Source organism: Escherichia sp. E.sYA108, assembly GCF_011754335.1.
GTDB classification, from domain to species: domain Bacteria; phylum Pseudomonadota; class Gammaproteobacteria; order Enterobacterales; family Enterobacteriaceae; genus Escherichia; species Escherichia coli.
Genome location: NZ_JAAQVZ010000001.1, coordinates 2763659 through 2821329 on the forward strand (window position 1 = coordinate 2763659; position 57671 = coordinate 2821329).

54 protein-coding genes, 2 tRNA genes, 1 other RNA gene, 2 pseudogenes and 1 other annotated feature (1 of these 60 cut by a window edge) are annotated in these 57671 nt (G+C 49.8%); of the genes and pseudogenes, 27 read left to right on the forward strand and 32 right to left on the reverse strand.

Annotated features, from left to right (window positions below; translation table 11 throughout):
* Positions 1-180: 180 nt before the first annotated feature.
* Both cysB and topA read right to left on the reverse strand, forming a co-directional pair.
* Entirely contained in the window at positions 181-1155 is a 975-nt protein-coding gene (gene cysB, locus HBM92_RS13035; RefSeq protein WP_000776253.1) for an HTH-type transcriptional regulator CysB, read from the reverse strand.
* A gap of 209 nt (positions 1156-1364) precedes the next feature.
* Complete coding sequence (gene topA / locus HBM92_RS13040) at positions 1365-3962, reverse strand: type I DNA topoisomerase (protein ID WP_001304419.1); 2598 nt, start codon at positions 3960-3962, stop codon at positions 1365-1367.
* 379 nt (positions 3963-4341) lie between these two features.
* On the opposite strand from topA, the gene HBM92_RS13045 reads away from it, so the two are divergent.
* Positions 4342-4593 carry a YciN family protein gene (locus HBM92_RS13045; protein WP_001031530.1) on the forward strand — a complete coding sequence of 84 codons (252 nt, stop codon included), beginning with the start codon at positions 4342-4344 and terminating at the stop codon, positions 4591-4593.
* Positions 4594-4628: 35 nt separating this feature from the next.
* Here the strand turns inward: HBM92_RS13045 and sohB are convergent, their stop codons facing one another.
* Complete coding sequence (sohB, locus tag HBM92_RS13050) at positions 4629-5678, reverse strand: protease SohB (protein ID WP_000422035.1); 1050 nt, start codon at positions 5676-5678, stop codon at positions 4629-4631.
* A 219-nt stretch (positions 5679-5897) separates the two neighbouring features.
* Here sohB and HBM92_RS13055 point away from each other — a divergent pair, with 219 nt between their 5' ends.
* Together HBM92_RS13055 and cobO are read left to right on the forward strand one after the other, a co-directional pair.
* A complete protein-coding gene (locus HBM92_RS13055; RefSeq protein WP_000559273.1) occupies positions 5898-6656 on the forward strand; it encodes a YciK family oxidoreductase in 759 nt (252 codons plus the stop codon).
* A complete protein-coding gene (gene cobO / locus HBM92_RS13060; protein ID WP_001278906.1) occupies positions 6653-7243 on the forward strand; it encodes a cob(I)yrinic acid a,c-diamide adenosyltransferase in 591 nt (196 codons plus the stop codon). The genes HBM92_RS13055 and cobO overlap by 4 nt, the downstream gene beginning before the upstream one ends.
* Before the next feature lie 39 nt (positions 7244-7282).
* Here cobO and rluB read toward each other — a convergent pair whose 3' ends face one another.
* The 4 genes from rluB to rnm all read right to left on the reverse strand — a co-directional run bounded on the left by rluB (position 7283) and on the right by rnm (position 11786).
* Positions 7283-8158, reverse strand: coding sequence for a 23S rRNA pseudouridine(2605) synthase RluB (gene rluB / locus HBM92_RS13065; RefSeq protein WP_001291206.1), 876 nt, complete (start codon positions 8156-8158; stop codon positions 7283-7285).
* Between the two features lie 212 nt (positions 8159-8370).
* Positions 8371-10260, reverse strand: a complete 1890-nt coding sequence (locus HBM92_RS13070; RefSeq protein ID WP_001704328.1) for a DUF2207 domain-containing protein — start codon at positions 10258-10260, stop codon at positions 8371-8373.
* 27 nt (positions 10261-10287) lie between these two features.
* Positions 10288-10908 carry an L-threonylcarbamoyladenylate synthase gene (locus HBM92_RS13075; RefSeq protein WP_001295575.1) on the reverse strand — a complete coding sequence of 207 codons (621 nt, stop codon included), beginning with the start codon at positions 10906-10908 and terminating at the stop codon, positions 10288-10290.
* On the reverse strand, positions 10905-11786 hold the full coding sequence (gene rnm / locus HBM92_RS13080) for an RNase RNM (RefSeq protein ID WP_001285667.1): 882 nt from the start codon (positions 11784-11786) through the stop codon (positions 10905-10907). The genes HBM92_RS13075 and rnm overlap by 4 nt, the downstream gene beginning before the upstream one ends.
* A gap of 137 nt (positions 11787-11923) precedes the next feature.
* Here rnm and trpL point away from each other — a divergent pair, with 137 nt between their 5' ends.
* The 8 genes from trpL to HBM92_RS13120 all read left to right on the forward strand — a co-directional run bounded on the left by trpL (position 11924) and on the right by HBM92_RS13120 (position 19969).
* On the forward strand, positions 11924-11968 hold the full coding sequence (gene trpL / locus HBM92_RS13085) for a trp operon leader peptide (RefSeq protein ID WP_001700591.1): 45 nt from the start codon (positions 11924-11926) through the stop codon (positions 11966-11968).
* Positions 11945-12038 (forward strand) — a sequence feature (Trp leader region). It overlaps the preceding gene by 24 nt.
* Positions 12039-12059: 21 nt before the next feature.
* Complete coding sequence (gene trpE / locus HBM92_RS13090; protein WP_001194609.1) at positions 12060-13622, forward strand: anthranilate synthase component I; 1563 nt, start codon at positions 12060-12062, stop codon at positions 13620-13622.
* Complete coding sequence (gene trpD / locus HBM92_RS13095; protein WP_000763524.1) at positions 13622-15217, forward strand: bifunctional anthranilate synthase glutamate amidotransferase component TrpG/anthranilate phosphoribosyltransferase TrpD; 1596 nt, start codon at positions 13622-13624, stop codon at positions 15215-15217. Before trpE ends, trpD begins: the two co-directional genes overlap by 1 nt.
* Entirely contained in the window at positions 15218-16579 is a 1362-nt protein-coding gene (trpCF, locus tag HBM92_RS13100; protein ID WP_000983882.1) for a bifunctional indole-3-glycerol-phosphate synthase TrpC/phosphoribosylanthranilate isomerase TrpF, read from the forward strand.
* Between the two features lie 11 nt (positions 16580-16590).
* Positions 16591-17784 (forward strand): tryptophan synthase subunit beta, encoded by a 1194-nt coding sequence (trpB, locus tag HBM92_RS13105; RefSeq protein ID WP_000209513.1) that lies wholly within the window; start codon positions 16591-16593, stop codon positions 17782-17784.
* Complete coding sequence (gene trpA, locus HBM92_RS13110) at positions 17784-18590, forward strand: tryptophan synthase subunit alpha (protein ID WP_000443048.1); 807 nt, start codon at positions 17784-17786, stop codon at positions 18588-18590. Before trpB ends, trpA begins: the two co-directional genes overlap by 1 nt.
* 344 nt (positions 18591-18934) lie before the next feature.
* Entirely contained in the window at positions 18935-19417 is a 483-nt protein-coding gene (locus tag HBM92_RS13115) for a ferritin-like domain-containing protein (RefSeq protein ID WP_072147246.1), read from the forward strand.
* A gap of 45 nt (positions 19418-19462) precedes the next feature.
* A complete protein-coding gene (locus HBM92_RS13120) occupies positions 19463-19969 on the forward strand; it encodes a ferritin-like domain-containing protein (protein WP_001079501.1) in 507 nt (168 codons plus the stop codon).
* 58 nt (positions 19970-20027) lie between these two features.
* Here HBM92_RS13120 and ompW read toward each other — a convergent pair whose 3' ends face one another.
* Positions 20028-20666: an outer membrane protein OmpW gene (gene ompW / locus HBM92_RS13125; RefSeq protein WP_001298116.1), complete on the reverse strand. Its 639-nt coding sequence runs from the start codon at positions 20664-20666 to the stop codon at positions 20028-20030.
* Positions 20667-20905: 239 nt separating this feature from the next.
* Between ompW and HBM92_RS13130 the strand changes: the two are divergent.
* The 4 genes and pseudogenes from HBM92_RS13130 to yciA all read left to right on the forward strand — a co-directional run.
* Positions 20906-20995, forward strand: a pseudogene (locus HBM92_RS13130) (YkgJ family cysteine cluster protein); the annotation flags it as partial.
* A gap of 27 nt (positions 20996-21022) precedes the next feature.
* Positions 21023-21766, forward strand: a complete 744-nt coding sequence (locus HBM92_RS13135; RefSeq protein WP_000028519.1) for a YciC family protein — start codon at positions 21023-21025, stop codon at positions 21764-21766.
* A gap of 29 nt (positions 21767-21795) precedes the next feature.
* Positions 21796-22335, forward strand: coding sequence for a septation protein A (locus tag HBM92_RS13140; protein WP_000808672.1), 540 nt, complete (start codon positions 21796-21798; stop codon positions 22333-22335).
* A 104-nt stretch (positions 22336-22439) separates the two neighbouring features.
* Positions 22440-22838, forward strand: a complete 399-nt coding sequence (gene yciA / locus HBM92_RS13145) for an acyl-CoA thioester hydrolase YciA (protein ID WP_000108160.1) — start codon at positions 22440-22442, stop codon at positions 22836-22838.
* Between the two features lie 39 nt (positions 22839-22877).
* On the opposite strand, the gene tonB is transcribed toward yciA, so the two are convergent.
* Complete coding sequence (tonB, locus tag HBM92_RS13150) at positions 22878-23594, reverse strand: TonB system transport protein TonB (RefSeq protein WP_001357407.1); 717 nt, start codon at positions 23592-23594, stop codon at positions 22878-22880.
* Positions 23595-23817: 223 nt separating this feature from the next.
* On the opposite strand from tonB, the gene HBM92_RS13155 reads away from it, so the two are divergent.
* Positions 23818-24114 carry a YciI family protein gene (locus HBM92_RS13155; protein ID WP_000967595.1) on the forward strand — a complete coding sequence of 99 codons (297 nt, stop codon included), beginning with the start codon at positions 23818-23820 and terminating at the stop codon, positions 24112-24114.
* Positions 24115-24413: 299 nt separating this feature from the next.
* Complete coding sequence (kch, locus tag HBM92_RS13160) at positions 24414-25667, forward strand: voltage-gated potassium channel protein (RefSeq protein ID WP_001313775.1); 1254 nt, start codon at positions 24414-24416, stop codon at positions 25665-25667.
* A gap of 54 nt (positions 25668-25721) precedes the next feature.
* On the opposite strand, the gene HBM92_RS13165 is transcribed toward kch, so the two are convergent.
* Positions 25722-25895: a YciY family protein gene (locus HBM92_RS13165; RefSeq protein WP_001309467.1), complete on the reverse strand. Its 174-nt coding sequence runs from the start codon at positions 25893-25895 to the stop codon at positions 25722-25724.
* Between the two features lie 142 nt (positions 25896-26037).
* On the opposite strand from HBM92_RS13165, the gene cls reads away from it, so the two are divergent.
* Both cls and HBM92_RS13175 read left to right on the forward strand, forming a co-directional pair.
* Positions 26038-27498 (forward strand): cardiolipin synthase, encoded by a 1461-nt coding sequence (cls, locus tag HBM92_RS13170; protein ID WP_000214516.1) that lies wholly within the window; start codon positions 26038-26040, stop codon positions 27496-27498.
* A gap of 34 nt (positions 27499-27532) precedes the next feature.
* Entirely contained in the window at positions 27533-27862 is a 330-nt protein-coding gene (locus tag HBM92_RS13175; RefSeq protein ID WP_000366959.1) for an HI1450 family dsDNA-mimic protein, read from the forward strand.
* A gap of 52 nt (positions 27863-27914) precedes the next feature.
* Here HBM92_RS13175 and oppF read toward each other — a convergent pair whose 3' ends face one another.
* The 7 genes from oppF to ychE (HBM92_RS25360) all read right to left on the reverse strand — a co-directional run bounded on the left by oppF (position 27915) and on the right by ychE (HBM92_RS25360) (position 34970).
* Positions 27915-28919, reverse strand: coding sequence for a murein tripeptide/oligopeptide ABC transporter ATP-binding protein OppF (oppF, locus tag HBM92_RS13180; protein ID WP_000994905.1), 1005 nt, complete (start codon positions 28917-28919; stop codon positions 27915-27917).
* Positions 28916-29929 carry a murein tripeptide/oligopeptide ABC transporter ATP-binding protein OppD gene (gene oppD, locus HBM92_RS13185; protein WP_000110954.1) on the reverse strand — a complete coding sequence of 338 codons (1014 nt, stop codon included), beginning with the start codon at positions 29927-29929 and terminating at the stop codon, positions 28916-28918. Before oppD ends, oppF begins: the two co-directional genes overlap by 4 nt.
* A gap of 11 nt (positions 29930-29940) precedes the next feature.
* Positions 29941-30849, reverse strand: coding sequence for an oligopeptide ABC transporter permease OppC (gene oppC, locus HBM92_RS13190; protein WP_000979659.1), 909 nt, complete (start codon positions 30847-30849; stop codon positions 29941-29943).
* 14 nt (positions 30850-30863) lie between these two features.
* Positions 30864-31784, reverse strand: coding sequence for an oligopeptide ABC transporter permease OppB (gene oppB / locus HBM92_RS13195; protein ID WP_000911112.1), 921 nt, complete (start codon positions 31782-31784; stop codon positions 30864-30866).
* Positions 31785-31869: 85 nt separating this feature from the next.
* Positions 31870-33501 carry an oligopeptide ABC transporter substrate-binding protein OppA gene (gene oppA / locus HBM92_RS13200; RefSeq protein ID WP_012601473.1) on the reverse strand — a complete coding sequence of 544 codons (1632 nt, stop codon included), beginning with the start codon at positions 33499-33501 and terminating at the stop codon, positions 31870-31872.
* Positions 33502-34238: 737 nt separating this feature from the next.
* Positions 34239-34886 carry an NAAT family transporter YchE gene (ychE, locus tag HBM92_RS13210; protein ID WP_000616773.1) on the reverse strand — a complete coding sequence of 216 codons (648 nt, stop codon included), beginning with the start codon at positions 34884-34886 and terminating at the stop codon, positions 34239-34241.
* Positions 34887-34916: 30 nt separating this feature from the next.
* On the reverse strand, positions 34917-34970 hold the full coding sequence (ychE, locus tag HBM92_RS25360) for a protein YchT (protein ID WP_211180492.1): 54 nt from the start codon (positions 34968-34970) through the stop codon (positions 34917-34919).
* A gap of 392 nt (positions 34971-35362) precedes the next feature.
* On the opposite strand from ychE (HBM92_RS25360), the gene adhE reads away from it, so the two are divergent.
* A complete protein-coding gene (gene adhE / locus HBM92_RS13215; protein ID WP_000301660.1) occupies positions 35363-38038 on the forward strand; it encodes a bifunctional acetaldehyde-CoA/alcohol dehydrogenase in 2676 nt (891 codons plus the stop codon).
* A gap of 125 nt (positions 38039-38163) precedes the next feature.
* Positions 38164-39211 (forward strand): annotated as a pseudogene (locus tag HBM92_RS13220) (IS4 family transposase).
* A 284-nt stretch (positions 39212-39495) separates the two neighbouring features.
* On the opposite strand, the gene tdk reads toward HBM92_RS13220, so the two are convergent.
* Positions 39496-40113: a thymidine kinase gene (gene tdk / locus HBM92_RS13225; RefSeq protein WP_000068076.1), complete on the reverse strand. Its 618-nt coding sequence runs from the start codon at positions 40111-40113 to the stop codon at positions 39496-39498.
* A 603-nt stretch (positions 40114-40716) separates the two neighbouring features.
* On the opposite strand from tdk, the gene hns reads away from it, so the two are divergent.
* Positions 40717-41130 (forward strand): histone-like nucleoid-structuring protein H-NS, encoded by a 414-nt coding sequence (gene hns, locus HBM92_RS13230; RefSeq protein ID WP_001287378.1) that lies wholly within the window; start codon positions 40717-40719, stop codon positions 41128-41130.
* 143 nt (positions 41131-41273) lie between these two features.
* Here hns and galU read toward each other — a convergent pair whose 3' ends face one another.
* The 3 genes from galU to rssA form a co-directional block, all read right to left on the reverse strand.
* Positions 41274-42182, reverse strand: coding sequence for a UTP--glucose-1-phosphate uridylyltransferase GalU (galU, locus tag HBM92_RS13235; protein ID WP_000718995.1), 909 nt, complete (start codon positions 42180-42182; stop codon positions 41274-41276).
* Between the two features lie 201 nt (positions 42183-42383).
* Positions 42384-43397, reverse strand: a complete 1014-nt coding sequence (rssB, locus tag HBM92_RS13240) for a two-component system response regulator RssB (RefSeq protein ID WP_000193451.1) — start codon at positions 43395-43397, stop codon at positions 42384-42386.
* 91 nt (positions 43398-43488) lie between these two features.
* A complete protein-coding gene (rssA, locus tag HBM92_RS13245; RefSeq protein ID WP_001226476.1) occupies positions 43489-44394 on the reverse strand; it encodes a patatin-like phospholipase RssA in 906 nt (301 codons plus the stop codon).
* A 112-nt stretch (positions 44395-44506) separates the two neighbouring features.
* Between rssA and HBM92_RS13250 the strand changes: the two genes are divergently transcribed.
* The 5 genes from HBM92_RS13250 to HBM92_RS13270 all read left to right on the forward strand — a co-directional run bounded on the left by HBM92_RS13250 (position 44507) and on the right by HBM92_RS13270 (position 46397).
* Positions 44507-44965, forward strand: a complete 459-nt coding sequence (locus HBM92_RS13250; protein WP_001362934.1) for a YchJ family protein — start codon at positions 44507-44509, stop codon at positions 44963-44965.
* A 49-nt stretch (positions 44966-45014) separates the two neighbouring features.
* The gene (gene purU, locus HBM92_RS13255; RefSeq protein ID WP_000555849.1) at positions 45015-45857 is read left to right on the forward strand and encodes a formyltetrahydrofolate deformylase; all 843 of its coding nucleotides are present in this window, start codon (positions 45015-45017) and stop codon (positions 45855-45857) included.
* Positions 45858-46016: 159 nt separating this feature from the next.
* Positions 46017-46101: transfer RNA gene (locus tag HBM92_RS13260), tRNA-Tyr, on the forward strand.
* A gap of 33 nt (positions 46102-46134) precedes the next feature.
* Positions 46135-46219 (forward strand) — tRNA-Tyr (locus HBM92_RS13265).
* 46 nt (positions 46220-46265) lie between these two features.
* Positions 46266-46397: non-coding RNA, RtT sRNA (locus HBM92_RS13270), on the forward strand.
* Positions 46398-46413: 16 nt separating this feature from the next.
* On the opposite strand, the gene HBM92_RS13275 is transcribed toward HBM92_RS13270, so the two are convergent.
* The 11 genes from HBM92_RS13275 to HBM92_RS13325 all read right to left on the reverse strand — a co-directional run.
* A complete protein-coding gene (locus HBM92_RS13275) occupies positions 46414-47505 on the reverse strand; it encodes an acyl-CoA desaturase (RefSeq protein ID WP_001048209.1) in 1092 nt (363 codons plus the stop codon).
* On the reverse strand, positions 47492-48616 hold the full coding sequence (locus HBM92_RS13280; RefSeq protein WP_001281624.1) for a sterol desaturase family protein: 1125 nt from the start codon (positions 48614-48616) through the stop codon (positions 47492-47494). The genes HBM92_RS13275 and HBM92_RS13280 overlap by 14 nt, the downstream gene beginning before the upstream one ends.
* A complete protein-coding gene (locus HBM92_RS13285) occupies positions 48609-49211 on the reverse strand; it encodes a phosphatase PAP2 family protein (protein WP_001304425.1) in 603 nt (200 codons plus the stop codon). The genes HBM92_RS13280 and HBM92_RS13285 overlap by 8 nt, the downstream gene beginning before the upstream one ends.
* Positions 49208-50494 carry a F390 synthetase-related protein gene (locus HBM92_RS13290; RefSeq protein ID WP_000612466.1) on the reverse strand — a complete coding sequence of 429 codons (1287 nt, stop codon included), beginning with the start codon at positions 50492-50494 and terminating at the stop codon, positions 49208-49210. Before HBM92_RS13290 ends, HBM92_RS13285 begins: the two co-directional genes overlap by 4 nt.
* Positions 50491-51297 carry an MBL fold metallo-hydrolase gene (locus tag HBM92_RS13295; RefSeq protein WP_001074140.1) on the reverse strand — a complete coding sequence of 269 codons (807 nt, stop codon included), beginning with the start codon at positions 51295-51297 and terminating at the stop codon, positions 50491-50493. The genes HBM92_RS13290 and HBM92_RS13295 overlap by 4 nt, the downstream gene beginning before the upstream one ends.
* The gene (locus HBM92_RS13300) at positions 51275-52291 is read right to left on the reverse strand and encodes an NAD-dependent epimerase/dehydratase family protein (protein WP_001304426.1); all 1017 of its coding nucleotides are present in this window, start codon (positions 52289-52291) and stop codon (positions 51275-51277) included. The genes HBM92_RS13295 and HBM92_RS13300 overlap by 23 nt, the downstream gene beginning before the upstream one ends.
* Positions 52288-53295: a 3-oxoacyl-[acyl-carrier-protein] synthase III C-terminal domain-containing protein gene (locus HBM92_RS13305; RefSeq protein WP_001327159.1), complete on the reverse strand. Its 1008-nt coding sequence runs from the start codon at positions 53293-53295 to the stop codon at positions 52288-52290. The genes HBM92_RS13300 and HBM92_RS13305 overlap by 4 nt, the downstream gene beginning before the upstream one ends.
* A 111-nt stretch (positions 53296-53406) precedes the next feature.
* Complete coding sequence (gene narI, locus HBM92_RS13310) at positions 53407-54084, reverse strand: respiratory nitrate reductase subunit gamma (RefSeq protein WP_001160110.1); 678 nt, start codon at positions 54082-54084, stop codon at positions 53407-53409.
* Entirely contained in the window at positions 54084-54794 is a 711-nt protein-coding gene (gene narJ, locus HBM92_RS13315) for a nitrate reductase molybdenum cofactor assembly chaperone (RefSeq protein ID WP_000571684.1), read from the reverse strand. The genes narI and narJ overlap by 1 nt, the downstream gene beginning before the upstream one ends.
* Positions 54791-56329: a nitrate reductase subunit beta gene (gene narH, locus HBM92_RS13320; RefSeq protein ID WP_000702647.1), complete on the reverse strand. Its 1539-nt coding sequence runs from the start codon at positions 56327-56329 to the stop codon at positions 54791-54793. The genes narJ and narH overlap by 4 nt, the downstream gene beginning before the upstream one ends.
* Positions 56326-57671: the 3' end of a nitrate reductase subunit alpha gene (locus HBM92_RS13325; RefSeq protein ID WP_000032955.1), read on the reverse strand. 2398 nt of this gene lie beyond the right edge of the window; only the last 1346 of its 3744 coding nucleotides appear in the window; the start codon falls outside the window, past its right edge — the gene reads right to left on this strand; the stop codon is at positions 56326-56328. Before HBM92_RS13325 ends, narH begins: the two co-directional genes overlap by 4 nt.

The following is a 57671-nucleotide window of genomic DNA, read 5'->3' on the forward strand; positions in this document are numbered from 1 at the left end:
CTGAAATAGATATTTGAAAACTGGAGTTTGCGAGGTGTGTAATTAGACACTACTTTACAGGTAATTTACCCTATAAATATGAGGGATAAAAATATTGTGCACCGGATACAAATAAGTAACAAAGGAGAATATATTCCGGCACCTTCGCTACATAAAAGGTGCCGAAAATAACGCAAGAAATTATTTTTCCGGCAGTTTTATATCTTTAAACATGACCTCAATTTCTTCATTAGAGCGCAATGCGACAGCCGCATCAACGACATCACGCGTTAAATGCGGTGCAAAACGCTGAATGAAATCATACATATAACTACGCAAAAAAGTACTACGGCGAAAACCAATTTTGGTTGTACTGTGGCTGAAGATGTCGTGAGCATCAACACGCACAAGGTCGGGATCGGCGACCGGATCCACCGCCATGCTGGCAATGACCCCTACCCCCAGCCCTAACCGGACGTAAGTTTTAATGACGTCAGCATCCGTTGCCGTGAAGACGATACGCGGCGTTAACCCTGCGCGGTTAAAGGCAGTATCCAGTTCTGAACGTCCGGTAAAGCCGAAGGTATATGTCACCAACGGATATTGCGCCAGTTCTTCAATGGTAATGGCTTTTTTACCTGCCAGCGGGTGATCCGGAGTGACTACTATAGCCCGATTCCAGTGGTAGCACGGTAGCATCACTAAATCTTCATACAGATGCAGCGCTTCCGTGGCGATAGCGAAATCGGCATTGCCTTTAGAGACGGCATCAGCAATTTGTGTCGGCGAGCCCTGGTGCATATGCAAAGAAACGCGAGGATAACGCTCAATAAAGCCTTTGATAACGTTTGGTAACGCATAGCGTGCCTGAGTATGCGTGGTGGCGATATACAACGAGCCTTTATCCGGCCAGGTGTGCTCTCCGGCGACCGATTTTATGGCATCGACTTTCGACAGAACTTCACGAGCGATACGAATTATTTCTTGTCCTGCTGGCGTTACCTGCGTCAGGTGCTTGCCGCTTCGGGAAAAAATTTGAATGCCCAGCTCGTCTTCCAGCATTCTGACTTGTTTACTGATCCCGGGTTGTGATGTGTAAAGTCCTTCCGCCGTTGATGAGACATTCAGGTTATGATTGACCACCTCAACAATATAGCGAAGTTGTTGTAATTTCATGTTAAACCATCCACTTAGACGCCATCAGAACATCGTTTTTTCGTCACACCAGGCGGGTGACTAATACGATTTAATAATAAAAAAGGTGCTAACTATAACCACTATATCATTTATAGCCTTAGTGTATAGGTGTGAAGAAAAAATAATATGCAATAAAAAAGGGCCGCTTTCGCGGCCCTTTGTTTATAAAAACCCGACAGAATTAAAGGTTATTTTTTCCCTTCAACCCATTTGCCATCAACATAAAATGCTGACCAGCCAGTCGCCTTTCCGTCTTTTTCCGAAGAGACATATTGCTGTTTGGTTTTACGGCTAAAGCGAACCATGGTCTTATTACCTTCCGGATCCTGCTGTGGCGCATCGGCCAGATAACGCAGTTTTTCCGGCAGACGGTCGCGGAAGCGATAAAGCTCCTCCACCAGCGGCGCACGCGTTTCACGCGATTTCGGGAAGGTATTGGCCGCCAGGAACACACCGGCAGCACCGTCACGCAACACGAAATAGGCATCTGATTTTTCGCACGGCAGCTCCGGTAATGGCACCGGATCTTCTTTCGGTGGTGCCACTTCGCCGTTACGTAAAATCTTACGTGTGTTTTTACACTCTTCGTTGGTGCAGGCCATGTATTTACCGAAACGCCCCATTTTCAGGTGCATTTCAGAGCCACATTTTTCACACTCAACGATCGGGCCGTCATAACCTTTAATGCGGAATTCACCCTCTTCGATCTCGTAACCGTCGCAGGTTGGGTTATTACCACAGACATGCAACTTACGTTTCGGATCGATGAGATAGCTGTCCATCGCCGTGCCGCATTTCGGGCAACGACGTTTTGCGCGCAACGCATTGGTTTCAGCGTCTTCACCTTCCAGCACGTTCAGCACTTCGTTTTCCGGCACCAGGTTAATGGTGGTTTTGCAACGCTCTTTCGGCGGCAGCGCATAGCCAGAACAGCCAAGGAATACCCCGGTGCTCGCTGTGCGAATCCCCATTTTGCGACCACAAGTCGGGCAGTCAATGCTGGTCAGAACCATCTGGTTCGGGCGCATACCACCCTCTTCCGGATCTTTTTCAGCTTTATCTAACTGCTGGGTGAAATCCGAGAAGAAGTGATCCAGTACAGCTTTCCACTCTGCTTCGTGATTTGCCACCTGGTCGAGGCTGTTTTCCATCTGCGCGGTGAAATCGTAGTTCATTAACTCGCGGAAATTCTCTTCCAGGCGATCGGTGACGATTTCGCCCATTTTTTCCGCATAGAAACGACGATTTTCTACTCGCACATAGCCACGATCCTGAATAGTCGAAATGATCGACGCATAGGTAGAAGGACGACCGATACCGCGTTTTTCCAGCTCTTTGACCAGCGATGCTTCACTGAAACGGGCTGGAGGCTTGGTAAAGTGCTGGGCTGGTGTCAGTTCAACGAGCGTCAGAGCATCGCCTTTATCGACTGCCGGTAAGATACGATCTTCATCGCCTTTACGCAGTGCAGGCATCACTTTCGTCCAGCCATCAAAGCGCAAAATACGACCGCGTGCTTTCAGGCGGAAATCGCCCGCACCAACGGTCAGCGTCGTGGAGTCATATTTCGCTGGGGTCATCTGGCAGGCTACGAACTGACGCCAGATTAACTGGTACAGTTTCTGCGCATCTGCTTCCATATCCTTCAACGATTCCGCCATCACATTGACGTCAGAAGGACGAATCGCTTCGTGCGCTTCCTGTGAGTTTTCTTTGCTGGCGTACTGATTCGGACTTTCCGGCAGATATTTCTTACCAAAATTATCGCTGATATAACCGCGAACCATATTTACCGCGTCCTGACTCAGGTTGGTAGAGTCGGTACGCATGTAAGTGATATAGCCTGCTTCATACAAACGCTGCGCCATCATCATGGTTTTTTTCACGCCAAAACCAAGACGGGTGCTGGCAGCTTGTTGCAGCGTAGAGGTAATAAAAGGAGCGCCAGGTTTACTGGTTGTCGGTTTGTCTTCACGTTCCAGCACGCTGTAGCGCGCTTTTTCCAGCAGACTTACCGCAGCCTGAGTTTGTTCTTTGTTGACCGGACGGAACGGTTTGTCGTTCTGATGAGTCACCTGCAACGCCAACGCTTCACCAGATGGCGTGGTCGTGCTGGCATCGACTTCCCAGAACTCTTCCGGTACGAACGCTTTAATTTCACGCTCACGCTCGACCACCAGGCGGACCGCCACCGACTGCACACGACCGGCAGACAGACCACGAGCGATCTTTTTCCATAGAAGCGGCGAAACCATATACCCCACCACGCGGTCCATAAAGCGACGCGCCTGCTGGGCATTAACACGATCAATATTCAGTTCACCCGGTTTGTTAAATGCCTGGCGGATCGCGTTTTTAGTAATTTCGTTAAACACCACTCGGCTATAGCGCGCATCATCACCACCAATCACTTCCCGCAGGTGCCATGCAATGGCTTCCCCTTCGCGGTCAAGGTCGGTTGCGAGATAGATGTGGTCGGCTTTTTCAGCCAGTTGTTTCAGTTCAGAGACGACCTTCTCTTTACCAGGCAACACTTCATAGTGCGCCTCCCAATTGTGCCACGGGTCAACCCCCATACGGTTGACGAGAGCGCCACGTTCATCCTTTTTAGGCTTTTTAGCCGTCTTGGTGGAGGTAGAGTCGGCACTCTTTTTGGCAGTTGAGCCACTGGTCGGCAAATCGCGGATGTGACCGACGCTGGATTTCACCACGTAGTCACTACCCAGATACTTGTTGATCGTTTTGGCTTTTGCCGGGGACTCAACGATGACAAGAGCTTTACCCATATTCACCTTACCTAATTTGATTCTTCCAGGAATGCGTCGCACGTTGATAAACCTTCCACTGGCAACGAGTTACCGATATGGACTCGCTCTCTGCGGATATCAACCCCTTGTCGTGACTCTGCTCACGAAAATTCAGGTGACTGAGTTAACAGGTCTTGGCCTACAGGCGCTATAGCACGACGGAATTTTGGTCGAATGTCAAGCAAATCTATTGCCAGATTGACGAAAGCGTCACACTGTACCTGATAAAATCCGATACGCAACTTTATTAGCATGCAAAATCCAAAGTTGCCAGTAAGGCGCTCTTGCCACCAGCGTGGTATATTTGTCTGCAAGCCATGCCTGGCGTAGACTAATGTCCTTGTTTAAGGAGTAAATAATGAACAAAGAGACTCAACCCATCGACCGCGAAACGCTGTTGAAAGAGGCCAACAAAATCATTCGTGAGCATGAGGATACGCTCGCAGGGATTGAAGCCACCGGCGTCACGCAGCGTAATGGCGTGCTGGTATTTACCGGCGACTACTTTTTAGATGAACAAGGATTACCAACTGCCAAAAGCACCGCGGTGTTTAATATGTTCAAACACCTGGCCCATGTGCTTTCAGAAAAATATCACCTGGTTGATTAAAGCAAAACGCGAGGTCTTATCCTCGCGTTTGTCTTTTACATCAACGGCTTTTGCCCACGCTGCCACCAGCGTAACAACAATCGATCGGCGCTCTCTGCCGCGCTGCCGGTGAATCGGTCAATGAGTCGTTTACGCTGCATATAGCGTACATTGACCACTTCCCGGCCTTCCATCAGGCTAAGAATAACTTCATCACTGGTGTTGATTTCATCAACCAGGCCTTTCTCTACTGCCTGTTGTCCGTACCAGTGTTCACCCGTTGCCACCTGTTCAATATCCAGAGACGGACGCATACGCTTCACAAAATCTTTAAATAACTGATGCGTTTCGTTCAACTCTTCGCGGAATTTCTCCCGCCCTTCTTCGGTATTTTCACCCAGCAACGTCAGCGTGCGCTTATACTGCCCGGCGGTGTGCAGTTCGATATCAATATCTTTGCTTTTCAGGAAGCGGTTAAAGTTGGGCATTTGCGCCACCACCCCAATGGAACCCACAATAGCAAACGGTGCGGAAACAATTTTGTCCGCCACACAGGCCATCATGTAACCGCCGCTGGCAGCGACTTTGTCTACCGTAACAGTTAAAGGAATGTTTTTATCACGCAGACGCTGCAACTGCGAAGCCGCCAACCCGTAACCATGCACCATGCCACCTGGGCTTTCCAGACGGAGCACAACCTGATCCTGCGGTTTGAATGCTGCGAGTACCGCCGTTATCTCTTCACGTAGCGAGTTCACTTCATGGGCGTCCATGCTGCCTTTAAAATCCAGCACCCAGACGCGAGGTTTACTGTCAGTTGCCACCTCGCCCAGTTTAGCTTTCGCTTTTGCGGCTTTCGCTTCTTGCTTGTGCTTTTTCTTCTGCGCTTTGTGCCACTGTTTTTGCTGATGAGTATCCATCAGCGCCGCGGCCAGTTCTTCTTTCATCTCCTTATACTGTTCGCTGAGATTGTTGACCTGTAACTCGCCACGCTGGCGTTTATTACGTTGAGCAACATTGACAATAATGGCGGCAATCGCCGCAATCGCTAGCACAACGGTAACGATTTTCGCCAAAAACAAACCATATTCAGACAACAATTCCACGAGTCCCCACCTTGGTTAAACAACGCTTTGGCTCACAGTTTACAACAGGCATGTTTAGCCGTCTCGCAGAGATGTTATTGCAGCGAAAGTATGACAAAGTATCCATTTTGCGGTGTTATCGCCCCAGGCTGATTGAAATGCCCTTCTGTTTCAGGCATAAAGCCCCAAAGTCATAAAGTACACTGGCAGCGCGACAGACAACGTCGTTGAGGAGTAGCCATGCATTACCAGCCAAAACAAGATTTACTCAATGATCGCATTATCCTGGTGACGGGAGCCAGCGATGGAATTGGTCGTGAAGCAGCGATGACGTATGCACGCTATGGTGCGACAGTGATTCTTTTGGGCCGTAATGAAGAAAAATTACGTCAGGTAGCCAGCCACATAAACGAAGAAACTGGACGTCAGCCACAGTGGTTTATTCTCGATTTGCTAACCTGCACGTCCGAAGATTGCCAACAACTGGCACAGCGCATTGCCGTTAATTATCCGCGTCTGGATGGTGTTTTGCATAATGCCGGATTGCTCGGCGATGTTTGCCCAATGAGCGAACAAGATCCGCAGGTCTGGCAGGACGTCATGCAGGTCAACGTTAATGCCACCTTTATGCTCACACAGGCACTGCTTCCTTTATTACTCAAATCGGATGCCGGTTCACTGGTCTTTACCTCATCAAGCGTTGGACGTCAGGGGCGTGCAAACTGGGGCGCATATGCAGCGTCGAAATTTGCCACCGAAGGGATGATGCAGGTACTGGCCGATGAATATCAGCAGCGCCTGCGTGTCAACTGCATTAACCCAGGCGGTACGCGCACCGCAATGCGGGCCAGCGCCTTCCCGACCGAAGATCCACAGAAACTTAAAACCCCCGCTGATATCATGCCGCTCTACCTCTGGCTGATGGGCGATGACAGCCGCCGTAAAACCGGCATGACCTTTGACGCCCAACCGGGCCGTAAACCAGGAATTTCCCAATGAGTGATGAACGCTACCAACAGCGTCAGCAGCGAGTGAAAGAAAAAGTAGATGCTCGTGTGGCCCAGGCCCAGGATGAACGCGGTATTATCATCGTCTTTACCGGCAATGGAAAAGGCAAAACCACCGCGGCATTTGGTACGGCAACACGCGCAGTTGGTCACGGAAAAAAAGTGGGCGTCGTGCAGTTTATTAAAGGCACCTGGCCTAATGGTGAACGAAATCTGCTGGAGCCACACGGCGTTGAGTTTCAGGTAATGGCAACGGGCTTTACCTGGGATACACAAAACCGAGAGTCTGATACCGCCGCCTGCCGCGAAGTCTGGCAACATGCAAAGCGGATGCTGGCTGATTCCTCACTGGATATGGTTTTGCTCGATGAACTGACGTATATGGTGGCGTATGACTATTTGCCACTGGAAGAAGTGGTGCAGGCGTTAAATGAACGTCCACATCAACAGACGGTGATTATCACAGGTCGTGGTTGTCATCGGGATATTCTTGAACTGGCGGATACGGTAAGTGAATTACGCCCCGTCAAACATGCGTTTGATGCCGGTGTAAAAGCGCAGATAGGGATTGATTACTAATCTGTAAAAATGCCGGATATGACGTCCGGCATACTTTGATTAACCGTTATTATTACGTCCACCAGAACGACGACCGCCGCTCACCTGACTGTGACGTTTCACCGCACGACGAATCTGATTCGCCTTCATACGACGACGGTCTTTTTCTACAGCGACTTTAGAGCTGGTTTCTGGCGGTAGTTCCACCAGTTCGCGCAGATAGTTAGTCTGGGCGAGGTCCAGCTCCGTCCAGCCACCGCGTGGCAGACCTTTTGGCAGTGGGATATCACCGTAACGAACACGAATCAGGCGGCTCACCTGCACACCAACCGCTTCCCAAAGACGACGAACTTCACGGTTACGGCCTTCGGTCAGAGTAACGTTGTACCACTGGTTGATCCCTTCGCCGCCGCTGAACTTGATGGTTTTAAAGGCTGCCGGACCATCTTCCAGCTGCACGCCACGACTCAAATCACGCAGTTTCGCGTCGTCAACCTGACCAAATACACGCACGGCATATTCACGTTCAACTTCACGGCTTGGATGCATTAAACGGTTTGCCAGTTCACCGTCGGTGGTGAACAACAACAGACCACAGGTGTTAACGTCCAGACGACCTACGGCAATCCAGCGTGCGCCACGCAGCTTTGGCAGACGGTCAAACACCGTTGGACGCCCTTCCGGATCGTTACGGGTACACAACTCACCTTCCGGTTTGTAATAGGCCAGAACGCGACAAATTTGTTCAGCGGACTCACGTACCGAAATCAGGTGACCATCGATACGGATTTTCAGTCCAGGGGTAATTTCAACGCGATCGCCGAGTTTAGCAATTTTGCCATCAACACTCACACGACCGGCTTCAATAATAGATTCGATTTCACGGCGAGAACCGTGGCCGGCACGCGCCAGCACTTTCTGTAGCTTTTCGCTCATAGAGCTTCCTTTTGGTGTCGCCTTCCCAGGCGTCTGATATGCTTTTGTGCAACAATGAGTCAGAACTTACATCTGACTCACTGATAGTAAAGTCTGTTTGAACTCTTCAGGCCTTAAGTCAACGACTCGACGTTTTAACTGGCCTGGCTTTGAGGCGCAACATACTACACTATCTTTATGGTTAAAGCTTGTTTCGATTAACGTCGATTTGGTTACCAACCACCACCGCCTCCGCCACCAGCGCCAGAACCACCACCAGAATAGCTCCGCCCCAACAAACTGGTATAGGCCCCGCAACTCAGGTGCGTCTGTAATGAGAATAAAACGCCGTTACGGGCAATCTCTGGAGCGCAAATCGCCGAAGAAAGCGAAGGGGCGATGCGTAACGCCCATTCCCTCCCCAAATTTGCCGATATAGCCCAACCTAACAACGCGTAATCCAGTTTCCGTGTTTCCCCTTTCCGCCGCCGCCCACTGTGTGTTGCCGCCTCTTTACGCGCAAGATAGTTAACGATAGCTTCACCGTGGGCATAACGTTGCTGCCCGGTTTGGGTAAACTTTGGCAGAAAAATATACCCCATGCCAGTGAGATAACCGGTCAGGAAAACAGCGCTAAAATAACCCGCTGGCATATACCAGTAAAAGAATACATCTCCGACATTGATGTAGAGAGAATAGAAGGCCACGCCTGAACAAATCAGTGGTAAAAACAAAGTGATGATGACACGATTAACGCAAGGCTTGTCATCATCGCGGGCAAACAAAAGCTCAAGGGAACAAAATAAAAAAGGAAGAAGCCAGCAGATCATAATAAACATATCGCCCACCAGACTCATTCCTTCCCAGCCTACGGGACTCAGGTTACCGTAGAGAATGACCGCCAATATTGCCATTCCGCCCCATTGCAAAAACGCATCAGGTCGGTAAAACGAAGACTTTTTACGCGGCAGATAAAATTTCTGCATCCGTAAAAATGCCTTGCGTAAGACTCTGTTGCGTCTCCCCGTAAGAACGACCTTGTCGCCTTTACGAAATAACGCTTCCAGTAATAACTGCTCTGCGGGCAGTAATACCGCATTATTTCTGGTCGCGCCTTCATTAACACGAATCAGGATTTGCTGGTTCTTGTCATAATGATCTTCCAGATGAATTTTTCCTTTCACAATCAGATTTACGATATCGGCGCAAAAACCTTTATCGTCGTAAACCAGTTTCGCATCAAGACGTAACATGCCGGGCGTGTAATCTGGCGGAATGACATCGGTTTCAATCACATCTACCGGCGTAAATTGCGGCCTGCGCTTCCAGAGATATAACCATCCACACGCCAGGAACAGACTCGGAAAGCAAATTAACAACGATGACGTAGAGGGTAAAAGAAGATGACTGAAAATATTCGTCGTTTGTGGAGCCGGGGCATTACCAAGTAATGCGTGAGGCCAGCGGTAGAGGACCGTGAAATCTTCACGATAAAACGGATCGCGAGATTCAATTCTTCCGTCCTCAAGGATGCGGCCATTTCGATATGTGTCGCCCTCTTCTCCAGTAAAGAGAGCGATTTCGCTAAATGGATTACCCGCAATATCAGGCAACTTGAGTGAAAATAGGGTCTTATAAATTTCAAACGGCCAGTGGTTACCGGTCACGTTCCAGATTAGCAGATCAGAATCCCCCTCACGCAGGAAAGCATTTTTAACCTGATAATGAATTTGATAATGATAGTCGCCTTGAGGCAAGAAACGTTGTTTATCGCCCACGACAATACTCATTAACCCGATATGCCAGTCAAGATGCCAGGGTTCAGGAATACCATCACGGGTGACGCCAACAATATGATAGTTCAGCAGTGCAGCGTCCCCATCAGGCTGCATCCAGAGTCGCGGTAAATCACGATAAAATCCGTGCTTAATCTGCTGATTTCGCGCCTGAAAATGAATGTTCTCTTTGATGTCGAGCACCCCATTCGGTTGCAGAGTGGCTTCAACATCAAAGAGCGAGATCCCTTCTTCATAAGAAGGGATCTCCGTGTTTTTCGCATAACTCAACGAAGAGAAAAAAAGCCCAACTATCAACAGCAAAATGCAGCGATATATCCCTGCCATCATTTTCCATCCGTGGAACGCAATTTGTTATAAGAAAGGCTTCACATCACCTACGCCTTCACGCACCACGACCGGCGTATCATCGGTGAGATCAATAACCGTTGTTGGTTTCTGCCCGAGATAGCCGCCGTGAATAATCAAATCCACCTGTTTTTCCAGACGGTCTTTAATTTCTTCCGGATCGGATTCGGTAAATTCACTGCCTGGCAGCATTAGCGAAGTGGAAAGCATCGGTTCGCCCAGTGCTTCAAGCAGCGCCTGCGCAATCGGGTTAGACGGCACGCGCATACCGATGGTTTTGCGTTTTTCCTGCAACAGACGGCGTGGCACCTCCTTCGTCCCCTTCAGGATGAAGGTATAGTTGCCTGGCGTGTTGTTTTTCATCAAACGAAACGCAACGTTATCGACAAATGAATAGGTCGAGAGTTCAGAAAGATCGCGACACATCAGGGTAAAGTTGTGACCGTCCGGCAGCTGGCGAATACGACAAATACGCTCCATCGCGTTTTTATCTTCAATTTTACAGCCGAGCGCATAGCCGGAATCAGTTGGATAAACAATCACCCCGCCTTTACGCACGATCTCCACCGCCTGGTTGATCAGGCGTTGCTGCGGGTTATCAGGATGAATATAAAAAAACTGGCTCATAATTCCCTCTCTGTGGTGTTCTGCGGCTGTTCCCATAGCTGCCAGACGCCTTCAACGCCTGCGGGCAGCCAGAGTTTACGACCCAGTTCGATCCACGGGCATGGCTGATGAAAATCAGATCCTTGTGATGCCCATAAATGATGCTGACGCGCAAGTGTCGCCAGCTGGGTGCGTTCATTGGGCGATTGCTGGCACTGCGCGACTTCCATCGCGTCGCCGTGGTGTTCGGCAAAATGCGCAACCAATCTTTTCAGCCATTTAGCACTAAGATTGTACCGCCCAGGATGGGCTAGCACCGCCTTACCGCCAGAATGATGAATGACATCAATAGATTGCTCTATTGTACACCACTGTGGCGGAACGTATCCGGTTTTCCCGCGCGCCAGATACTTTTTAAAGACATCCGCCATTGAACTGGCTTTTCCGCACTCCACAAGGAAACGCGCAAAATGACCGCGCGTCACCGCACCGCCCTGCGCCAGTCGTTGCGCGCCTTCCAGTGCCCCAGGTATTTGCGCTTTTTCAAGTCTTTCGGCAATCAGCTGCGCCCGCTGATTGCGCCGTTCTGTCTGCTGCGCGAGGAACTCACACATTAGCGGATGAGTAATATCAATATTCAGCCCGACAATATGAATTTCATGATTTTCCCAGACCGTGGAAATTTCCACACCAGGAATAAGATTCAGCGCCAGTCCCGAACGTGAAATTTCCTCTCTTGCTGGTGCAATTGCAGCTGTGGTGTCATGGTCGGTGATCGCCAGGGTGCCGACGCGCATCTCGACTGCACGGTGCACCAATGCTTCTGGCGTCAGGCAGCCATCGGAAGCTGTGGTATGGCTGTGCAGGTCGTAAATCACTGCGTAATTCGTGTCGCTCAAGGCGCACTCCCGTTCTGGATAATATTTTTTGCGCCGACATCATAACGGTTCTGGCAAATATTCTGAAATGAGCTGTTGACAATTAATCATCGAACTAGTTAACTAGTACGCAAGTTCACGTAAAAAGGGTATCGACAATGAAAGCAATTTTCGTACTGAAAGGTTGGTGGCGCACTTCCTGAAACGGGCAGTGTATTCACCATGCGTAAAGCAATCAGATACCCAGCCCGCCTAATGAGCGGGCTTTTTTTTGAACAAAATTAGAGAATAACAATGCAAACACAAAAACCGACTCTCGAACTGCTAACCTGCGAAGGCGCTTATCGCGACAACCCGACTGCGCTTTTTCACCAGTTGTGTGGGGATCGTCCGGCAACGCTGCTGCTGGAATCCGCAGATATCGACAGCAAAGATGATTTAAAAAGCCTGCTGCTGGTAGACAGTGCGCTGCGCATTACAGCATTAAGTGACACTGTCACAATCCAGGCGCTTTCCGGCAATGGAGAAGCCCTGTTGACACTACTGGATAACGCCTTGCCTGCGGGTGTGGAAAATGAACAATCACCAAACTGCCGCGTACTGCGCTTCCCGCCTGTCAGTCCACTGCTGGATGAAGACGCCCGCTTATGCTCCCTTTCGGTTTTTGACGCTTTCCGCTTATTACAGAATCTGTTGAATGTACCGAAGGAAGAACGAGAAGCAATGTTCTTCGGCGGCCTGTTCTCTTATGACCTTGTGGCGGGATTTGAAAATTTACCGCAACTGTCAGCGGAAAATAGCTGCCCTGATTTCTGTTTTTATCTCGCTGAAACGCTGATGGTGATTGACCATCAGAAAAAAAGCACTCGTATTCAGGCCAGCCTGTTTGCTCCGAATGAAGAAGAAAAACAACGTCTCACTGCTCGCCTGAACGAACTACGTCAGCAACTGACCGAAGCCGCGCCGCCGCTGCCGGTGGTTTCCGTGCCGCATATGCGTTGTGAATGTAACCAGAGCGATGAAGAGTTCGGTGGTGTAGTGCGTTTGTTGCAAAAAGCGATTCGCGCCGGAGAAATTTTCCAGGTGGTGCCATCTCGCCGTTTCTCTCTGCCCTGCCCGTCACCGCTGGCAGCCTATTACGTGCTGAAAAAGAGTAATCCCAGCCCGTACATGTTTTTTATGCAGGATAATGATTTCACCCTGTTTGGCGCGTCGCCGGAAAGTTCGCTCAAGTATGACGCCACCAGCCGCCAGATTGAGATTTACCCGATTGCCGGAACACGTCCACGCGGTCGTCGTGCCGATGGTTCGCTGGACAGAGACCTCGACAGCCGCATCGAACTGGAGATGCGTACCGATCATAAAGAGCTTTCTGAACATCTGATGCTGGTGGATCTCGCCCGTAATGACCTGGCACGCATTTGCACACCCGGCAGCCGCTACGTCGCCGATCTCACCAAAGTTGACCGTTACTCTTACGTGATGCACCTAGTCTCCCGCGTTGTTGGTGAGCTGCGCCACGATCTCGACGCCCTGCACGCTTACCGCGCCTGTATGAATATGGGGACGTTAAGCGGTGCACCGAAAGTACGCGCTATGCAGTTAATTGCCGAAGCAGAAGGTCGTCGACGCGGCAGCTACGGCGGCGCGGTAGGTTATTTTACCGCGCATGGCGATCTCGACACCTGCATTGTGATCCGCTCGGCGCTGGTGGAAAACGGTATCGCCACCGTGCAAGCCGGTGCTGGCGTAGTCCTTGATTCTGTTCCGCAGTCGGAAGCCGACGAAACTCGTAATAAAGCCCGCGCTGTACTGCGCGCTATTGCCACCGCGCATCATGCACAGGAGACGTTCTAATGGCTGACATTCTGCTGCTCGATAATATCGACTCTTTTACGTACAACCTGGCAGATCAGTTGCGCAGCAATGGTCATAACGTGGTGATTTACCGCAACCATATTCCGGCGCAGACCTTAATTGAACGCCTGGCGACGATGAGCAATCCGGTGCTGATGCTTTCTCCTGGCCCCGGTGTGCCGAGCGAAGCCGGTTGTATGCCGGAACTCCTCACCCGCTTGCGTGGCAAGCTGCCAATTATTGGCATTTGCCTCGGACATCAGGCGATTGTCGAAGCTTACGGGGGCTATGTCGGTCAGGCGGGCGAAATTCTTCACGGTAAAGCGTCGAGCATTGAACATGACGGTCAGGCGATGTTTGCCGGATTAACAAACCCGCTGCCAGTGGCGCGTTATCACTCGCTGGTTGGCAGTAACATTCCGGCCGGTTTAACCATCAACGCCCATTTTAATGGCATGGTGATGGCGGTGCGTCACGATGCAGATCGCGTTTGTGGATTCCAGTTCCATCCGGAATCCATTCTTACTACCCAGGGCGCTCGCCTGCTGGAACAAACGCTGGCCTGGGCGCAGCAGAAACTAGAGCCAACCAACACGCTGCAACCGATTCTGGAAAAACTGTATCAGGCACAGACGCTTAGCCAACAAGAAAGCCACCAGCTGTTTTCAGCGGTGGTACGTGGCGAGCTGAAGCCGGAACAACTGGCGGCGGCGCTGGTGAGCATGAAAATTCGCGGTGAACACCCGAACGAGATCGCCGGGGCAGCAACCGCGCTACTGGAAAACGCCGCGCCATTCCCGCGCCCGGATTATCTGTTTGCCGATATCGTCGGTACTGGCGGTGACGGCAGCAACAGCATCAATATTTCTACCGCCAGTGCGTTTGTCGCCGCGGCCTGCGGGCTGAAAGTGGCGAAACACGGCAACCGTAGCGTCTCCAGTAAATCCGGCTCGTCGGATCTGCTGGCGGCGTTCGGTATTAATCTTGATATGAACGCCGATAAATCGCGCCAGGCGCTGGATGAGTTAGGCGTCTGTTTCCTCTTTGCGCCGAAGTATCACACCGGATTCCGCCATGCGATGCCGGTTCGCCAGCAACTGAAAACCCGCACTCTGTTCAACGTGCTGGGACCATTGATTAACCCGGCGCATCCGCCGCTGGCGCTAATTGGTGTTTATAGTCCGGAACTGGTGCTGCCGATTGCCGAAACCTTGCGCGTGCTGGGGTATCAACGCGCGGCAGTGGTGCACAGCGGCGGGATGGATGAAGTTTCATTACACGCGCCGACAATCGTTGCCGAACTACATGACGGCGAAATTAAGAGCTATCAATTGACCGCTGAAGATTTTGGCCTGACACCCTACCACCAGGAGCAATTGGCAGGCGGAACACCGGAAGAAAACCGTGACATTTTAACACGCTTGTTACAAGGTAAAGGCGACGCCGCCCATGAAGCAGCCGTCGCGGCGAATGTCGCCATGTTAATGCGCCTGCATGGCCATGAAGATCTGCAAGCCAATGCGCAAACCGTTCTTGAGGTACTGCGCAGTGGTTCCGCTTACGACAGAGTCACCGCACTGGCGGCACGAGGGTAAATGATGCAAACCGTTTTAGCGAAAATCGTCGCAGACAAGGCGATTTGGGTAGAAACCCGCAAAGAGCAGCAACCGCTGGCCAGTTTTCAGAATGAGGTTCAGCCGAGCACGCGACATTTTTATGATGCACTTCAGGGCGCACGCACGGCGTTTATTCTGGAGTGTAAAAAAGCGTCGCCGTCAAAAGGCGTGATCCGTGATGATTTCGATCCGGCACGCATTGCCGCCATTTATAAACATTACGCTTCGGCAATTTCAGTGCTGACTGATGAGAAATATTTTCAGGGGAGCTTTGATTTCCTCCCCATCGTCAGCCAAATCGCCCCGCAGCCGATTTTATGTAAAGACTTCATTATCGATCCTTACCAGATCTATCTGGCGCGCTATTACCAGGCCGATGCCTGCTTATTAATGCTTTCAGTACTGGATGACGAACAATATCGCCAGCTTGCAGCCGTCGCCCACAGTCTGGAGATGGGTGTGCTGACCGAAGTCAGTAATGAAGAGGAACTGGAGCGCGCCATTGCATTGGGGGCAAAGGTCGTTGGCATCAACAACCGCGATCTGCGCGATTTGTCGATTGATCTCAACCGTACCCGCGAGCTTGCGCCGAAACTGGGGCACAACGTGACGGTAATCAGCGAATCCGGCATCAATACTTACGCTCAGGTGCGCGAGTTAAGCCACTTCGCTAACGGCTTTCTGATTGGTTCGGCGTTGATGGCCCATGACGATTTGAACGCCGCCGTGCGTCGGGTGTTGCTGGGTGAGAATAAAGTATGTGGCCTGACACGTGGGCAAGATGCTAAAGCAGCTTATGACGCGGGCGCGATTTACGGTGGGTTGATTTTTGTTGCGACATCACCGCGTTGCGTCAACGTTGAACAGGCGCAGGAAGTGATGGCTGCAGCACCGTTGCAGTATGTTGGCGTGTTCCGCAATCACGATATTGCCGATGTGGCGGACAAAGCTAAGGTGTTATCGCTGGCGGCAGTGCAACTGCATGGTAATGAAGATCAGCTGTATATCGACAATCTGCGTGAGGCTCTGCCAGCACACGTCGCCATCTGGAAGGCTTTAAGTGTCGGTGAAACTCTTCCCGCGCGCGATTTTCAGCACATCGATAAATATGTATTCGACAACGGTCAGGGCGGGAGCGGACAACGTTTCGACTGGTCACTATTAAATGGTCAATCGCTTGGCAACGTTCTGCTGGCGGGGGGCTTAGGCGCAGATAACTGCGTGGAAGCGGCACAAACCGGCTGCGCCGGGCTTGATTTTAATTCTGCTGTAGAGTCGCAACCGGGTATCAAAGACGCACGTCTTTTGGCCTCGGTTTTCCAGACGCTGCGCGCATATTAAGGAAAGGAACAATGACAACATTACTTAACCCCTATTTTGGTGAGTTTGGCGGCATGTACGTGCCACAAATCCTGATGCCTGCTCTGCGCCAGCTGGAAGAAGCTTTTGTCAGCGCGCAAAAAGATCCTGAATTTCAGGCTCAGTTCAACGACCTGCTGAAAAACTATGCCGGGCGTCCAACCGCGCTGACCAAATGCCAGAACATTACAGCCGGGACGAACACCACGCTGTATCTGAAGCGCGAAGATTTGCTGCACGGCGGCGCGCATAAAACTAACCAGGTGCTCGGTCAGGCTTTACTGGCGAAGCGGATGGGTAAAACTGAAATTATTGCCGAAACCGGTGCCGGTCAGCATGGCGTGGCGTCGGCCCTTGCCAGCGCCCTGCTCGGCCTGAAATGCCGAATTTATATGGGTGCCAAAGACGTTGAACGCCAGTCGCCCAACGTTTTCCGGATGCGCTTAATGGGTGCGGAAGTGATCCCGGTACATAGCGGTTCCGCGACCCTGAAAGATGCCTGTAATGAGGCGCTACGCGACTGGTCCGGCAGTTATGAAACCGCGCACTATATGCTGGGTACCGCAGCTGGCCCGCATCCTTACCCGACCATTGTGCGTGAGTTTCAGCGGATGATTGGCGAAGAAACGAAAGCGCAGATTCTGGAAAGAGAAGGTCGCCTGCCGGATGCCGTTATCGCCTGTGTTGGCGGTGGTTCGAATGCCATCGGTATGTTTGCAGATTTCATCAACGAAACCGACGTCGGCCTGATTGGTGTGGAGCCTGGCGGCCACGGTATCGAAACTGGCGAGCACGGCGCACCGTTAAAACATGGTCGCGTGGGCATCTATTTCGGTATGAAAGCGCCGATGATGCAAACCGAAGACGGGCAAATTGAAGAGTCTTACTCCATTTCTGCCGGGCTGGATTTCCCGTCCGTCGGCCCGCAACATGCGTATCTCAACAGCACTGGACGCGCTGATTACGTGTCTATTACCGACGATGAAGCCCTGGAAGCCTTTAAAACGCTTTGCCTGCATGAAGGGATCATCCCGGCGCTGGAATCCTCCCACGCCCTGGCCCATGCGCTGAAAATGATGCGCGAAAATCCGGAAAAAGAGCAGCTACTGGTGGTTAACCTTTCCGGTCGCGGCGATAAAGACATCTTCACCGTTCACGATATTTTGAAAGCACGAGGGGAAATCTGATGGAACGCTACGAATCTCTGTTTGCCCAGTTGAAGGAGCGCAAAGAAGGCGCATTCGTTCCTTTCGTCACCCTCGGTGATCCGGGCATTGAGCAGTCGTTGAAAATTATCGATACGCTAATTGAAGCCGGTGCTGACGCGCTGGAGTTAGGCATCCCCTTCTCCGACCCACTGGCGGATGGCCCGACGATTCAAAACGCCACACTGCGTGCTTTTGCGGCGGGAGTAACCCCGGCGCAGTGCTTTGAGATGCTGGCACTCATTCGCCAGAAGCACCCGACCATTCCCATCGGCCTTTTGATGTATGCCAACCTGGTGTTTAACAAAGGCATTGATGAGTTTTATGCCGAGTGCGAGAAAGTCGGCGTCGATTCGGTGCTGGTTGCCGATGTGCCCGTGGAAGAGTCCGCGCCCTTCCGCCAGGCCGCGTTGCGTCATAATGTCGCACCTATCTTTATTTGCCCGCCGAATGCCGACGATGATTTGCTGCGCCAGATAGCCTCTTACGGACGTGGTTACACCTATTTGCTGTCGCGAGCGGGCGTGACCGGCGCAGAAAACCGCGCCGCGTTACCCCTCAATCATCTGGTTGCGAAGCTGAAAGAGTACAACGCTGCGCCTCCATTGCAGGGATTTGGTATTTCCGCCCCGGATCAGGTAAAAGCCGCGATTGATGCAGGAGCTGCGGGCGCGATTTCTGGTTCGGCCATCGTTAAAATCATCGAGCAACATATTAATGAGCCAGAGAAAATGCTGGCGGCACTGAAAGCTTTTGTACAACCGATGAAAGCGGCGACGCGCAGTTAATTCCGCAGCCGCCAGTTCCGCTGGCGGCATTTTAACTTTCTTTAACGAAGCCGGAAAAATCCTAAATTCATTTATTATTTATCTTTTTACCGTTTCGCTTACCCCTGTCGAACGTCAACTTACGTCTTTTTTCCGCCCAACAGTAATATAATCAAACAAATTAATCTCGCAACATAACACCAGTAAAATCAATAATTTTCTCTAAGTCACTTATTCCTCAGGCAATTGTTAATACATCCAGAACGTTCCTCAAAATATATTTTTCCACTTTCTTCTCGTTACGCTTAATTTGACTAATTCTCATTAACAACTAATTTTAATGAGTGTCGACACACAACACTCATATTAATGAAACTATTCACCTGCTTTCAGATACATACAGCGCAGAAAAACAATTAACCCGGGCGCTGGCAAAACTCGCAAGAGCAACATCAAACGAAAAATTAAGTCAGGCTTTTCATGCGCACCTCGAGGAAACACATGGACAGATTGAACGTATTGATCAAATTGTGGAATCAGAATCGAATCTGAAAATTAAGCGCATGAAATGTGTGGCAATGGAAGGTCTTATTGAAGAAGCTGATGAGGTCATCGAAAGTACCGAGAAAAACGAAGTGCGTGATGCCGCACTGATTGCCGCAGCACAGAAAGTCGAGCATTATGAGATTGCCAGTTACGGGACATTAGCGACGCTGGCTGAACAATTAGGTTATCGTAAAGCAGCGAAGCTTCTGAAAGATACCCTGGAAGAAGAAAAGGCCACCGACATCAAATTGACTGATCTGGCCCTTAATAACGTAAATAAGAAAGCCGAAAATAAAGCCTGAAATATGAACTTTAACTTTTAGTCATTTTATAAAGAGGACATTTTCATGAATCGTATTGAACATTATCATGACTGGTTACGTGACGCCCACGCAATGGAAAAGCAAGCCGAATCAATGCTTGAATCCATGGCCAGTCGTATAGATAATTATCCTGAACTACGCGCTCGTATTGAACAACATCTTAGTGAAACCAAAAACCAGATTGTTCAACTGGAAACTATTCTTGATCGTAATGACATTTCACGTTCAGTCATTAAAGATTCCATGAGTAAAATGGCTGCACTTGGGCAGTCAATCGGTGGTATATTCCCTTCTGATGAAATAGTCAAAGGCTCTATTAGCGGATATGTCTTCGAGCAATTTGAAATCGCCTGTTATACCTCACTCTTAGCAGCAGCAAAAAATGCCGGTGATACAGCTTCAATTCCAACCATCGAAGCGATTTTAAATGAGGAAAAGCACATGGCCGACTGGCTAATTCAGCATATTCCGCAAACAACTGAGAAATTCTTAATTCGCTCTGAAACTGATGGCGTAGAAGCGAAGAAATAATACCCTTTATACCATGTCCTTATTGACCCCGTAATTACGGGGTCATTTTTGTGCGGAATTAAAAACGATATCCTGCTGAGAACATAAACACCCACGGATCGAGGCGTACGCTATCGTGTTGCTGTGCACCGCCCAGTTTATAATTGGCAGTGGTATCAATATCCATGTACCAGACTGACATGTTAACCAACCAGTCACGGTTAATCAGATAATCAACCCCCACCTGCCCGGCAGCTCCCCAGGAGTCTTTCAGACTGAGATCGGAAAGCCCCGCCTCTTTGCCATGATCGTTAAATCCATTATCAAAGAAGGTGGTGTAGTTAATACCTGCACCAACGTAAGGACGGAATTTGCTGCTGGCATCACCAAAATACCACTGCGCCATCAGTGTTGGCGGCAGATGATGAACGGTTGCAATATCGCCGGTCGCCCGGGTGCCGATTTTATGGCGGAACGGCGTTGCTGCCAGTAATTCCACACCAATGTTGTCGGTCGCCATATAAGTAAACGTCAGGCCCAGTTGAGTGTTATTGGTCACGCTGAATCCACCCAGACTTCCTAACGTACCACCAGCACCTTCTGTTGGACGTACGGTTGCAGAACCTGCACGCATAAAAAATTCGCCGGCTTCATGCGCAAAGGCACTGCCAGAGAGAAGAGTTGCTACTGCCAAAGCCGCCACTGTTAACTTTTTCATATCCGCTCCGTCGTTATGGTTATAAAAACGTGACGAATATACCCACATTGGGGTAACAAATGATCCTACACAGATCACATTACATATGGTAATTCACCATTTATTGATCTGGATTAATTTAGAAGTTGCATTGAAAATCCTGGTTAATGTGATTTAAATCAATTTTTAAATATTTTCGCTACGCAAATATTAACTCGCTCGCCACTTGCAGCGGTTTACCCACGCCTGAAGGCCAGCAATTACCTCCGCTTTACAAAGATATGCTTTTCCATACAAGACCTGATGCTGCCACCCGGGGCTTAACCAGGGTACAATTGCCCGCTAATTAACACCTGCATAAAACTCAAGGAGAGTGCATGTCTATCACGGCGCAGTCCGTATACCGTGACACCGGAAATTTCTTCCGTAATCAATTTATGACCATTCTGTTGATATCGTTGCTATGTGCGTTTATCACAGTGGTGTTAGGGCATGTTTTCTCACCCAGTGATGCACAGCTTGCGCAGCTCAATGACGGCGTACCCGTTAGCGGCAGTAGTGGGTTGTTCGACCTGGTTCAGAATATGTCACCGGAACAGCAACAAATTTTGCTGCAGGCTTCAGCGGCGTCCACTTTTTCAGGATTAATCGGTAACGCCATTCTCGCCGGGGGCGTAATATTAATTATCCAGCTGGTGTCTGCGGGTCAGAGAGTCAGTGCGCTGCGAGCTATTGGTGCCAGTGCGCCGATATTGCCAAAGTTATTTATTCTGATTTTTCTGACTACCCTTTTAGTACAGATTGGCATCATGCTGGTGGTCGTTCCGGGAATTATCATGGCCATTTTACTGGCTCTGGCACCGGTGATGCTGGTACAGGACAAAATGGGCGTTTTTGCCTCGATGCGTAGCAGTATGCGGCTGACATGGGCGAATATGCGTCTGGTGGCACCCGCAGTACTGAGCTGGTTGCTGGCAAAAACACTGTTGCTGCTTTTTGCCTCTTCTTTTGCCGCATTAACCCCGGAAATTGGTGCCGTACTGGCGAACACCTTGAGCAACCTGATTTCAGCCGTATTGCTCATCTATCTGTTCCGCCTGTATATGTTGATTCGCCAATAACCTTAAGCATTTGATTACGGAATCGTAAAATGAAGCAGTTTCTTGATTTTTTACCGCTGGTTGTCTTTTTCGCGTTTTACAAGATTTATGACATCTATGCGGCTACTGCGGCGCTCATCGTCGCCACGGCGATTGTGCTTATATATAGCTGGGTTCGCTTTCGTAAGGTTGAGAAGATGGCCCTGATCACTTTTGTTCTGGTGGTCGTCTTCGGTGGCTTAACGCTGTTCTTCCACAATGATGAGTTTATTAAATGGAAGGTTACTGTCATTTATGCCCTGTTTGCGGGTGCCCTGTTAGTCAGCCAATGGGTGATGAAAAAGCCGCTAATTCAGCGGATGCTGGGTAAAGAACTCACCCTGCCGCAATCGGTATGGTCGAAGCTGAATCTGGCCTGGGCTGTTTTCTTTATCCTTTGCGGCCTGGCAAACATCTACATCGCATTCTGGCTGCCGCAAAATATTTGGGTCAACTTTAAAGTCTTTGGCCTGACCGCCCTTACCTTAATCTTCACATTGTTAAGCGGTATCTATATCTACCGCCACATGCCGCAGGAAGATAAATCCTAACCAGACTGCCAGTCCCTCGGGGCTGGCGCTGTATCTCCTCTGTTCTCCTCAGGAAAATCATAGTAGCATCGCGCCTGTGATTTTCCTTTTAAGTCGGTTTTACCATGTCTACAACACATAACGTCCCTCAGGGCGATCTTGTTTTACGTACTTTAGCCATGCCCGCCGATACCAATGCCAATGGTGACATCTTTGGTGGTTGGTTAATGTCACAAATGGATATTGGCGGCGCTATTCTGGCGAAAGAAATTGCCCATGGTCGTGTAGTGACCGTGCGGGTTGAAGGAATGACTTTCTTACGGCCGGTTGCGGTCGGCGATGTGGTGTGCTGCTATGCACGCTGTGTCCAGAAAGGGACGACATCAGTCAGCATTAATATTGAAGTGTGGGTGAAAAAAGTGGCGTCTGAACCAATCGGGCAACGCTATAAAGCAACAGAAGCATTATTTAAGTATGTCGCGGTTGATCCCGAAGGAAAACCTCGCGCCTTACCCGTTGAGTAATAATCAAAAGCCTCCGGTCGGAGGCTTTTGACTTTATGCTTACTGAATTTCGGTAGTGCCGTTAATTTTAAACAGGATATTCACCACAATCCCACTGCCTGGCTTACCCGGCTCATAACGCCATCTGCGCATCGCATTTTTCACCTCACGCTCAAACATGTTTGCAGGCTTGGCTGAGAGGATTTGTACGTTATCCACGCGACCATCTGGCGTGACATCAAATTTAACTTTAACCTGCCCTTCAATGCGCAATGCCTGTGCTCGTGCCGGATACTGCGGCTGATTACGGCTTAATGCGCGTGGTCCTGAAGCCACACTGGTAACCGGCTTGCTGGTTGCAGCCGTTGCCGTACTTGATGTCGGGCGCGCGGGTGCCGTATTTTCAAACGGTGATGCCGGACGCGACTCTACGGGTTTGACATCGCGTTTTGGCTGCTCCACCTTTTTCACCGGCTTCGGTTTTGGCTTAGGTTTCGGCTTCGGCTTTTCAATGACCACCGGAGCTTCTTTTGGCGGTTCAGGGATCGGCTCAGGTTCCGGTTCTGGCTCTACCACCGGCTCCGGTGGTGGCTGAACGGCTTGTGGCGGTTCAAGATCAGCAGGCGCAACCATCGTGACAGAAATCGGCTGCGCAGGCGCAGGTAGTTCAATAACCTGATGTACCGAGGTATAGAGCAAACCCGCCACAACAGCACCATGAATGCAGACCGAAAGTAACGTCGGCCAGGGGAAGCGGCGAGGTAAATCAAGGGTCATTGAAGTCATAATCATTTCAGTAGAAAAACCAGGCCCCGATTTTAAATGCAAATAGCAATCATATTCAATAAGGCAAGACGATCAGGATCAGTGAAAATGTCATTTTTGGCGTAATTGACCTTACTTTATGCATGGTCTTAACAAAGACATCATCTTTCCGTTGCAGATCTTCGCCCTTTCAAATAACGTACTTTACAACTTTCCCGAACAAGGAGTTGTGCCTGTGTTGTATGTTATTTACGCTCAAGACAAAGCTGATAGCCTCGAAAAACGCCTTTCCGTTCGTCCGGCACATTTAGCACGTTTACAGTTACTGCATGATGAAGGTCGTTTGTTGACCGCCGGTCCAATGCCAGCGGTAGACAGTAACGATCCAGGGGCTGCGGGATTTACTGGCTCAACCGTTATTGCTGAATTTGAGTCGCTGGAAGCAGCTCAGGCTTGGGCCGATGCTGACCCGTACGTAGCGGCAGGAGTCTATGAACACGTTTCAGTGAAACCATTTAAGAAAGTGTTCTGAATAGAAATTCAATATTTAAGGGCACGGTTTTTGCAACCGTGTTCTTGTTTGGCCTTTCCTTATAGGTCGGTCAGTGCATTCACCACCACAAGCAGATAATAACTTTATCTGTATTTCTTTATATGATGTGAACATATTCAGGAAAATGCCCTTTCCTGACGCAGAGTTGCTCACTCAAAACCTTTGATTACTGCGGATAAAGTCATCTACTATTGTTTAACACATTCACGCGCTGCATGTATGTTCAGAAAATGTGCACGTTGAGATAATTAAACAAAATTGTGGTTACAGAGGTATCAGTGAGTCACTGGACTACATTCAAACAAACAGCAACAAAGTTATGGGTGACCCTACGGCACGACATTCTCGCGCTGGCCGTCTTTTTAAATGGATTGCTTATTTTTAAAACAATCTATGGTATGTCGGTCAATTTGCTTGATATTTTCCATATCAAAGCATTTTCAGAGCTGGATCTCTCCTTGCTGGCAAACGCCCCACTATTTATGCTCGGCGTATTTCTTGTCCTGAACTCCATTGGCTTACTGTTCCGGGCAAAGCTCGCATGGGCAATCAGTATCATTTTGTTGTTGATAGCGCTAATTTACACTCTGCATTTTTATCCCTGGCTGAAATTTAGTATTGGATTTTGCATTTTTACGCTGGTGTTTTTGCTGATACTGCGCAAAGACTTCTCCCACAGTAGCGCAGCAGCCGGGACAATTTTCGCATTTATTAGTTTCACGACGTTACTGTTTTACTCCACTTACGGTGCGCTTTATTTAAGCGAAGGTTTTAATCCGCGAATAGAAAGTTTGATGACCGCGTTCTATTTTTCGATAGAAACCATGTCAACCGTCGGCTATGGCGATATTGTCCCTGTTTCTGAATCAGCACGATTGTTCACTATTTCGGTCATTATTTCCGGCATTACCGTTTTTGCCACATCTATGACCTCAATTTTTGGTCCGCTTATCCGCGGGGGATTCAACAAACTTGTAAAAGGAAACAATCATACAATGCATCGTAAAGATCATTTTATTGTTTGCGGACATTCGATTCTCGCCATCAATACGATTCTGCAACTGAATCAACGCGGACAAAACGTAACGGTTATCAGCAACTTGCCTGAAGATGATATCAAGCAACTTGAGCAACGCTTAGGCGATAACGCCGATGTTATCCCCGGTGACAGTAATGACAGTTCAGTGTTAAAGAAAGCGGGAATCGATCGTTGCCGGGCCATTCTGGCGCTGAGTGATAACGATGCAGATAACGCGTTTGTTGTACTCTCGGCAAAAGATATGAGCAGTGATGTCAAAACAGTTCTCGCCGTCAGTGATAGCAAAAACCTGAATAAGATTAAGATGGTACATCCGGATATCATCCTCTCACCACAACTGTTTGGCAGCGAAATTCTGGCGCGAGTTTTAAATGGTGAAGAGATTAATAATGATATGCTCGTTTCAATGTTGTTGAACTCCGGTCATGGCATTTTCAGCGATAACGATGAACAAGAAACGAAAGCTGACAGTAAAGAATCGGCGCAAAAATAGAGTTTAAAGACGGAAGAGTAAACTTATTGGGCACCGCAATGGTGCCCAGTACATTTAGATATTGTAGATCGCAAACAATAACGAGTTACGCTGTTTGTTTAGAATGCACTTCCTGATGCTGTGGATACGCATATTTCGGCGCGACTGCCCCTCAAGCCAACGCGATTTACGTCGGCTAGCCTGACGCTGCATGCGCCAGCGCCCCACTTCCGTTCTACTCCGCTTCATGTTAACTACTCTATGCAACAACAGAATGGTCATTATACCCCCGCCCCTGACGCTGACCAGTGCTTTTCCCGCGTTTTTATTTGCCAGATGAATCCATATGCGTAAACTCATAACAATGCGCTTTCAAAAGGATTTCTAATCTATGACAACCGTTTATACGTTGGTGAGTTGGTTGGCCATTCTGGGATACTGGTTGCTCATTGCAGGCGTAACTTTACGCATTCTAATGAAACGACGCGCAGTTCCCTCCGCGATGGCCTGGCTGTTGATTATTTACATTCTGCCGTTAGTCGGAATTATTGCCTATCTTGCCGTTGGCGAGCTCCATTTAGGCAAACGCCGCGCTGAGCGCGCCAGAGCGATGTGGCCTTCCACCGCAAAATGGCTTAACGACCTTAAAGCCTGTAAGCATATCTTCGCCGAAGAAAATAGCAGTGTCGCTGCGCCATTATTCAAGCTTTGCGAGCGTCGTCAGGGGATCGCTGGGGTCAAAGGGAATCAGCTACAACTGATGACCGAGTCAGATGATGTGATGCAGGCGTTAATCCGCGACATCCAGCTCGCGCGCCATAATATTGAGATGGTGTTTTATATCTGGCAGCCCGGCGGCATGGCGGACCAGGTGGCTGAATCATTAATGGCCGCTGCACGGCGTGGTATTCATTGCCGATTGATGCTCGACTCCGCCGGGAGTGTGGCTTTTTTCCGCAGCCCGTGGCCCGAGCTAATGCGTAATGCCGGTATTGAAGTTGTCGAAGCCTTAAAGGTCAATCTGATGCGTGTGTTTTTACGCCGTATGGACCTGCGCCAACATCGCAAGATGATCATGATCGATAATTACATCGCGTACACCGGCAGCATGAATATGGTCGACCCTCGCTACTTCAAACAAGATGCGGGCGTAGGGCAATGGATTGATCTGATGGCGCGTATGGAAGGCCCCATCGCCACCGCGATGGGGATTATTTATTCCTGCGACTGGGAGATTGAAACCGGGAAACGTATTCTGCCGCCGCCACCAGATGTCAATATTATGCCGTTTGAGCAGGCCAGCGGTCACACCATTCACACAATTGCTTCTGGCCCCGGCTTTCCGGAAGATCTCATTCACCAGGCATTATTGACTGCTGCTTATTCGGCTCGTGAATATTTGATCATGACAACGCCCTATTTTGTGCCAAGCGATGATTTACTTCATGCGATTTGCACGGCGGCGCAGCGCGGGGTGGATGTCAGTATTATCCTTCCGCGAAAAAATGACTCGATGCTGGTCGGCTGGGCCAGTCGCGCATTCTTTACAGAACTGCTGGCTGCTGGGGTTAAAATTTATCAGTTTGAAGGCGGGTTACTGCATACCAAGAGCGTGCTGGTCGATGGTGAACTAAGTCTGGTTGGCACCGTTAACCTTGATATGCGTAGTCTGTGGCTAAATTTCGAGATTACCCTGGCAATCGACGATAAAGGTTTTGGTGCAGACCTCGCCGCCGTTCAGGACGATTATATTTCGCGTTCTCGTCTGCTCGATGCCCGTTTATGGCTAAAACGTCCATTATGGCAACGTGTCGCCGAGCGACTGTTTTACTTCTTCAGCCCGTTGCTGTAAAACGTCGCCAACAGAGGTTAAACAGGTAGTGACTATGGATATGGATCTAAACAATCGCCTGACTGAAGATGAAACGCTTGAGCAGGCCTACGATATTTTTCTCGAACTGGCTGCCGACAATCTCGATCCAGCTGATGTTCTGCTGTTCAATCTTCAGTTTGAAGAGCGCGGCGGCGCGGAGTTATTCGATCCGGCGGAAGACTGGCAGGAACATGTTGATTTCGATTTGAACCCGGACTTTTTTGCCGAAGTGGTGATTGGTCTGGCGGACAGTGAAGATGGTGAAATCAACGATGTTTTCGCGCGCATTCTGTTATGCCGCGAAAAAGATCACAAACTTTGCCATATCATCTGGCGGGAATAAATAATCGCTTTTGGCGTGAATAAGGGCTGACAACTGTCAGCCCTTATTGCTTTTAAAGCGGATCGACTTTCAGGCAAGAAACGGCGTGTCTGAAACTCCCTTCCAGCACAGGACGTGTTTTGGCGCACTCCGGACCGGCAATCGGACAACGGGTACGGAAAACACAACCGGAAGGCGGGTTGATCGGCGACGGTAATTCCCCTTCCAGTAACTGGATGGTTTTGTTCTTCTCCAGATCCGGATCAGGTATGGGGACTGCCGACATCAATGCCCTGGTGTAAGGATGTAGCGGATTGTGGTAGACCTCATCATAGGTCCCCAGTTCTACCGCATGGCCGAGATACATCACCAGCACACGATCGGAAATGTGTTTTACCACGGCCAGGTCGTGAGCGATAAAAATTAATGACAATCCCATCTCACGTTGCAACTGCTGGAGCAGGTTGACCACCTGCGCCTGAATTGACACGTCCAGCGCCGACACCGGCTCATCACAGATAATCAGCTTCGGTTCAAGAATAAGAGCACGAGCAATCCCGATACGCTGGCACTGCCCACCGGAGAACTCATGCGGATAGCGGTTAATCAGATTAGGCAACAAACCGACTTTCAGCATCATCGCCTTCACGCGCTCACGAACTTCCTGGCGTGACATTTTCGGATGATAAGTACGCAGTGGTTCAGCGATGATCTCGCCGATGGTCATACGCGGGTTCAGTGATGCCAACGGATCCTGGAAAATCATCTGAATATCACTGCGTACGGCACGCCATTCATCGGGCTTCATGCCCAGCAACTCTTTACCTAACCAGGCCACATGACCGTCGGTCGCTTTAACCAAGCCAATGATGGCGCGAGCAAAGGTGGACTTCCCGCATCCCGATTCCCCTACCACACCTAATGTTTCCCCTTCATACAGGCGAAGAGTTACACCATCGACGGCTTTGAGCGTTTTCGGCGGTTGCCAGAACCACTGTTTGCCATCTTTGATTTCAAAGTGCACTTTCAGATCGGCGATTTCGAGGAGGACTTTTCTTCCTTCGGTTACAGCATTCATAACAGTTCCTCCACTGGTTTAAAGCAAGCACGCAGACGGCCAGGCGTAAACTCTTCCAGCGGCGGTGCGCTACTACAAATTTCCATCGCATGCGGACAACGTGGCTGGAACGGGCAACCTTTCGGTAATCGCAGCAGGTTTGGCGGATTACCCGGAATAGTCAACATTGTTTCACCTTCCGCATCGAGACGCGGCACCGCGTTGAGCAAACCGATAGAATAAGGATGTACGGGTTGATAAAAGACATCGCGCGCGTTGCCATATTCCATCGTGCGCCCGGCGTACATTACCAGCACTTTGTCGCAGATCCCCGCCACCACGCCAAGATCGTGGGTAATCATAATGATGGCGGTATTAAATTCCCGCTTCAGTTCATTCAATAGCGTCATGATCTGCGCCTGTACGGTGACGTCCAGCGCAGTAGTGGGTTCATCCGCAATCAGCAGCTTAGGTCGACATAGCAATGCCATCGCAATCATGACTCGCTGACGCATGCCGCCAGAAAATTCGTGCGGGTACATTTTCATGCGTTTACGCGCTTCCGGCATTTTTACCGCATCGAGCATCCGCACCGATTCTTCAAACGCCTCAGCTTTGCTCATATTCTTATGCAGCATCAGCACTTCCATCAACTGCTCACCGACGCGCATATAGGGATTCAACGAAGTCATTGGGTCCTGAAAAATCATTGAGATTTGTTCAGCTCGCAGTTTATTGAGTTCACGCTCTGGCAAATTGAGGATTTCACGCCCATTGAAGGTTGCCGATCCGCCAATACGTCCGTTGGCAGCCAACAGGCCCATCAACGCAAATGCGGTTTGCGATTTGCCCGAACCAGACTCACCTACGATGCCCAGCGTTTCTCCGGCACGTAGCGAAAAATTCAAATCATTGACCGCCGTGACGTCGCCATCCGGGGTACTAAAGGTGACACGCAAATCTTTCACGTTCAGCAGTGCGTCAGCCTGTTGTTGTGCGAGCGGCACAGTTGCAGTTTCAATTACGCTCATGGCTGCACTCCTTAACGATCTTTCGGGTCGAGGGCATCACGCAAGCCATCGCCGATAAAGTTGAAACAAAACAGCGTTACCACGAGGAATCCCGCAGGGAACAACAGTAACCATGGAGAGACTTCCATCGAGTTCGCGCCATCACTCAGCAATGCACCCCAGCTGCTTAACGGCTCTTGCGTACCTAATCCCAGGAAGCTAAGGAAAGATTCAAAGAGGATCATGCTGGGCACCAGAAGCGACGCATAGACCACCACCACACCGAGTACGTTCGGCACAATGTGGCGAATAACAATGCCCGGCGTCGATACACCGCCAACTTGTGCCGCCTCAATAAACTCTTTGCGCTTCAGACTCAGGGTTTGCCCACGCACAATACGAGCCATATCCAGCCAGGAAACCATGCCAATCGCCACGAAAATCAGCAGGATGTTTTGACCGAAAAAGGTCACCAGCAAAATGACGAAGAACATGAATGGGAAGGAGTTGAGGATTTCCAGCAGACGCATCATTACCGAATCCACTTTACCGCCCAGATAACCGGAAAGCGAACCATAAAGTGTCCCCACGACCACTGCCACCAGTGCCGCAGCAACACCGACCATGAGTGAGATACGCCCGCCAATCGCAACGCGCACAAGCAGGTCGCGACCGGATGAGTCAGTACCAAAGTAGTGACCGGACTCCATATCCGGGGCGCTGGACATCATCGCCCAGTCAGTATCGTCATAGGCAAACTGCGAAAGCATCGGTGCCAAGATTACAAATAACGCGATCAGCACCAGCACTATCAGACTGGCAACCGCCGCACGGTTATGCATAAAACGTCGACGTGCGTCCTGCCACAAGCTGCGCCCTTCGACCTCCAGCTTTTCACTGAAATTTTCCAGCGTCTCGCTGTTTTTCTTACTTAACATCATCGCGAGCTCCAGTATCAGTAACGGATTTTCGGGTCGATAACCGCATATAGCACATCGACAATGGCATTAAACAAAATGGTTAACGCGCCAACCAGAATGGTCAGACTTAACACTAAGGAATAGTCACGGTTCAATGCGCCATTAACGAACAATTGCCCAATCCCCGGTAAACCATAAATGGTTTCGATGACCATCGAACCGGTAATAATGCCGACAAATGCGGGCCCCATATAGGAGAGCACGGGTAACAGAGCAGGTTTTAATGCGTGGCGTAAAATGATCCGCCGCATAGGTAACCCTTTCGCCCGGGCAGTACGAATAAAGTTGGAGTGTAAAACCTCAATCATAGAGCCACGGGTAATACGCGCAATACTGGCGATATAGGCGAGTGATAACGCCACCATTGGCAATATCATGAATTTAAGCGCTCCACCATTCCAGCCACCGCCCGGCAGCCAATGCAAAATGATCGCAAATATCATGACTAATAATGGCGCAACCACAAAACTGGGGATAACAACCCCGGTCATTGCCAGCCCCATCACGGTATAGTCCCATTTGGTGTTTTGCTTTAATGCGGCAATAACGCCAGCACTAACACCCAGTATTACCGCAAGAAAAAATGCTGCGGCTCCCAGTTTGGCAGAAACGGGAAAACTGGATGCAACCAGGTCATTGACCGAATAATCTTTATACTTAAACGATGGACCGAAATCGCCATGCGCCAGTTGTTTCAGGTAGCTGAAATACTGTGTCATGATCGGATCATTAAGATGATATTTCGCTTCGATATTGGCCATCACTTCCGGTGGTAAAGTACGTTCGCCGGTAAAAGGACTGCCCGGCGCGAGGCGCATCATAAAGAACGAAATAGTAATAAGAATAAATAGCGTCGGAATCGCTTCCAGACAGCGACGTAGAATAAATTTTAACATTGCCCTACCTTCTGGCCTGTGCCTTCTGTAATGCGATAAAAATCAGACACCGTGGAGCAGGACACTCCTGCCCCACGTATTGCCATTAGTGCTTCACAATGTACATATTCCGGGTGTAGATATTATCCAGCGGATCTTTGCCGGTATAGCCACCAACCCACGGTTTCACCAAACGCGCATTCACGTAGTAATAAACAGGAACAATGGCCGAATCCTTATCCAGCTGTTGTTCTGCTTTAGTGTACAGAGCTGTACGCTGCGCCTCGTCAGTCACTTTCAGCGTTTCCGCCATAATGCTGTCAAAGGCCGGGCTCTTATAATGCGCGGTATTCATTGAGCTGTTCGACAGCATGGTGTTCAGGAAGGAAGTTGGTTCGTTGTAGTCTGCACACCAGCCTGCACGGGCCACATCAAAAGTGCCCTGGTGACGGGTGTCGAGGAACGTTTTCCACTCCTGGTTAACCAGTTTGACGTTTACACCAATGTTTTTCTTCCACAATGAAGAGGCAGCAATCGCCAGCTTTTTATGCAGATCGGAGGTGTTATACAACAGGTTGATGGTCAACGGTTTGTCTGCGGTATAACCCGCTTCAGCCAGCAGTTTTTTCGCTTCTTCGTTACGTTTTTCCTGGCTCCAGCCAAACCATTCCGGCTGAGTCAATTTTGCGCCATCAGTATATGGTGGAGTGTAACCATAGGCGGGCATGTCGCCCTGCGCTTTCACTTTATTAACAATGATATCGCGGTCCATACCCAGTTTCAGTGCGGTACGCACACGCACGTCATTAAATGGCGGTTTCTGGTTGTTAATTTCGTAATAGTAAGTGCACAGGTATGGATCAACGTGAACTTCGTCCGGGATCTCTTTTTTCAGCTTCTGGAACAATTCGATCGGCATGTTGTTATAAGTCATGTCGATTTCACCACTACGGTAGCGGTTGACATCGGTAACTTCAGAAGCAATAGGCAAATAGGTTACCTGGTTAATAACGGTTTTCGCGTTGTTCCAGTAGGTCGGGCTGCGTTCAAGAACGATTCGTTCGTTTACGACCCAATCTTTTAAGGTATAGGCACCGTTGGTGACGATATTACCAGGCTGGGTCCATTTTTCGCCGAATTTCTCGATAGCGGCTTTTGGCACCGGTGAAGTTGATGGGTGAACAAGTAATTTATAGAAGTACGGAACAGGTTCACTTAAGGTGACTTCTAATGTGTGATCATCAATAGCTTTCACGCCGAGATCGGTAATCGGTTTTTTCCCTTCAAGAATTTCATCAATACCGGCGATATGCCCATATTGCAGATAACTGGCATACGGAGAAGCAGTGTTTGGATCAACAGAACGTTGCCAGCTATACACAAAGTCTTGTGCTGTGACTGGCGTGCCATCAGACCATTTCGCATCTTTACGCAAATGGAAGGTCCAGACTTTCGCGTCTTTATTATCCCAGGATTCAGCGACGCCAGGTGCCGGATGGCCGTCAAGATCGCTAACCAGTAAGCCTTCAAACAGGTCTCGGCTGATATTAGACTCCGGAACACCTTCAATTTTGTGCGGATCTAATGACTGAACTTCTGAACCATTGTTACGTACCAGCGTTTGTTTTTCCGCCAGTGTGACACCTGCGGGTACATCAGCTGCCAGCGCGACATTCCCTGCCATAAGCGCAGCCAAAACGCCAGCTGCTACTAAACTTCTCTTGGTGATGTTGGTCATTGTTTTTTGGACTCCCTCATTATAATTACTGGTATTAACCAGCATGTGTAATCCCGGATTGGGACCCTGCACAGGCTCGGAGACTTTCTGCTGTCAGGTTACTTTATCGTTACGTATTACTATCACCGACTTTATTTATTCTGGTGATTCAGACGATCACCTTATGTCGATTCGTACTGTGTCTCCCCTGTCGAGACACATTATTCTTTCGCGACGATCTTTAATTGTTAATTATTCTCATTACCAATAAAGAATCGCCTGGCGGTTGCCCGGAAAGTACCAAATGCGGTTCTTACTCGCCAATACATTTTGCAAAATTGTTAAGCAATTCTCTTTTATTGACCGAACCAGAATCTATAGCTTGCATCCATGCCTTAACAAACATCTTTCAATTCAATCAAATAGAGGTTGGTTAAGCATGTCTCTCTTTTCTGATTACAGTTCCAGTAGTGAAATGCACAATAATTTAACAATTGATTATTATTTAGCACTTTCCTCTACCAAAGGCAGTGGAATTACTAATATCATTTCAATTATTCTTCAGCAAGCCCAGGATTATGATGTGGCGAAAATAACATGATGGTGAGGAGAAGCAGTTAAGGAAATCCTTATAACTAACTGTAATTTGAGAAGAATATTTTTACCTATTCCTTTTGCTTTTGATAACTGCGCAGGAACAAAGTAAAAATAATGACGAAGTAAACGGAGCATGACAGCTCCGTTTCATTTGAAAGGAATTAATTAAGCAGGCCGGGGAAAATCCCCTTAATACCAGTAACGATAAATTCAATCCCCAATGCCATCAGCAATAGCCCCATAATACGCGTAATCACGTTGATGCCGGTCTGGCGTAAAACTCGTACCAGCCACGGTGCCATGCGGAACAATCCCCAGCAACATAAAGCGAACAATGCAATAGCCACAAAGAAACCAAACAGATAGCTAATGCTGTGATAACGCGTACCCCAGACGATGGTAGAACTGATCGCCCCTGGCCCCGCCATCAACGGCAACGCCAATGGCACCACACCAATGCTTTCACGTACCGCGGTTTCTGATTTTTCTTGCTTGTTCTGTTTATCCTCACCAAGCTTGCCGCTGATCATCGACATCGCTATTGTCACCACCAGGATGCCACCGGCGATACGGAATGAATCAATTGATATACCAAAAAGTTGTAGAATCGTGTCGCCGAGAAAAAGCGAGATCCACAAGATAATGGCCACAGACAGGTTGGCTGTAAGGTTAGTTTTGTTTCGCGCTGCCGCTGTCTGATAACTGGTCATGCTGATAAAGACGGGAATAATCCCTACCGGGTTGACCAGCGCAAATAACCCGATGAAAAATTTGAAGTAAACGGGAAAATCAAAAAGGGTCTGAATCACGGTTAGCTCCGAAGCAAAAGCCGGATAATGTTAGCCATAAATAAGGTTGAAAAGACGCGCTGACAATACGCCTTTTGACAGCATTTTTCACCTCCTAACTACTTAAAATTGCTATCATTCGTTATTGTTATCTAGTTGTGCAAAACATGCTAATGTAGCCAACAAATCATACTACAATTTATTAACTGTCAGCTATAATGGCGAAAAGCCATGCTGAAAGGTGTCAGCTTTGCAAAAATTTGATTTGGATCACGTAATCAGTACCCAGAAGTGAGTAATCTTGCTTACGCCACCTGGAAGTGACGCATTAGAGATAATAACTCTAATGTTTAAACTCTTTTAGTAAATCACAGTGAGTGTGAGCGCGAGTAATCTTTTGATTTCCATCGGTTAAGCAAATCATCACCGCACTGACTATACTCTCGTATTCGAGCAGATGATTTACTAAAAAAGTTTAACATTATCAGGAGAGCATTATGGCTGTTACTAATGTCGCTGAACTTAACGCACTCGTAGAGCGTGTAAAAAAAGCCCAGCGTGAATATGCCAGTTTCACTCAAGAGCAAGTAGACAAAATCTTCCGCGCCGCCGCTCTGGCTGCTGCAGATGCTCGAATCCCACTCGCGAAAATGGCCGTTGCCGAATCCGGCATGGGTATCGTCGAAGATAAAGTGATCAAAAACCACTTTGCTTCTGAATATATCTACAACGCTTATAAAGATGAAAAAACCTGTGGTGTTCTGTCTGAAGACGACACTTTTGGTACCATCACTATCGCTGAACCCATCGGTATTATTTGCGGTATCGTTCCGACCACTAACCCGACTTCAACTGCTATCTTCAAATCGCTGATCAGCCTGAAGACCCGTAACGCCATTATCTTCTCCCCGCACCCGCGTGCAAAAGATGCAACCAACAAAGCGGCTGATATCGTTCTACAGGCTGCTATCGCTGCCGGTGCTCCGAAAGATCTGATCGGCTGGATCGATCAACCTTCTGTTGAGCTGTCTAACGCACTGATGCACCACCCAGACATCAACCTGATCCTCGCGACTGGTGGTCCGGGCATGGTTAAAGCCGCATACAGCTCCGGTAAACCAGCTATCGGCGTAGGCGCGGGCAACACTCCGGTTGTTATCGATGAAACTGCTGATATCAAACGTGCAGTTGCATCTGTACTGATGTCCAAAACCTTCGACAACGGTGTAATCTGTGCTTCTGAACAGTCTGTTGTTGTTGTTGACTCTGTTTATGACGCAGTACGTGAACGTTTCGCAACCCACGGCGGCTATCTGTTGCAGGGTAAAGAGCTGAAAGCTGTTCAGGACGTTATCCTGAAAAACGGTGCGCTGAACGCGGCTATCGTTGGTCAGCCAGCCTATAAAATTGCTGAACTGGCAGGCTTCTCTGTACCAGAAAACACCAAGATTCTGATCGGTGAAGTGACCGTTGTTGATGAAAGCGAACCGTTCGCACATGAAAAACTGTCCCCGACTCTGGCAATGTACCGTGCTAAAGATTTCGAAGACGCGGTAGAAAAAGCAGAGAAACTGGTTGCTATGGGCGGTATCGGTCATACCTCTTGCCTGTACACTGACCAGGATAACCAACCGGCTCGCGTTTCTTACTTCGGTCAGAAAATGAAAACGGCTCGTATCCTGATTAACACCCCGGCTTCTCAGGGTGGTATCGGTGACCTGTATAACTTCAAACTCGCACCTTCCCTGACTCTGGGTTGTGGTTCCTGGGGTGGTAACTCCATCTCTGAAAACGTTGGTCCGAAACACCTGATCAACAAGAAAACCGTTGCTAAGCGAGCTGAAAACATGTTGTGGCACAAACTTCCGAAATCTATCTACTTCCGCCGTGGCTCCCTGCCAATCGCGCTGGATGAAGTGATTACTGATGGCCACAAACGTGCGCTCATCGTGACTGACCGCTTCCTGTTCAACAATGGTTATGCTGATCAGATCACTTCCGTATTGAAAGCAGCAGGCGTTGAAACTGAAGTCTTCTTCGAAGTAGAAGCTGACCCGACCCTGAGCATCGTTCGTAAAGGTGCAGAACTGGCAAACTCCTTCAAACCAGACGTGATTATCGCGCTGGGTGGAGGTTCCCCGATGGACGCTGCGAAGATCATGTGGGTTATGTACGAACATCCGGAAACTCACTTCGAAGAACTGGCGCTGCGCTTTATGGATATCCGTAAACGTATCTACAAGTTCCCGAAAATGGGTGTGAAAGCGAAAATGATCGCTGTCACCACCACTTCTGGTACAGGTTCTGAAGTCACTCCGTTTGCGGTTGTAACTGACGACACTACTGGTCAGAAATATCCGCTGGCAGACTATGCACTGACCCCGGATATGGCGATTGTCGACGCCAACCTGGTTATGGACATGCCGAAGTCCCTGTGTGCTTTCGGTGGTCTGGACGCAGTAACTCACGCCATGGAAGCTTATGTTTCTGTACTGGCATCTGAGTTCTCTGATGGTCAGGCTCTGCAGGCACTGAAACTGCTGAAAGAATATCTGCCAGCGTCCTACCACGAAGGGTCTAAAAATCCGGTAGCGCGTGAACGTGTTCACAGTGCAGCGACTATCGCGGGTATCGCGTTTGCGAACGCCTTCCTGGGTGTATGTCACTCAATGGCGCACAAACTGGGTTCCCAGTTCCATATTCCGCACGGTCTGGCAAACGCCCTGCTGATTTGTAACGTTATTCGCTACAACGCGAATGACAACCCGACCAAGCAGACTGCATTCAGCCAGTATGACCGTCCGCAGGCTCGCCGTCGTTATGCTGAAATTGCTGACCACCTGGGTCTGAGCGCACCGGGCGACCGTACTGCAGCTAAGATCGAGAAACTGCTGGCATGGCTGGAAACGCTGAAAGCTGAACTGGGTATTCCGAAATCTATCCGTGAAGCTGGCGTTCAGGAAGCAGACTTCCTGGCGAACGTGGATAAACTGTCTGAAGATGCATTCGATGACCAGTGCACCGGCGCTAACCCGCGTTACCCGCTGATCTCCGAGCTGAAACAGATTCTGCTGGATACCTACTACGGTCGTGATTATGTAGAAGGCGAAACTGCAGCGAAGAAAGAAGCTGCTCCGGCTAAAGCTGAGAAAAAAGCGAAAAAATCCGCTTAATCAGTAGCGCTGTCTGGCAACATAAACGGCCCCAGAAGGGGTAATGCCAGTCAGTTAAGGATCAGTTGACCGATCCAGTGGCTGTGTAAGAATCCGGAAACGCTCACTCGTTTCCGGATTTTTTTATGCTCATTGGACAGGCCCTTGATTTGGTATCCCGTTACGATTCTCTGCGTAACCCACTGACTTCTCTGGGGGATTACCTCGCCCCCGAACTCATCTCTCGTTGCCTTGCCGAATCAGGTACTGTAACGCTACACAAGCGCCGTCTTCCCCTCGAAATGATGGTCTGGTGTATTGTTGGCATGGCGCTTGAGCGTAAAGAACCTCTTCACCAGATTGCGAATCGCCTGGACATCATGCTGCCGGGCAATCGCCCCTTCGTTGCCCCCAGTGCCGTTATTCAGACCCGCCAGCGTCTGGGAATTGAGGCTGTCCGCCGCGTGTTCACGAAAACAGCGCAGCTCTGGCATAACGCCACGCCGCATCCGCACTGGTGCGGCCTGACCCTGCTGGCCATCGATGGTGTGTTCTGGCGCACACCGGATACACCAGAGAACGATGCAGCCTTCCCCCGCCAGACACATGCCGGGAACTCGGCGCTCTACCCGCAGGTCAAAATGGTCTGCCAGATGGAACTGACCAGCCATCTGCTGACGACTGCAGCCTTCGGCACGATGAAGAACAGCGAAAATGAGCTTGCTGAGCAACTTATAGAACAAACCGGCGATAACACTCTGACGTTAATGGATAAAGGTTATTACTCACCAGGACTGTTAAATACCTGGAGCCTGGCGGGAGAACACCGCCACTGGATGATCCCTCTCAGAAAGGGAGCGCAATATGAAGAGATCAGAAAACTGGGTAAAGGCGATCATCTGGTGAAGCTGAACATCAGCCCGCAGGCACGAAAAAAGTGGCCGGGACTGGGAAATGAGGTGACAGCCCGCCTGCTGACCGTGACGCGCAAAGGAAAAGTCTGCCATCTGCTGACGTCGATGACGGACGCCATACGCTTCCCCGGGACGTATACCGGAGCTGATGCGCGATCTTGCAAGTATGGGACAACCAGTGAAATTACCGACAAGAAGGGAAAGGGCCTTCCCGAGAGTGGTAAAGGAGAGGCCCTGGAAATACCCCACAGCCCCGAAAAAGAGCCAGTCAGTTGCTTAACTGACTGGCATTACCCCTTCTGGGGCCGTTTTTTGTTTTCCCAAAACAACTTTTCCATAAACCGGCAGCATTGTCCTTCATCATATTTGCGACGATGTATAACGCCTACACACAGCGATATTGTACTTTACAGGTTACAAGTCAATGTCGGTGTATAAGCGCTCTGTGAGGCGTATAGCGGCGTTAAAAAACTGCCGAGAAGGGTGTATAGCCCGGAAGAAGTGCGTAAAACGAACTGACAGGATAAAAGCGCCCTGCTCACCCTGTCAGTAAAGAAATTCTTATTAATCGTGGCGATGCCTTTCCTGAATAGCCGTTAATGAGCCGACTTCTAACGCTTCTTTATAGTGTTTACGGCATACAGAAACGTAGCGTTCATTACCACCAATAACCACCTGCTCACCTTCGTTATAAGGTCTGCCTGCTTGATCAAGACGCAGCACCATGCTTGCTTTACGGCCACAAAAACAGATGGTTTTTAATTCAACCAGTTTGTCGGACCACGCCAGTAAGTATTGACTGCCAATAAATAATTCACCTCGAAAATCGGTACGTAAACCATAACAAAGTACGGGTATATCGAGTTGATCGACAACCTCCGATAATTCATATACTTGTTGTCTGGTTAAAAACTGGCATTCATCAACCAGTACGCAATGAATTGCCTGCTGTTCATGTTCCGCACGAATCTCATCAAATAATGATGAATTTTGGTTAAATAATTTTGCAGGCGATGACAAACCTATACGCGAACTGACTTTCCCGGCACCAAAGCGATCATCAATTTCTGCCGTATATACGACAGTGCGCATGCCGCGTTCCTGGTAATTGTATGAAGATTGCAACAATGCTGTAGACTTACCCGCATTCATTGCGGAATAGTAGAAATATAGCTGTGCCATCAGCCACAGGCCCTCAATGATATGAAATAAAGTTGGCTGGAGTTTATCATAATTCGTCAGTTTTTCAGCTCAACAGTATGCACAGAAGTGGTATATGCGTTCTCCCTTACGAAGCCTTGCATAATCCTTCTGAGCTATCATTACAACTGCCTCGCTTGTTATAAGCGGGTAAATGACTGCCGGTAACTATTCACAATCTTTAACCTGTTGCGCATGTAATAGCCCTCTGTTGACCTCCAGGAGATAGTGCAATACTAAGTCCCTGCTCTTATTGCGACTGTTCTACTTTTCATCATTCGCTTAATAGGGAATTCTCGTAAACACGACTAATACAGAAGACTGAAAGGTCGTCAGCCTACGATTATCTCCCCATAAAATGTGACATGAATCAGGAAGTTTTAACCTCACGTGCTGCGAAATCATCGGTGCAAATAGGGCTATATGCCGCGTCTTTTCTGGCTAATTTTATGAAAAGATATTTATTGGCGGCACAAAATAAAGAACAATTTTGAATTCCTTACATTCCTGGCTATTGCACAACTGAATTTAAGGCTCTATTATTACCTCAACAAACCACCCCAATATAAGTTTGAGATTACTACAATGAGCGAAGCACTTAAAATTCTGAACAACATCCGTACTCTTCGTGCGCAGGCAAGAGAATGTACACTTGAAACGCTGGAAGAAATGCTGGAAAAATTAGAAGTTGTTGTTAACGAACGTCGCGAAGAAGAAAGCGCGGCTGCTGCTGAAGTTGAAGAGCGCACTCGTAAACTGCAGCAATATCGCGAAATGCTGATCGCTGACGGTATTGACCCGAACGAACTGCTGAATAGCCTTGCTGCCGTTAAATCTGGCACCAAAGCTAAGCGTGCTCAGCGTCCGGCAAAATATAGCTACGTTGACGAAAACGGCGAAACTAAAACCTGGACTGGCCAGGGCCGTACTCCAGCTGTAATCAAAAAAGCAATGGATGAGCAAGGTAAATCCCTCGACGATTTCCTGATCAAGCAATAATCTTTTGTAGATTGCACATGCTAAAAATCCCGCCATCGGCGGGATTTTTTATTGTCCGGTTTAAGACAATATAATAAGAATAAGCTATAAAAAAACGGCGTCGATTGCTCAACACCGTTTCGTGGAAAACACCGATACGGATGTTACTTCTTAATGCCCATCTCTTCTTCAAGCCAGGCTTTAAATTCCGTGCCAAGGGTGTTATGACGAATACCGTATTCAACGAAGGCCTGCATGTAACCTAATTTATTACCGCAGTCATGGCTCTTCCCTTTCATATGATAGGCTTCAACCGTTTCTTTTTCGATCAGCATATCAATTGCGTCGGTGAGCTGAATTTCATCACCAGCTCCAGGAGGGGTTTTTGCCAGCAACGGCCAAATATCCGCGCTAAGTACGTAACGACCCACAATAGCGAGATTAGACGGCGCAACATCCGCTTTTGGTTTTTCAACCACGCCAACCATCGGTACGCTTTCACCCGGCGCTAATTCAACGCCTTTGCAATCCACAACGCCATATGCGGTCACATCAGCAACCGGTTCAACCATGATCTGGCTATGACCCGTTTCATCAAAGCGGCGGATCATCTCTGCCAGGTTATCCTGTGATAAATCGGATTCATATTCATCCAGAATAACGTCAGGCAAAATAACAGCTACCGGTTCATCACCCACTACCGGGTGAGCACACAATACCGCGTGTCCCAGGCCTTTCGCCAGCCCCTGACGAACTTGCATAATAGTCACGTGCGGCGGACAAATAGACTGCACTTCATCAAGCAGTTGACGTTTTACACGTTTTTCCAGCATTGCTTCCAGTTCAAAACTGGTATCAAAGTGGTTTTCAATAGAGTTTTTAGATGAGTGAGTAACCAGCACAATTTCAGTAATGCCAGCCGCAATACATTCATTCACGACGTATTGAATTAATGGCTTATCGACAAGTGGCAGCATCTCTTTCGGGATGGCTTTCGTCGCCGGCAACATCCTGGTTCCTAATCCCGCTACGGGGATAACGGCTTTTTTGACTTTCGTATTAATGGCAGCCATTTAAATTCTCCTGGACTGTTCGTGTTTTGAACGTGTTCATATTTCTGTATCGCATCCCAGTATATCAGCACCCCGAAGGGGCTAAGTTCTGAAAAGGAGGCGAGTTAGCATAATTAAGACAATTACTTATACGAATAGCGACGATAGTACCACCAGCCGACATTAGCAGGTAATGCAAATTTAGCCCGTGTTATCGTTTGCTCATTCTGCAGACAACATCAAGCGCAGCCGACCACCGGTTCCCCATATTTGGCATTGCCAGGCATCGCATCGCTGGCTCAATTGATTCAAATAAGCGTTACCTAAAGTGCCTAACGGAACACCATTACTGATTTGCACCTGATGTTCGCCGGTATTTAACGTCGCATTCAGACCCGCAGAAACCAGAATGAGATTTTTCAGTTCGCGATGATAATAGCCAACTAATAGCGGAAACTGCCCCGGCAGATTGGCCTGACGGAGTAAATGGTTTACCTGCTTCAATAACGCGCCCAACTCTGGCAACCGTTGATTTTGGTGTGCAAGCTGTTCCTGTAATAATCCGTTAAACAATGCGCGTAATAACAAGGCAGCAAGTACGCCATTATGTCCAGCTCGGGTGACATCAAGGCAATAAAATGCCAGATCGTTTTCCGAAAGTGCGGCAATATCAAGCACCAGGCCGGGTTTGTCCGCGGCAACTAATTGACGATAATTAACCCGGCATTGGGAAATCACCTGCTGAACCGGCGGTTGTAGTTCCTGTAATAATTTCGCCGCTGCAGCAGGGTTATCAACCATTGCATCCCAGTCGCGAAAAAGCCTTTCCTCTTCCTCAACGCGGGAATTAAACATGCTGGGATAGAGACAGGCAAAAACCATCTCGCGCAAGCGATTCAGATCTTTAACCGGTTTCAGCAAAACATCTTCAACACCCAGACGTAACGCTTTGGCAATATCTGCCATATTTTCAGTGGCAGATATCACCAGAACTGGTGTCTGGTCACCTCTGTTGCGTATATGTTCCAGCAGTTTAAGCCCGTTCATTCGTGGCATCGCGATATCACATATCATCAGGTCTGGAGTGAAACCTCCCAGCAACTCAAGGGCATCCACCCCATCAGCCGCCAGTACCGTTGTCGCTCCCAATGAGGAAAACCACGAATCCAGAAGCGAGCGAAATACCTGCTCATCTTCAACAATGAGAATCTGTTTTCCGACCAATGGCTGCGTCATGTTCTCTCCCCTGACTGGCTTTACTCAATAGTGGCACGCTATTGCCACCTACGCCTGTCAGAATTAACTTAAGTGTAGATAAAAATTCTGGTCAAATGTTGGTGCGTACCAACGGCAAAAGTTCGTCCATTTTCTTTTCCACTGCCAGTTGTCCGGCCGCAATGGCAGCGTGCGCGCGATGGAAATCAAGCGTAGATATTTGCGGGCAAACAGGTTGAATCAGAATATCGGGCGGATCACCTGCCATGCGGTTCCTTTTAAGGCGGTTCTCCAGCACCTGGATAGAAGTGGTCATAATCTCTGTTGCCGTTGGCGCTGTCACCGCCCGACGTGTCGTTATGCTGCCTAACCTTTCTTTCAGACGCGCATGCCACGGCAGAGAATCACCATTCTCGCTATTTTCTTCACTGACATTAAAGGAGAGCAAATCTTGTTGCATCAAATGAGCATCGTGCTGCAGGTCGACCGCTATCACAATATCAGCCCCCAATGCACGCGTGAGGGAAATAGGAATTGGGTTAACTACAGCGCCATCAACCAGCCAGTAGCCGTTATGCGCAACGGGTGCCATTAGTCCTGGAATACTGCATGATGCACGAATAGCAAGATGGAGATCGCCTTCAGTAAACCATAATTCACGCCCAGTACTTAAATTGGTGGCAACAGCCGCGAAGCGACGGGAACAATTTTCGATCTCTGTTTCCGGCATTATTTCGCGATATTGATTGAAGACACGCTCGCCGCGCAGTAACCCACCGCGCTGCCAGGAGAGATCCATCAGGCGTAAAACATCCCAATAACTGAAAGAGGTCACCCAATCTTCCAGCGCAGATAATCGATCGCATGCATAGGCAGCGCCCACCAGCGAACCAATTGAACATCCTGCAACGATATCAATTTCAATACCCACTTTTTTTAGCGCATTAATTACGCCAATATGCGACCAACCTCTTGCCGCGCCAGATCCCAGCGCCAGCCCTATTTTTATCTTTCTCATTATTCCCGCAAGATTCCCCTGGAATGCAATCGTAGCCACATCGCTACTGCTCGGTTAACATAGTGCTACTCAGGCGGTTAATACGCCGTTATTGTTTCCAGGGAGATTATTTGTGTCTCAGCTTTGTCCCTGTGGTAGTGCTGTCGAGTATAGCCTATGTTGCCACCCTTATGTGTCTGGTGAAAAGGTTGCACCTGATCCAGAACATCTCATGCGTTCGCGTTACTGCGCTTTTGTGATGCAAGACGCAGATTATTTAATAAAGACCTGGCATCCATCTTGTGGAGCAGCGGCGTTACGAGCCGAATTGATTGCCGGATTTGCGCATACTGAATGGTTGGGATTGACCGTATTTGAACATTGCTGGCAGGACGGCGGCAATATCGGATTTGTCAGTTTTGTTGCTCGATTTACCGAGGGTGGCAAAACAGGTGCAATAATTGAACGTTCGCGATTTTTGAAAGAAAACGGTCAATGGTACTATATTGACGGTACACGTCCGCAGTTTGGCCGCAACGATCCCTGCCCTTGTGGTTCAGGTAAAAAATTTAAAAAGTGCTGCGGCCAATAATGGTTGACGGTACGGTTTAGCAAACACTCTCAACAAGGTTTTTCCAGCAATGCATTCACTCCAACGTAAAGTTCTGCGTACTATTTGTCCGGACCAAAAAGGTCTGATCGCACGTATTACCAATATTTGCTACAAGCACGAGTTAAATATCGTGCAGAACAATGAATTTGTAGATCATCGTACCGGGCGCTTTTTTATGCGCACGGAACTGGAAGGGATTTTTAATGATTCCACCCTGCTGGCGGATCTCGATAGCGCATTGCCAGAAGGCTCCGTGCGCGAGCTGAATCCTGCCGGTCGTCGCCGGATAGTGATTCTGGTCACTAAAGAAGCGCATTGCCTTGGCGATTTGTTGATGAAAGCCAATTACGGCGGCCTGGATGTCGAAATCGCGGCAGTTATTGGTAACCACGATACTTTACGTTCTCTGGTTGAGCGGTTTGATATTCCGTTTGAGCTGGTAAGCCATGAAGGGTTAAGCCGCAACGAGCACGATCAAAAGATGGCGGATGCCATTGATGCTTATCAACCTGACTATGTGGTGCTGGCGAAGTATATGCGGGTATTAACGCCGGAATTTGTGGCACGCTTCCCGAATAAGATCATCAATATTCACCATTCATTCCTGCCAGCGTTTATCGGCGCACGTCCTTATCACCAGGCCTATGAGCGTGGCGTGAAGATTATTGGCGCAACCGCTCACTATGTGAATGACAATCTGGACGAAGGCCCAATCATCATGCAGGACGTTATTCATGTCGATCATACCTACACAGCTGAAGATATGATGCGCGCAGGTCGTGACGTCGAGAAAAACGTCTTAAGTCGTGCGCTATACAAAGTACTGGCGCAGCGCGTCTTTGTTTACGGTAATCGGACGATTATTCTTTAATCGCCAGCAAAAATAACTGGTTAGCTTTAATCCGTTACGGATGAAAATTACGCAACCAGTTCATTTTTCTCAACGTAACACTTTACAGCGGCGCGTCATTTGATATGATGCGCCCCGCTTCCCGATAAGGGAGCAGGCCAGTAAAAAGCATTACCCCGTGGTGGGGTTCCCGAGCGGCCAAAGGGAGCAGACTGTAAATCTGCCGTCATCGACTTCGAAGGTTCGAATCCTTCCCCCACCACCATCTCAAGCATTACCTACAATATGAATTACCCCTGGTGGGGTTCCCGAGCGGCCAAAGGGAGCAGACTGTAAATCTGCCGTCATCGACTTCGAAGGTTCGAATCCTTCCCCCACCACCATCGCTTTCAAAAGCCCCTGAATTCTCAAACGAATCCGCAATTAAATATTCTGCCCATGCGGGGAAGGATGAGAAGCTTCGACCAAGGTTCGACTCGAGTGCCAGCGAGAGAGCGTTGCCGCAGGCAACGACCCGTAGGGCGAAGCGCGCAGCGCTGAGTAATCCTTCCCCCACCACCATCACTTGATTCCATTATCAAGCCTTCGGCTTCTCCCCCATTCGCCGTAAAAACTGCTGCTGTAGCCTCAACAAATCCGCTAACGTCAACAACTGATAATCCAGACCTTGCTGGCTGGCAATTTGTGCAATAATGCGGCTTAGCGCCGGATAATGGCGATGATGCCAGTGAGGAAACAGATGATGGGTAAGGTGCAGATTAATCCCGCCCAGCCAGTAGCCAAGCCATGCAGGTTGCGGCGTCCAGTCAAAGGTGGTAACAAAGGTATGCGCCAGTCTGCCCACGGGCATTTTGCCCTCTTCTGGTGGTAACTGCGTATGTCCCTTCGCCCAGTGCGTTCCAATAATCAACGTCACAAAAATCAATGACGCCAGCAGCTGGCTGAGCAGATAAGTCAGCAGGATGGTCATAAAACTAAAATCAGACAAAAGCCAGGGAAGTATCAGACACAGCGCACAATGCGCCAGTTTCCCGGCTAAGAAATATCCCCAGCCAGCAAAGCCTCGCAGGGCCAGATGTCGCGTGACCGGCGTAAACCCTGCGCGATCGAGCCAGTCCACTACCCAGATATACCAGGGAAAGGTGAGCGCGGCGACCAGTGGCCAATAGTGATGTTGCTGGCGCATAAAAGGTCGCCACCGTTGCCACGGCGTCTGGCGAAGAATGCCATTTTCTGCTGTGTCTGGATCGTAAAATTCAATATTGGTAAAACCGTGATGAAAGCGAACGTGGCGCACCCGCCAGCAGTCCGGATCTAGCCCCATAGGAAAAGCAACCCACCGGTTAAGTCGGGCATTGGTCTTTTTACCACGCAAAAACGCATCATGCGAAGCGTCATGCACCACATTGACCGCTAACAACATGGCGCAAAACATCATCGCGAGATACCACAACAGATACAGCCCCCACAGGCTTTGAGACAACGCCAGTGCATAGCAGCATAAACAGGCAATAATCAACGCCGCCATTTTGGCGAATGCCCAGCCGTCGGCATACCGATGATCGCCTGATTTCGCCAGATAAACTTTCGTACCGCTTTGCAGTTGTTTCACCAGTTGTGGATCATCGGCAGGAAAAGTGATTAACCTGTCGGGATTAAACAGGTTCATACTGTTTCCTTAGCGATTTACGTCCTACGCCGATTACAAATAACAGGCAATGGGCCAGCAGAATACCCACTAATCCCTTCCAGAGCAGAGTACTCCATGAACACATATAGACAATAAAATAGAGCAGTGACAACGTCACAGAGCACCACAAAATCATACCCCAATGCTGCCCGTCGCTCATGCCCCCCAGCGCAACGGAGCCTGCCGCCAGCAGAACAAATAATACGGCTTGCTCGCTGGTAATAAACTCAATGCCATAGCCATATTGTTGAATGTAGCCAAGCACCAGCATAAACAGCAGGATCACCCCTGCCCCTACCGCCCATGGAGAACTCTGGTAGCGACCTTCAATCGCTTTGCCAAATGAGCGAAAGCCCATTAAGCGTAAAAATGGCAGATTACTCTCGCGCATCGGGTTACAGGACAAGCGACTATTTTTTACGCCGTAGCCTACGTCGTATTCCGGCCCGGCACTATACGAACCGAAAAGTTTATCCCACAACAAAAAGGTGCCACCGTAATTGGTATCGGCATATTGCTTTTGATTCAGATGATGGACGCGATGATGCGAAGGCGTGATCAGCACTTTTTCCAGCCAGCCCAGTTTCGGCGTTAGTGCGTTATGGTTAAAAAATTGCCAACTATAGTGAATAATAGAAACCGCCAAAAAGATCTGCAACGGCACACCAAGCATCGCCAGCAGCATAAAAAACGGGATTGAGGTTAACGAGGAGTACCACGAATTCCGCACGCCTAATGACAGGTTGTAGTGTTCCCCCTGATGATGCACCACATGTACCGCCCACAGCGGGCGCATTTCGTGATGCCAGCGATGTAGCCAGTAAAAGCCGAAATCCCACGCCAGGATAGTAAACAACCACAGCAGGATCACCGGTGCATTATCAAACAGTCCAAGGCTGAAGTGATTGATCACCAGGCCATAGCAGAGCACTTCCAGGCAGCGAAATAACCACAGCATCATATGACCGGAGTTGATATTAAAAATAACGTCCAGCCAGTCCACTTTTTGCCGCCCGGTGAATTGCAACACGCCTGCTTCGGCTAACACCAACAGCACCATCGATATGATGGGGAATAATAAATCACTCATATTGTGTCTTCCTTTTCTCGCATGTTGCGCATATCCAACCGCAAATCGACGCCAGCAACGCGCCGCCTACTAAATCGATAAATAAATGTCTGCGTAATTGCAGAATCGAAAAGGCGATTGCTATCGCCCAGACCACGCTCATTAGCGTCAGCCAACGGTTCCCCTTTTTGGCAATCGCCCATACCGCCAACAGCGTTAGCGCGGCGTGTAAGGAGGGGAAACAGTTCTGGCTTGAGTCAATGGCGATCAGCCTGTTGAGTGCGCCCGCGGATATCCCCATCTGATCAAACGAGGGATAATGCATGGTTGTGGGCCAGAGAAGATAAAATACGCCTGCCACCAGTGCGGAAATTTGCATTGAACGGGCCAGCCAGCGCAGGTGGCAAAGTGGCGTGGATAAATAACCTAACGGCACAATGAAAAAAAACGAGAGATACAGCCACACAGCGGAGGGGGAAAACGAAATCCAATTATCAATTATTGACGGTGTTAATTGATATCCCTCACCTTGCAGGTAGTCGCTAAAGTTGTAGATAACCCCAACAGTTCCCCAGCCCAGCAGCATCTGTTTCAGGCGTAGCAGTGAATTGCTCATTCCCGCCCCCACTGACGCACAATGCGCCGCCGCTTGGCTGTAAAAGAGACTGGCACAGTTTGCGGTTCCAGCGACCAAATTAATTGCCCGACAGCGATATCCTGGCGTATAAACAAGGCATTCAACGCCTCCCGGCAATGCTCCAGCATCCACAGCTCGCAATCGGCGATTAACGTCAATTGTGCTGACCCGGTTTGTAGCAGGCGATAATCGACTGTTAGCGGCAGTGTCATTGCCAGCACACGACTACAGGCATCGGCAAAAACGGTCTGAATATCGCCGGATCTTGTTGGTAGTTGCAGTTGGTCATCCTGCCGCCCTTCGATACGCGCAATCGCCATTGTTGCACTGCCACAGGAGCATGGTTGTTCGCTTGCCACCAGCACATCATCCAGTCGATAACGCACTATCGGCTGTGTGGTGCGGGTAAAGTCTGTGACGATCGGCACGAAACGGTGCTCATCCAGCCATTGCGGTTCAATGTGAACAAACTCTTCGTTGAGATGTAACGTTCCACACCGGCAGGTGGAAGCGAGAAAGCCTTCTGTCGCCTGATAAATTTCCCCCACATTGTGGAACACGTTGCGCAGTAATTCCCGATCCTGCGGCTCCAGAACTTCCGCCACCGAAATCACTTTTTTGACCTTTAGCGTCAATTCGCCGGCCATCACCTCCAGCGCCAGTGCGCGTAATACCTGAGCTGGCGCGACAATAATCGTGGGCGCTCGCTGTTGGAGAAGTTTGAGTTGCGCCTGAAATGGCGCTAGCAGATCGTAAAAATCGAGACTTAACCAGCGATTATTCACGCTTTGATACAGGTTGTTGTCCGCGCGCAGAAACAGCGCCACCCGCTCTTTGGCAAATAAACCGTCGGGCAACACTTTTGCCAGCACACCGGCGGCCCACATCTGTTGCTCGTGCGGGCTAACAACAAAAAGCCCACGACGACCCGATGTACCTGATGAAAGCCCAACACTGAACCTGCCAACGCAGGGTTTGAAATCACGACTCTGCTCACTGCGCATTGCACAATCGAGAAGTTCGTCGCGCTTTAAACCTGCGGTATTCATCTCATCGAAGTGCGTCATCATTAACGCTTTATCCATCATTGGCCACTGATTAAAGGGCAACGTCAGATAACGCTGAAACCACGGGCTATGAGATAAGACATTTTGCCGGAACTGATGCAGCCTTTTTGCCTGCCAGTTTTCCAGTGCCTCGCGATCGGTGAAATGCAGCTTGCGGGTACGAAAGTAGCGCCAGAGTAAAGCCAACGGGATCATAAATCCCCCTCATGGCACAAACGAATCTCCACTACACCGTTTTGCCAAAGCTGATGGAGTTGCCCAAGCGTGTGGTAGTAGGCGTGGCTGTCGGACATAACCAGATGCGCCAGTGGTGAAGGCCCTCGCAGCTCCCGGTAGTTAGCTGGCGCCCATGCCGCATCGCCAGCCAGTAAAGTCCAGCCGTTGTCGGTTAACACAAACGCGCCAATATGTCCGGCAGCATGTCCGGGAAGCGGCACGAGAATAATTTCGCCATTGCTTTCTGGCAGCAAATAGCCGCACTCAAACGGTGCCAGTTGCGCGGGCAAATTCACCGATGCGAAACTTTCAATAAAGCGCAGTGAGGAGTCAAAATTCTCCGGGATTAGCCCTGGCACAAAGGCCTGGCGCAGCGCAGTGACACCACGCAGAGTTCTTACTTGCCGCCAGCCTTCACCAGAACAGATGCAGGAAACATCAGGAAAATCACGCAGACCAGCAATATGATCAGCGTGAAAATGCGACAGAATAATCGCATCAACATCTTTCGCTGCGAGGCCGGTGGCAGAAAGTTGCCGCACCAGCGCCTGTTGCGGATCGAAATAAACCGGCGTGACCTGACGATAAAGACGAAACACACCAGATTGCGTGTAGTGTTCGAACCACGATGAATAGCCTGTGTCCCACAGCCACCGTTTGTCGCCCACCTCCAGCAGCCAGGCGCGGGCGGGGAATTTGCACACTTTCAGCCCTGCCCCTTTCAGCGCAATACAGCTAATATGGGTACACCAGCCCGTTTCAAATGCGGTTATTTTTGCCATGTTCCCTCAGCCATTGTCCCGTGATTGCAATACCTTGTTCCATCGAAAAGCGCGGTCGATATCCCAGCTCTGTAATGGCCTTTTGCGCACTCAGCGTCATATCGAAACAGAGTGTTCCGGCGCTGTATCGTGTGATAACAGGTTCCTGATTAACGCACTTCCCGTACAGTTCCAGGCCACGCGCGACCAGAGAAAGCAGCGACCAGGGAACAGCAGCAATGCGGTAACTCAAGCCCAGTTGCTGGTGCAGCAAGGCGTCAAGCATCACCGATAGCTGCTGCGGCTGGTGATTGCTGATGTTGTAAATACTGCCCGAGCGTAAGCCTTCAACGTTCGTTGCCAGCCGCATGGCATACACCACGTTTTGCACGAACGTGAGATCCAATAACGCGTCGCCCCCGCGCGGCAAACGTAAGCAACCACCGCCCTGTTGCAATTGCTGCATCAGACGAGGAACAATTACCTGGTCATGGGGGCCAAACAAACCACGGGGACGCAAAAGAATAAATCTCGTGGCAGAATATCGAGAAACAGCGCCAGCAATAACCTGCTCAGCGGCATATTTACTGCTGGCATAATGGCTGGAGAATGCTCGCGCAAGATACGTTTCTGGCAGGTCATTGTGATGTTGAAAATCAAAGTAAACCGCAGGCGTGGAGATATGGATAAACCGGGGAATATTCAGCCTGCCTGCCGCCTGTGCCAGAGTGTGGGTCACTTTGACATTGGCAAGCCAGAACGCCGTTTTGTCGCCCCAGGGCGAGGACTTTGCCGCACAGTGCCAGACGGCATCGCAGCCGTCCATCAGGCGGGCGCAGTCATCCTCGGATGCCTCGGTTAAATCGAGAGCCACAAACTGTGCGCCTGCGTTTGTCAGGCTTCTGCCAACCTCACAATTTCGCCCTGTTGCCACAACCGACTCACCCGATTGCAACAAATATTGCACGGCATTTCGCCCAAGGCCGCTGGTCGCCCCTGTTACGAGGATCTTCACGGTAAAAGCACCATGCCAGCCAGCGTTAGTCCCGCTGCCGTGCCAATCAACATTACAGGTTTATCCGCTGTGAAACGACCGCTAATCACTGCTTCATGCAGCGCCGTGGGGATAGAGGCCGCGACCTGATTGCCGTAAAAACGATACACATCGATGAGCGCAGATTCCGGCACTCGCAGCCGTTTACGCATATGTTCAAGGGAAAGATGACTGGCCTGATGTGGAACGACCGTGCCGATATCATCCAGTTGCAGGCTGCTTTTTTGCAGCAACCGAGAAAAATAATCTTCAATAAGCGAAGAAGCAAAACGAAACAGCGGTTTCCCCTGCATATGAAAAAGAAAGTCGCTATCACTCACACCAGAACGAGGATTACGCCGCGTACCGCCGGCGCGTATTTCACACAGTTCGCTGCCTTCGGGATACATTTCGATCAGGCTAGCGATAATCCCGCTGCGCCCATCGCCCCGCTCAACAATCGCGCACGCCGCGCCATCACCAAAAATTAATGAAGACTCTTCATGATCCCAGTCGATACCTCGTGAAGCAATATCTGCCGAAACGATGGCAATGCGCCGATATGCTCCACAGTTTAATAATCCGGCACCGACTTCAAGAGCGGAAATAAAGCTCACACAGCTACTGTTGATATCAAACCCGGCAACGCCTGCGGGCATGGCTGCGGCTTTAAGAATATGAATTGCGCTACAGGGTAATGCCTGTACGGCAATGGCCGATGCACAAATTAGCAGATCAATATCAGTAGGATTTAAGGCTGCCGCTACTAACGCATTATGTAAAGCCTCTGCCGCCAGTTCGGCCTGGCTGGCGTCGTTGCGGGCAAAATAGCGCCAGCAAATACCGGAACGTCGCTCAACATAGCCAACTGGCTTATTTAACTGAACATCCAGTTGTTGAGAAGTGATTTGATCAGGGGGTAAGGCGATCCCCGTGGCGATTATTTTTAACGCCGCGGAGATCGTCGGTTGATTAGGTCGAGCCACGGTCAGTGCTCCTTCACTGCTCCATAGGTGGACCAATCATATAGATGAAGTACGTTTCCCTACAATCCGAAAAATCGGCAGTGTGTAACCACCGATGTTTGGTTTAGATAATTAGTGACGGGCGCGCACCAGCTGATACTTACGCGTCAGATACTCCACCGGGACGCTCCAGATGTGTACCAGACGCGAGAACGGGAACAGCAGGAATAACGTCATCCCCAACACCAGGTGCAGACGGAAGATAAACGCCACGCCATCAAGATGTTGAGAAGCGCCACCGTGGAAGGTCACTACCGACTGCGCCCAGCCAACCAGTTTCATCATCTCGCTACCGTCCATATGCTGGGCGGAGAACGGAATGGTCAGCAGGCCCAGCGCGCACTGGATAACGAGCAGCGACAGGATCAGGATATCCGCTCCGGTAGTCGTTGCACGCACGCGTGGGCTGAACAGACGACGTTTCAACAACAGCACGCCGCCAATCAGACACAGTACGCCGCTGGCACCACCAGCAAACATCGCCATTTTCTGTTTTACTTCAATCGGCAGCCAGGCTTCATACATCCAGTGCGGCGTCAGCATACCGAAGAAGTGACCGACAAAAATCCCCAGAATACCGATATGGAACAGGTTCGACGCCAGATTCATCCCTTTGCGATCCAGCATCTGGCTGGACGCCGCACGCCATGTGTACTGCCCGTAGTCATAACGCAGCCAGCTACCAATCAGGAAGACCGCCCCGGCTATGTACGGGTAGATATCAAAGAAGAACATATTCAGGAATTGCATTAGTGCTGTCCTCCGGTGGTGATATTCAGATATTGCGGCGCGACGGCACCGGCAAAGCGACGCTGATGAGCAGTGATTGCTGAATCACCGCAGCCTTTTTCAGCAAAGAATTTAACCTGCTCTTCTTCCCAGACTGCATCCAGCGCCTGCGGCGTATCGTCGCGCGCTTCATCGGCAATTTTTTCCGCCACTTTGTCGCTGTCGATTGCGGTATTCGCCAGTTTCAGCAGCAGATCAAACAGCACGGCATAACGGCTTTCACGCTGTTGCAGACGCGCGCTCAGCAATGCCAGAATCGGCGCAATATCTTTCAAACCCTCCACGGCTTCGCTTTGCGGCAGCTGCGCCAGGTACTCCAGATACAGCGGCAGATGGTCGGGCAATTCGCGGCTGTTTAACTGCAAGCCGTGCTGCTCGTACTGCGCCAGCAGATCCACCATCGCCTGGCCGCGGTCACGGGATTCACCGTGAACATGTTCAAATAGCAACAGTGACGTGGCGCGGCCACGGTCGAACAGTTCGCTGTACTGCGCCTGGGCATCGAGCGGATCCATCGTCGTTAAATCGCGCAGGAAAATGCCCAGCGCATGGGCATCCTCTTTTGGCAGATTTTTCGACGCGGCAATCGCCTCAAACATCTCTTGTTGATGCTGCCATAAGGCAGCATCCGGATATTCAAGGAGACGCGATACAATCACGAGTTCGATCATGGGTGCGGCTCCGTTTTGCTGGTTACATCGATGGCATCGATACGGCGGCTGTTGAACAGATTGAATTTGGTATCTGAACCGTGGCAGCCATCACCAAAGGTAAAGCCGCAGCCATTTTTCTCCGGGAAGGCTTCCCGCGCCAGTTCACGATGACTGCTCGGCACCACAAAGCGATCTTCGTAGTTGGCAATAGCCAGATAACGATACATCTCCTGTGCCTGGGCTTCGGTCAGACCGACCTCTTCCAGCGCACGGGTATCGACTTTACCGTCAACGGTTTCAGCACGTTTGTAATGACGCATCGCCAGCATACGTTTCAGCGCGCGCAGTACCGGTTTGGTATCACCGGCGGTCAGCAGATTCGCCAGATACTGTACCGGAATACGCAGGCTTTCGACGTCTGGCAGAATGCCGTTGCTGCCCAGTTCACCCGCGTCTGCCGCAGACTGAATCGGCGACAGAGGCGGCACGTACCAGACCATCGGCAGTGTGCGATATTCCGGATGCAGCGGCAGCGCCAGTTTCCATTCCATCGCCATTTTATAAACTGGCGACTGCTGCGCAGCCTCAATAACGCTCAGCGGAATACCGTCTTTAATCGCCTGCTCGATGACTTTCGGATCGTTCGGATCGAGGAACACATCCAGCTGACGCTGGTAGAGATCTTTCTCGTTCTCGGTACTTGCCGCACGTTCAATCGCGTCGGCATCGTACAGCAGCACGCCAAGATAACGGATACGACCGACACAGGTTTCTGAACATATTGTCGGCTGGCCGGCTTCAATACGCGGATAGCAGAAGATGCACTTCTCAGACTTACCGCTCTTCCAGTTGAAGTAGATTTTTTTGTACGGGCATCCGGTGATGCACATACGCCAGCCACGGCATTTATCCTGGTCGATCAGGACGATGCCATCTTCTTCACGCTTGTAAATCGCACCGCTCGGGCAGGTCGCCACACATGCCGGGTTCAGACAGTGTTCGCACAGGCGCGGCAAATACATCATGAAGGTGTTTTCGAACTGGCTATACATCGCCTTCTGGATGTTGTCGAAGTTCTTGTCTTTCGCCAGCTTGTCAAACTCACCGCCCAGGTCATCTTCCCAGTTCGGCCCTTTTTCGATTTTCGCCATCCGTTCGCCGGTAATCAGTGAACGCGGACGGGCAATCGGCTGTGATTTGCTGCCTTCCGGCGCGGTATGCAGGTTCTGATAATCAAAATCGAACGGCTCGTAATAATCGTCGATCCCCGGCAGATGCGGGTTAGCGAAGATTTTACCCAGCAGCATGGCACGGTTACCCATGCGCGGCTGCAGTTTGCCGTTGATTTTACGGATCCAGCCGCCTTTGTATTTTTCCTGGTTTTCCCAGTCAGTCGGGAAGCCCTGGCCCGGCTTGGTTTCCACGTTGTTGAACCACGCGTATTCCACGCCTTCACGGCTGGTCCAGACGTTTTTACAGGTCACTGAACAGGTGTGGCAGCCGATGCACTTATCGAGATTCAGCACCATGCCGACTTGTGAACGAATTTTCATTTTACGCTCTCCTGTACCTGGTCATTGCCTTCGCCATCTAACCAGTCAATGTTCTTCATCTTACGCACTACAACAAACTCATCGCGGTTAGAACCTACGGTGCCGTAGTAGTTAAAGCCATATGCCAGATGGGCATAGCCGCCGATCATATGCGTCGGTTTCGGCGTGATACGGGTGACCGAGTTATGGATACCACCACGCTGTTGGGTAATTTCCGAACCAGGCAGGTTAACGATACGTTCCTGCGCGTGGTACATCATGGTCATCCCTGCCGGAACACGCTGGCTGACAACCGCACGGGCAGTCAGTGCACCGTTGCTGTTGAAGACTTCAATCCAGTCGTTATCGGCGATACCCAGCTCTTTGGCATCGGCTTCACTCAGCCAGACCACCGGACCACCGCGACCTAAAGTCAGCATCAGCAGGTTGTCGCTGTAGGTGGAGTGGATACCCCACTTCTGGTGTGGCGTCAGGAAGTTGAGCGCTTTTTCCGGGTTGCCATTGGATTTCTGGCCCATCACTTCTTTCACCGAACGGGTGTCGATCGGCGGACGATAAACCAGCAGGCTTTCACCGAAATCACGCATCCATTGGTGATCCTGATACAGCTGCTGACGGCCAGAGAGCGTACGCCACGGGATCAGCTCGTGAACGTTGGTGTAACCGGCGTTGTAAGAAACGTGTTCATCTTCAAGGCCAGACCATGTCGGGCTGGAGATGATTTTGCGCGGCTGTGCCTGAATATCGCGGAAGCGAATCTTCTCGTCTTCTTTATTCAGCGCCAGATGCGTATGGTCACGGCCGGTAAACTCGCTCAGGGCAGCCCAGGCTTTTACAGCTACCTGACCATTGGTTTCCGGTGCCAGCGTCAGGATCATCTCTGCCGCATCAATTGCGGTATTGAGCATCGGCTGGCCTTTTGCCGGACCTTCCGCTTTGGTGTAGTTGAGCTTACGCAGGAGATCCATCTCGCTCTGGGTGTTCCAGGCAATCCCTTTACCGCCGTTACCGATTTTCTCCATCAGCGGGCCGATAGAGGTAAAGCGTTCGTAAGTTGCTGGATAATCGCGCTCTACGACCATAATGTGCGGTGCAGTTTTACCTGGGATCAGGTCGCATTCGCCTTTTTTCCAGTCTTTCACATCCAGCGGTTGCGCCAGTTCAGCGGCAGAGTCGTGCTGGATAGGCAGCGTGACGATGTCAGTTTCTTTACCCAGATGACCAACGCACACTTCGGAGAATTTCTTCGCGATGGCTTTGTAGATTTCCCAGTCGCTTTTCGCTTCCCAGGCCGGATCGACCGCCGCAGACAGCGGGTGAATAAACGGATGCATATCCGAAG

Bases quoted from the DNA above. Each gene is read 5' to 3' on its own strand.
- cysB (WP_000776253.1), bottom strand. From the start codon at position 1,155: ATGAAATTACAACAACTTCGCTATATTGTTGAGGTGGTCAATCATAAC.
- topA (WP_001304419.1), bottom strand. From the start codon at position 3,962: ATGGGTAAAGCTCTTGTCATCGTTGAGTCCCCGGCAAAAGCCAAAACG.
- HBM92_RS13045 (WP_001031530.1), top strand. From the start codon at position 4,342: ATGAACAAAGAGACTCAACCCATCGACCGCGAAACGCTGTTGAAAGAG.
- HBM92_RS13055 (WP_000559273.1), top strand. From the start codon at position 5,898: ATGCATTACCAGCCAAAACAAGATTTACTCAATGATCGCATTATCCTG.
- cobO (WP_001278906.1), top strand. From the start codon at position 6,653: ATGAGTGATGAACGCTACCAACAGCGTCAGCAGCGAGTGAAAGAAAAA.
- rluB (WP_001291206.1), bottom strand. From the start codon at position 8,158: ATGAGCGAAAAGCTACAGAAAGTGCTGGCGCGTGCCGGCCACGGTTCT.
- HBM92_RS13070 (WP_001704328.1), bottom strand. From the start codon at position 10,260: ATGGCAGGGATATATCGCTGCATTTTGCTGTTGATAGTTGGGCTTTTT.
- HBM92_RS13075 (WP_001295575.1), bottom strand. From the start codon at position 10,908: ATGAGCCAGTTTTTTTATATTCATCCTGATAACCCGCAGCAACGCCTG.
- trpE (WP_001194609.1), top strand. From the start codon at position 12,060: ATGCAAACACAAAAACCGACTCTCGAACTGCTAACCTGCGAAGGCGCT.
- trpD (WP_000763524.1), top strand. From the start codon at position 13,622: ATGGCTGACATTCTGCTGCTCGATAATATCGACTCTTTTACGTACAAC.
- trpCF (WP_000983882.1), top strand. From the start codon at position 15,218: ATGATGCAAACCGTTTTAGCGAAAATCGTCGCAGACAAGGCGATTTGG.
- trpB (WP_000209513.1), top strand. From the start codon at position 16,591: ATGACAACATTACTTAACCCCTATTTTGGTGAGTTTGGCGGCATGTAC.
- trpA (WP_000443048.1), top strand. From the start codon at position 17,784: ATGGAACGCTACGAATCTCTGTTTGCCCAGTTGAAGGAGCGCAAAGAA.
- HBM92_RS13120 (WP_001079501.1), top strand. From the start codon at position 19,463: ATGAATCGTATTGAACATTATCATGACTGGTTACGTGACGCCCACGCA.
- ompW (WP_001298116.1), bottom strand. From the start codon at position 20,666: ATGAAAAAGTTAACAGTGGCGGCTTTGGCAGTAGCAACTCTTCTCTCT.
- HBM92_RS13135 (WP_000028519.1), top strand. From the start codon at position 21,023: ATGTCTATCACGGCGCAGTCCGTATACCGTGACACCGGAAATTTCTTC.
- HBM92_RS13140 (WP_000808672.1), top strand. From the start codon at position 21,796: ATGAAGCAGTTTCTTGATTTTTTACCGCTGGTTGTCTTTTTCGCGTTT.
- yciA (WP_000108160.1), top strand. From the start codon at position 22,440: ATGTCTACAACACATAACGTCCCTCAGGGCGATCTTGTTTTACGTACT.
- tonB (WP_001357407.1), bottom strand. From the start codon at position 23,594: ATGACCCTTGATTTACCTCGCCGCTTCCCCTGGCCGACGTTACTTTCG.
- HBM92_RS13165 (WP_001309467.1), bottom strand. From the start codon at position 25,895: ATGAAGCGGAGTAGAACGGAAGTGGGGCGCTGGCGCATGCAGCGTCAG.
- cls (WP_000214516.1), top strand. From the start codon at position 26,038: ATGACAACCGTTTATACGTTGGTGAGTTGGTTGGCCATTCTGGGATAC.
- HBM92_RS13175 (WP_000366959.1), top strand. From the start codon at position 27,533: ATGGATATGGATCTAAACAATCGCCTGACTGAAGATGAAACGCTTGAG.
- oppF (WP_000994905.1), bottom strand. From the start codon at position 28,919: ATGAATGCTGTAACCGAAGGAAGAAAAGTCCTCCTCGAAATCGCCGAT.
- oppD (WP_000110954.1), bottom strand. From the start codon at position 29,929: ATGAGCGTAATTGAAACTGCAACTGTGCCGCTCGCACAACAACAGGCT.
- oppC (WP_000979659.1), bottom strand. From the start codon at position 30,849: ATGATGTTAAGTAAGAAAAACAGCGAGACGCTGGAAAATTTCAGTGAA.
- oppB (WP_000911112.1), bottom strand. From the start codon at position 31,784: ATGTTAAAATTTATTCTACGTCGCTGTCTGGAAGCGATTCCGACGCTA.
- oppA (WP_012601473.1), bottom strand. From the start codon at position 33,501: ATGACCAACATCACCAAGAGAAGTTTAGTAGCAGCTGGCGTTTTGGCT.
- adhE (WP_000301660.1), top strand. From the start codon at position 35,363: ATGGCTGTTACTAATGTCGCTGAACTTAACGCACTCGTAGAGCGTGTA.
- tdk (WP_000068076.1), bottom strand. From the start codon at position 40,113: ATGGCACAGCTATATTTCTACTATTCCGCAATGAATGCGGGTAAGTCT.
- hns (WP_001287378.1), top strand. From the start codon at position 40,717: ATGAGCGAAGCACTTAAAATTCTGAACAACATCCGTACTCTTCGTGCG.
- galU (WP_000718995.1), bottom strand. From the start codon at position 42,182: ATGGCTGCCATTAATACGAAAGTCAAAAAAGCCGTTATCCCCGTAGCG.
- rssB (WP_000193451.1), bottom strand. From the start codon at position 43,397: ATGACGCAGCCATTGGTCGGAAAACAGATTCTCATTGTTGAAGATGAG.
- rssA (WP_001226476.1), bottom strand. From the start codon at position 44,394: ATGAGAAAGATAAAAATAGGGCTGGCGCTGGGATCTGGCGCGGCAAGA.
- purU (WP_000555849.1), top strand. From the start codon at position 45,015: ATGCATTCACTCCAACGTAAAGTTCTGCGTACTATTTGTCCGGACCAA.
- HBM92_RS13275 (WP_001048209.1), bottom strand. From the start codon at position 47,505: ATGAACCTGTTTAATCCCGACAGGTTAATCACTTTTCCTGCCGATGAT.
- HBM92_RS13280 (WP_001281624.1), bottom strand. From the start codon at position 48,616: ATGAGTGATTTATTATTCCCCATCATATCGATGGTGCTGTTGGTGTTA.
- HBM92_RS13285 (WP_001304425.1), bottom strand. From the start codon at position 49,211: ATGAGCAATTCACTGCTACGCCTGAAACAGATGCTGCTGGGCTGGGGA.
- HBM92_RS13290 (WP_000612466.1), bottom strand. From the start codon at position 50,494: ATGATCCCGTTGGCTTTACTCTGGCGCTACTTTCGTACCCGCAAGCTG.
- HBM92_RS13295 (WP_001074140.1), bottom strand. From the start codon at position 51,297: ATGGCAAAAATAACCGCATTTGAAACGGGCTGGTGTACCCATATTAGC.
- narI (WP_001160110.1), bottom strand. From the start codon at position 54,084: ATGCAATTCCTGAATATGTTCTTCTTTGATATCTACCCGTACATAGCC.
- narJ (WP_000571684.1), bottom strand. From the start codon at position 54,794: ATGATCGAACTCGTGATTGTATCGCGTCTCCTTGAATATCCGGATGCT.
- narH (WP_000702647.1), bottom strand. From the start codon at position 56,329: ATGAAAATTCGTTCACAAGTCGGCATGGTGCTGAATCTCGATAAGTGC.